At 66.1% G+C, this 57,671-nt stretch carries 49 protein-coding genes and 4 tRNA genes (2 of these 53 running past the window's edge); 39 read left to right on the forward strand and 14 right to left on the reverse strand.

Going from position 1 to position 57,671, the window contains the following annotated elements:
- A protein-coding gene (locus tag IIE29_RS08190; protein WP_209324755.1) for a glyceraldehyde-3-phosphate dehydrogenase crosses the window boundary here: on the reverse strand, positions 1 to 812 show its 5' portion. 616 nt of this gene lie to the left of the window's left edge; 812 of the gene's 1,428 nt are visible here — the first part of the coding sequence; the start codon lies at positions 810 to 812; its stop codon lies beyond the left edge, outside the window.
- 43 nt (positions 813 to 855) lie between these two features.
- On the reverse strand, positions 856 to 1,902 hold the full coding sequence (locus tag IIE29_RS08195; RefSeq protein ID WP_209324756.1) for a YhjD/YihY/BrkB family envelope integrity protein: 1,047 nt from the start codon (positions 1,900 to 1,902) through the stop codon (positions 856 to 858).
- Between the two features lie 125 nt (positions 1,903 to 2,027).
- Between IIE29_RS08195 and IIE29_RS08200 the strand changes: the two genes are divergently transcribed.
- Complete coding sequence (locus tag IIE29_RS08200; RefSeq protein ID WP_246475825.1) at positions 2,028 to 2,768, forward strand: DedA family protein; 741 nt, start codon at positions 2,028 to 2,030, stop codon at positions 2,766 to 2,768.
- 68 nt (positions 2,769 to 2,836) lie between these two features.
- Here the strand turns inward: IIE29_RS08200 and IIE29_RS08205 are convergent, their stop codons facing one another.
- Entirely contained in the window at positions 2,837 to 3,880 is a 1,044-nt protein-coding gene (locus tag IIE29_RS08205; RefSeq protein WP_209324757.1) for a glutathione S-transferase family protein, read from the reverse strand.
- A gap of 161 nt (positions 3,881 to 4,041) precedes the next feature.
- Positions 4,042 to 5,850, reverse strand: a complete 1,809-nt coding sequence (locus tag IIE29_RS08210; protein ID WP_209324758.1) for an AMP-dependent synthetase/ligase — start codon at positions 5,848 to 5,850, stop codon at positions 4,042 to 4,044.
- A gap of 190 nt (positions 5,851 to 6,040) precedes the next feature.
- On the opposite strand from IIE29_RS08210, the gene leuS reads away from it, so the two are divergent.
- Both leuS and nadE read left to right on the forward strand, forming a co-directional pair.
- Entirely contained in the window at positions 6,041 to 8,956 is a 2,916-nt protein-coding gene (leuS, locus tag IIE29_RS08215; protein ID WP_209324759.1) for a leucine--tRNA ligase, read from the forward strand.
- Between the two features lie 33 nt (positions 8,957 to 8,989).
- A complete protein-coding gene (gene nadE, locus IIE29_RS08220) occupies positions 8,990 to 9,823 on the forward strand; it encodes an ammonia-dependent NAD(+) synthetase (protein ID WP_209324760.1) in 834 nt (277 codons plus the stop codon).
- Positions 9,824 to 9,846: 23 nt separating this feature from the next.
- On the opposite strand, the gene IIE29_RS08225 is transcribed toward nadE, so the two are convergent.
- Entirely contained in the window at positions 9,847 to 10,563 is a 717-nt protein-coding gene (locus IIE29_RS08225) for a hypothetical protein (RefSeq protein ID WP_343071846.1), read from the reverse strand.
- 96 nt (positions 10,564 to 10,659) lie between these two features.
- On the opposite strand from IIE29_RS08225, the gene IIE29_RS08230 reads away from it, so the two are divergent.
- From IIE29_RS08230 to holA, 5 genes are all read left to right on the forward strand, one after another.
- Positions 10,660 to 11,967 carry a UDP-glucose dehydrogenase family protein gene (locus IIE29_RS08230; RefSeq protein ID WP_209324761.1) on the forward strand — a complete coding sequence of 436 codons (1,308 nt, stop codon included), beginning with the start codon at positions 10,660 to 10,662 and terminating at the stop codon, positions 11,965 to 11,967.
- Complete coding sequence (locus IIE29_RS08235) at positions 11,964 to 12,839, forward strand: DegV family protein (RefSeq protein ID WP_209324762.1); 876 nt, start codon at positions 11,964 to 11,966, stop codon at positions 12,837 to 12,839. Before IIE29_RS08230 ends, IIE29_RS08235 begins: the two co-directional genes overlap by 4 nt.
- Positions 12,840 to 13,015: 176 nt before the next feature.
- Entirely contained in the window at positions 13,016 to 13,900 is an 885-nt protein-coding gene (locus tag IIE29_RS08240) for a ComEA family DNA-binding protein (protein ID WP_209324763.1), read from the forward strand.
- A gap of 7 nt (positions 13,901 to 13,907) precedes the next feature.
- Positions 13,908 to 16,175 carry a ComEC/Rec2 family competence protein gene (locus IIE29_RS08245; RefSeq protein ID WP_246475826.1) on the forward strand — a complete coding sequence of 756 codons (2,268 nt, stop codon included), beginning with the start codon at positions 13,908 to 13,910 and terminating at the stop codon, positions 16,173 to 16,175.
- An 83-nt stretch (positions 16,176 to 16,258) separates the two neighbouring features.
- Positions 16,259 to 17,242: a DNA polymerase III subunit delta gene (gene holA, locus IIE29_RS08250; protein WP_209324764.1), complete on the forward strand. Its 984-nt coding sequence runs from the start codon at positions 16,259 to 16,261 to the stop codon at positions 17,240 to 17,242.
- A 91-nt stretch (positions 17,243 to 17,333) separates the two neighbouring features.
- Here the strand turns inward: holA and rpsT are convergent, their stop codons facing one another.
- The 3 genes from rpsT to IIE29_RS08265 all read right to left on the reverse strand — a co-directional run bounded on the left by rpsT (position 17,334) and on the right by IIE29_RS08265 (position 19,272).
- Positions 17,334 to 17,594 carry a 30S ribosomal protein S20 gene (gene rpsT, locus IIE29_RS08255; protein ID WP_209324765.1) on the reverse strand — a complete coding sequence of 87 codons (261 nt, stop codon included), beginning with the start codon at positions 17,592 to 17,594 and terminating at the stop codon, positions 17,334 to 17,336.
- Positions 17,595 to 17,858: 264 nt separating this feature from the next.
- Positions 17,859 to 18,425 (reverse strand): type II toxin-antitoxin system PemK/MazF family toxin, encoded by a 567-nt coding sequence (locus IIE29_RS08260; protein WP_209324766.1) that lies wholly within the window; start codon positions 18,423 to 18,425, stop codon positions 17,859 to 17,861.
- Between the two features lie 82 nt (positions 18,426 to 18,507).
- Entirely contained in the window at positions 18,508 to 19,272 is a 765-nt protein-coding gene (locus IIE29_RS08265) for an endonuclease/exonuclease/phosphatase family protein (protein WP_209324767.1), read from the reverse strand.
- A 129-nt stretch (positions 19,273 to 19,401) separates the two neighbouring features.
- Between IIE29_RS08265 and lepA the strand changes: the two genes are divergently transcribed.
- Both lepA and hemW read left to right on the forward strand, forming a co-directional pair.
- Entirely contained in the window at positions 19,402 to 21,270 is a 1,869-nt protein-coding gene (gene lepA, locus IIE29_RS08270; RefSeq protein WP_246475827.1) for a translation elongation factor 4, read from the forward strand.
- On the forward strand, positions 21,271 to 22,500 hold the full coding sequence (gene hemW, locus IIE29_RS08275) for a radical SAM family heme chaperone HemW (protein ID WP_209324768.1): 1,230 nt from the start codon (positions 21,271 to 21,273) through the stop codon (positions 22,498 to 22,500).
- Positions 22,501 to 22,591: 91 nt separating this feature from the next.
- Here hemW and IIE29_RS08280 read toward each other — a convergent pair whose 3' ends face one another.
- The 3 genes from IIE29_RS08280 to IIE29_RS08290 all read right to left on the reverse strand — a co-directional run bounded on the left by IIE29_RS08280 (position 22,592) and on the right by IIE29_RS08290 (position 24,873).
- Positions 22,592 to 23,110 carry a DUF4870 domain-containing protein gene (locus tag IIE29_RS08280; protein ID WP_209324769.1) on the reverse strand — a complete coding sequence of 173 codons (519 nt, stop codon included), beginning with the start codon at positions 23,108 to 23,110 and terminating at the stop codon, positions 22,592 to 22,594.
- A 108-nt stretch (positions 23,111 to 23,218) separates the two neighbouring features.
- On the reverse strand, positions 23,219 to 23,866 hold the full coding sequence (locus tag IIE29_RS08285; RefSeq protein WP_209324770.1) for a DUF4870 domain-containing protein: 648 nt from the start codon (positions 23,864 to 23,866) through the stop codon (positions 23,219 to 23,221).
- Between the two features lie 140 nt (positions 23,867 to 24,006).
- Entirely contained in the window at positions 24,007 to 24,873 is an 867-nt protein-coding gene (locus tag IIE29_RS08290) for a DUF3097 domain-containing protein (protein WP_209324771.1), read from the reverse strand.
- A 152-nt stretch (positions 24,874 to 25,025) separates the two neighbouring features.
- On the opposite strand from IIE29_RS08290, the gene hrcA reads away from it, so the two are divergent.
- From hrcA to zapE, 8 genes are all read left to right on the forward strand, one after another.
- Positions 25,026 to 26,078, forward strand: coding sequence for a heat-inducible transcriptional repressor HrcA (hrcA, locus tag IIE29_RS08295; protein ID WP_209324772.1), 1,053 nt, complete (start codon positions 25,026 to 25,028; stop codon positions 26,076 to 26,078).
- An 84-nt stretch (positions 26,079 to 26,162) separates the two neighbouring features.
- Complete coding sequence (gene dnaJ / locus IIE29_RS08300; RefSeq protein WP_209324773.1) at positions 26,163 to 27,278, forward strand: molecular chaperone DnaJ; 1,116 nt, start codon at positions 26,163 to 26,165, stop codon at positions 27,276 to 27,278.
- Positions 27,275 to 28,105: a 16S rRNA (uracil(1498)-N(3))-methyltransferase gene (locus IIE29_RS08305; protein ID WP_209324774.1), complete on the forward strand. Its 831-nt coding sequence runs from the start codon at positions 27,275 to 27,277 to the stop codon at positions 28,103 to 28,105. Before dnaJ ends, IIE29_RS08305 begins: the two co-directional genes overlap by 4 nt.
- 100 nt (positions 28,106 to 28,205) lie before the next feature.
- Entirely contained in the window at positions 28,206 to 29,207 is a 1,002-nt protein-coding gene (locus IIE29_RS08310) for a PhoH family protein (RefSeq protein WP_425491445.1), read from the forward strand.
- Complete coding sequence (gene ybeY, locus IIE29_RS08315) at positions 29,204 to 29,692, forward strand: rRNA maturation RNase YbeY (protein ID WP_209324775.1); 489 nt, start codon at positions 29,204 to 29,206, stop codon at positions 29,690 to 29,692. The genes IIE29_RS08310 and ybeY overlap by 4 nt, the downstream gene beginning before the upstream one ends.
- Before the next feature lie 2 nt (positions 29,693 to 29,694).
- A complete protein-coding gene (locus IIE29_RS08320) occupies positions 29,695 to 31,023 on the forward strand; it encodes a hemolysin family protein (protein ID WP_209324776.1) in 1,329 nt (442 codons plus the stop codon).
- Position 31,024: 1 nt separating this feature from the next.
- Positions 31,025 to 31,960 carry a GTPase Era gene (gene era / locus IIE29_RS08325; protein ID WP_209324777.1) on the forward strand — a complete coding sequence of 312 codons (936 nt, stop codon included), beginning with the start codon at positions 31,025 to 31,027 and terminating at the stop codon, positions 31,958 to 31,960.
- 144 nt (positions 31,961 to 32,104) lie between these two features.
- The gene (gene zapE, locus IIE29_RS08330; RefSeq protein ID WP_209324778.1) at positions 32,105 to 33,112 is read left to right on the forward strand and encodes a cell division protein ZapE; all 1,008 of its coding nucleotides are present in this window, start codon (positions 32,105 to 32,107) and stop codon (positions 33,110 to 33,112) included.
- 24 nt (positions 33,113 to 33,136) lie between these two features.
- Here the strand turns inward: zapE and IIE29_RS08335 are convergent, their stop codons facing one another.
- Complete coding sequence (locus tag IIE29_RS08335) at positions 33,137 to 33,613, reverse strand: TIGR02611 family protein (RefSeq protein WP_343071847.1); 477 nt, start codon at positions 33,611 to 33,613, stop codon at positions 33,137 to 33,139.
- A gap of 135 nt (positions 33,614 to 33,748) precedes the next feature.
- Between IIE29_RS08335 and IIE29_RS08340 the strand changes: the two genes are divergently transcribed.
- The 17 genes from IIE29_RS08340 to IIE29_RS08420 all read left to right on the forward strand — a co-directional run bounded on the left by IIE29_RS08340 (position 33,749) and on the right by IIE29_RS08420 (position 50,684).
- Positions 33,749 to 33,821 (forward strand) — tRNA-Gly (locus IIE29_RS08340).
- 26 nt (positions 33,822 to 33,847) lie between these two features.
- Positions 33,848 to 33,918: transfer RNA gene (locus tag IIE29_RS08345), tRNA-Cys, on the forward strand.
- Between the two features lie 30 nt (positions 33,919 to 33,948).
- Positions 33,949 to 34,020, forward strand: a tRNA-Val gene (locus IIE29_RS08350).
- A gap of 37 nt (positions 34,021 to 34,057) precedes the next feature.
- Positions 34,058 to 34,129, forward strand: a tRNA-Val gene (locus IIE29_RS08355).
- Between the two features lie 169 nt (positions 34,130 to 34,298).
- Complete coding sequence (locus IIE29_RS08360) at positions 34,299 to 35,609, forward strand: DUF4190 domain-containing protein (protein WP_246475828.1); 1,311 nt, start codon at positions 34,299 to 34,301, stop codon at positions 35,607 to 35,609.
- Positions 35,610 to 35,787: 178 nt separating this feature from the next.
- On the forward strand, positions 35,788 to 37,797 hold the full coding sequence (gene thrS, locus IIE29_RS08365) for a threonine--tRNA ligase (RefSeq protein ID WP_209324780.1): 2,010 nt from the start codon (positions 35,788 to 35,790) through the stop codon (positions 37,795 to 37,797).
- Positions 37,794 to 38,402 carry an HIT family protein gene (locus IIE29_RS08370; RefSeq protein WP_209324781.1) on the forward strand — a complete coding sequence of 203 codons (609 nt, stop codon included), beginning with the start codon at positions 37,794 to 37,796 and terminating at the stop codon, positions 38,400 to 38,402. The genes thrS and IIE29_RS08370 overlap by 4 nt, the downstream gene beginning before the upstream one ends.
- Positions 38,399 to 40,360: an alpha/beta hydrolase family protein gene (locus tag IIE29_RS08375; RefSeq protein WP_209324782.1), complete on the forward strand. Its 1,962-nt coding sequence runs from the start codon at positions 38,399 to 38,401 to the stop codon at positions 40,358 to 40,360. Before IIE29_RS08370 ends, IIE29_RS08375 begins: the two co-directional genes overlap by 4 nt.
- A gap of 198 nt (positions 40,361 to 40,558) precedes the next feature.
- A complete protein-coding gene (locus IIE29_RS08380; protein WP_209324783.1) occupies positions 40,559 to 41,038 on the forward strand; it encodes an NUDIX hydrolase in 480 nt (159 codons plus the stop codon).
- Between the two features lie 105 nt (positions 41,039 to 41,143).
- Positions 41,144 to 41,896, forward strand: a complete 753-nt coding sequence (locus IIE29_RS08385) for a YebC/PmpR family DNA-binding transcriptional regulator (protein WP_209324784.1) — start codon at positions 41,144 to 41,146, stop codon at positions 41,894 to 41,896.
- Positions 41,896 to 42,492, forward strand: coding sequence for a crossover junction endodeoxyribonuclease RuvC (gene ruvC, locus IIE29_RS08390; protein WP_209324785.1), 597 nt, complete (start codon positions 41,896 to 41,898; stop codon positions 42,490 to 42,492). The genes IIE29_RS08385 and ruvC overlap by 1 nt, the downstream gene beginning before the upstream one ends.
- A gap of 139 nt (positions 42,493 to 42,631) precedes the next feature.
- Positions 42,632 to 43,228 carry a Holliday junction branch migration protein RuvA gene (ruvA, locus tag IIE29_RS08395; protein ID WP_209324786.1) on the forward strand — a complete coding sequence of 199 codons (597 nt, stop codon included), beginning with the start codon at positions 42,632 to 42,634 and terminating at the stop codon, positions 43,226 to 43,228.
- A 53-nt stretch (positions 43,229 to 43,281) separates the two neighbouring features.
- The gene (gene ruvB, locus IIE29_RS08400) at positions 43,282 to 44,325 is read left to right on the forward strand and encodes a Holliday junction branch migration DNA helicase RuvB (protein ID WP_209324928.1); all 1,044 of its coding nucleotides are present in this window, start codon (positions 43,282 to 43,284) and stop codon (positions 44,323 to 44,325) included.
- A gap of 81 nt (positions 44,326 to 44,406) precedes the next feature.
- Positions 44,407 to 44,973, forward strand: coding sequence for a preprotein translocase subunit YajC (yajC, locus tag IIE29_RS08405; protein WP_343071848.1), 567 nt, complete (start codon positions 44,407 to 44,409; stop codon positions 44,971 to 44,973).
- A gap of 38 nt (positions 44,974 to 45,011) precedes the next feature.
- Complete coding sequence (gene secD, locus IIE29_RS08410) at positions 45,012 to 47,354, forward strand: protein translocase subunit SecD (RefSeq protein WP_343071849.1); 2,343 nt, start codon at positions 45,012 to 45,014, stop codon at positions 47,352 to 47,354.
- On the forward strand, positions 47,351 to 48,367 hold the full coding sequence (gene secF / locus IIE29_RS08415; RefSeq protein WP_209324787.1) for a protein translocase subunit SecF: 1,017 nt from the start codon (positions 47,351 to 47,353) through the stop codon (positions 48,365 to 48,367). The genes secD and secF overlap by 4 nt, the downstream gene beginning before the upstream one ends.
- Positions 48,368 to 48,386: 19 nt before the next feature.
- Positions 48,387 to 50,684, forward strand: coding sequence for a RelA/SpoT family protein (locus IIE29_RS08420; protein ID WP_209324788.1), 2,298 nt, complete (start codon positions 48,387 to 48,389; stop codon positions 50,682 to 50,684).
- Between the two features lie 91 nt (positions 50,685 to 50,775).
- On the opposite strand, the gene IIE29_RS08425 is transcribed toward IIE29_RS08420, so the two are convergent.
- A complete protein-coding gene (locus IIE29_RS08425; protein WP_209324789.1) occupies positions 50,776 to 51,315 on the reverse strand; it encodes a hypothetical protein in 540 nt (179 codons plus the stop codon).
- A 108-nt stretch (positions 51,316 to 51,423) separates the two neighbouring features.
- Positions 51,424 to 52,776, reverse strand: coding sequence for a DUF349 domain-containing protein (locus IIE29_RS08430; RefSeq protein WP_209324790.1), 1,353 nt, complete (start codon positions 52,774 to 52,776; stop codon positions 51,424 to 51,426).
- Between the two features lie 119 nt (positions 52,777 to 52,895).
- Here IIE29_RS08430 and IIE29_RS08435 point away from each other — a divergent pair, with 119 nt between their 5' ends.
- The 4 genes from IIE29_RS08435 to IIE29_RS08450 all read left to right on the forward strand — a co-directional run.
- Entirely contained in the window at positions 52,896 to 53,540 is a 645-nt protein-coding gene (locus IIE29_RS08435) for an MBL fold metallo-hydrolase (protein WP_209324791.1), read from the forward strand.
- Between the two features lie 81 nt (positions 53,541 to 53,621).
- The gene (gene hisS, locus IIE29_RS08440) at positions 53,622 to 54,956 is read left to right on the forward strand and encodes a histidine--tRNA ligase (protein ID WP_209324792.1); all 1,335 of its coding nucleotides are present in this window, start codon (positions 53,622 to 53,624) and stop codon (positions 54,954 to 54,956) included.
- Positions 54,957 to 55,015: 59 nt separating this feature from the next.
- Positions 55,016 to 56,800, forward strand: coding sequence for an aspartate--tRNA ligase (gene aspS, locus IIE29_RS08445; RefSeq protein WP_209324793.1), 1,785 nt, complete (start codon positions 55,016 to 55,018; stop codon positions 56,798 to 56,800).
- Positions 56,800 to 57,671, forward strand: partial view of a replication-associated recombination protein A gene (locus IIE29_RS08450; protein ID WP_209324794.1) — the 5' portion only. 580 nt of this gene lie beyond the right edge of the window; the window shows 872 of its 1,452 coding nt (coding positions 1-872); the start codon lies at positions 56,800 to 56,802; its stop codon lies beyond the right edge, outside the window. The genes aspS and IIE29_RS08450 overlap by 1 nt, the downstream gene beginning before the upstream one ends.

Consider the following 57,671-nt stretch of genomic DNA (forward strand, 5'->3'; position numbering starts at 1 on the left):
TTGACCCCGAAGACGATGTTCTTGACGTCTCCCTTGCCGGGGGCCGTGAGCAGGACCTTCGAGGCGCCGGGGCAGGCCAGGTGCTTGGACAGGCCTTCCTCGTCGCGCCACTTGCCGGTGTTGTCGACGATGATCGCATCGTCGATGCCGTAGGCGGTGTAGTCGACTTCGGACGGGTCATCGGAGTAGATGACCTGGATGAGGGTGCCGTTGGCCTGGATGGTGTCGGCCTCTTCATCGACGACGATGCTGCCGTCGAAGGCTCCGTGGACCGAGTCGCGGCGCAGCAGGGACGCGCGCTTGACGATGTCGTTCTCCCCATTGCGGCGGACGACGACTGCGCGCAGACGCATCCCGGTCCCGCCTGCACGATCGATGAGGATGCGTGCGAGCAGGCGTCCGATGCGGCCGAATCCGTAGAGGACGACGTCGCGGACCTCACCCTTGCCGGCCTGGGAATCGATGACCTCGGCCAGCTCCGCCGCGAGGAATTCCTCGACGTCGCCGTTCGGCTCCTCGAGCTTCTCGACGAGGCGGCCCAGATCGATCCGAGCCGGGGCCAGGTCGAGTCCGGCCAGGGCGCTGACGATCCGGTGGGTGATCTCGATGTCGAGCTCTTCGCCGAGGAAGTGGCGGGCATAGCGGTGCGCTTTGATCATGCCGGTCACGGACTTGTTCAGCAGCGAGCGTCCGAACAGTGTCAGCAGCACGTCGTTCTCGCGGTACAGGCGTCCGACAAGCGGAATGAGTTCTTCGGCGGCGGTCTGCTTCTTCGCCCAGTCGTCCAGACGAGCCGTCGTTGCGTCAGTCAAAGGTCGTATCCCCTCGGTCAGTTGTAACGGATGCGCACCCAGTCTAGCGCTTCGACAACTCGCGATCGGACTGGCGCTCCTCGAAGCGTCGGAAGCCGAGCAGGGTGAGTGCGACGATACCGGCTCCGGCGAGCAGAGCACCGAGGCTCTGGGCCTGCACCTTGGGTTCGACGAACCTGTACTCCGGCGTCTCCTCCTGTGGTTGGGGCGGATTCGCGGTGCCGATCCAGGCGGCGATGAAGAGGACGATTCTGGCGAAGACGTTGAGCGTGAGCATGATCGCGATGATCGAACCGAACACGCCGGCGGCCTTGTTGCCGGAGAACAGGTTGACGAGCACGGTGGCGAAGTTGATGAGGATGAGGAATGCGACCGCACCGATGAGTGAGCCGCGGACCTTCGCCCGCTTGTCCACCGGCTTCTCGGGGAGCATGGTGAACAGGAACATGAAGATCAGCCATGCAGCGGCCAAAGTGATGATGAAGGGGACGACGAAGAGCATGCTCCGCGCGAACCCGGAGAGGCCGAGCGTGTCGGCGATCACCGAACGCAGTCCGGTGCCGACCACCGTGAGCGCGACGGTGAGGAGGAGCCCGATGATGAGCCCGACGAGGGTGACGACGTTGCTCAGGACCTTCTTCACGAAGGACTTCTCGATGACGTCGTCGAAGTCCTCGTGCAGTTGGGCGCGGACGGCGGCGCCGAGGTTGCCGATGAAGCCCTGTCCCGTGTAGAGACCGGTGAGGATACCGATGATCCCCACGGCCTGCCAGTCGAGGAGGTAGCTCTCGAGCTGCGACGTCAGTGTGGAGTTGCCGGCGGTGAATGTCCCGATCTGCTCGGTGACCATGGGCAGGAGGTCCGGACGCGCGACGTCGAGGACGAAGCCCAGGCATGCGAGGCTGACCATCGCGATGGGCATGACCGCGAGCACGAGGAAATAGGTGATGGCCGCACCGAACTGATTGCCGAGCCGCTGGCCGAATCGCTGCACCGCGCGCATGAGGTGCGCGGGCCCCGGCTGACTGATGGCGTTGTGGCCGGCTTCGGCGACCGTGTTCCGCGAGGCCAGTACTTTGGCTGGTGCCACGTGTTTGCTCCTTCGATGTCGACCCGGAGGTGCTGTCGTTTCCCACCCTGAGGTGTCCGTTTCCACATTAGCCGCTGTGAGCCCACTGGGAGCGGCAGGCCGCGCCCTTATCTACACTTTTGACCATGCCGACTACCCTTCCGACCGGTTCCGCTGCCGAGTTCTCGCTGGCTGCGAGCGGCGGTGCCGCAGAGAACCTCAGCGGCTTCTCCGCCTGGACCGTGACCGTCATGGAGACCCTGGGGCCGATCGGCGTCGGGTTCATGGTGTTCCTCGACAACATCTTCCCGCCGATTCCCAGCGAATTGGTCCTGCCCCTGGCCGGGTTCACCTCGAGCCAGGGGCAGATGAACATCGTATGGGCGATCGTCTTCGCGACAGTCGGCTCGCTCGTCGGCGCCGTCCTGCTGTGGGCGCTGGGCAGATGGATAGGCATCGAACGCATCGCTCGCATCGCGGTGAAGATGCCGCTGGTCGACGTCGACGACGTGCACAGGACCGTGGACTGGTTCGACAAGCACGGCGACAAGGCAGTGTTCTTCGGCCGGATGATCCCGATCTTCCGATCGCTCATCTCCATTCCGGCGGGAATGCGGAGCATGCGACTTCCCAAGTTCGTGCTCCTGACGACCGCAGGCAGCGCGATCTGGAACACGGTCCTCGTCGTCGCCGGCTTCTTCCTCGGCGAGAACTGGTCGATCGTCGAGACCTATGCGGGGTATTTCCAGAAGCTCGTCATCGTCGCCGTCGCCGCCTGCGTCGTCGTGTGGATCGTGCTCAAGGTCCGCAAGCATCGGCGCAGGCGGGCCGCAGGTCTCGACGATTCGAGTCCGGAAGTCATCGAACCGGGGGAGTTCGACACCTGAGCCCGGAAAGAGCCCGGCCCTGACAGCAGAGTCAGGGCCGGGCTGTCTCGGAGGGCATCATAGGCAGATCAATTCGCCCATGCGGCCGCCGTATGAGCGGTCGGGACCTCCTCGCCCGGCTTGACCGGACCGGGGGCGGTGCCGTCGCCGAAGGGGGAGCCGCCGAATGTCCTGTCTCGGCCGTGATCGCTGAGCCATCCGGACAGATCCGGTCCCTTGGGCACGATCTGGGTCGGGTTCACATCGCGGTGGACGATGTAGTAATGCTGTTTGATCTGCACGAAGTCGACCGTGTCGCCGAATCCGGGCGTCTGATAGAGGTCCCGAGCGTAGCCCCAGAGATTCTCGAAAGCCGTGAGCGGCTGCCGGTTGCATTTGAAATGCCCGAAGTACACGGGGTCGAAACGCACCAGGGTCGTGAAGAGGCGCACGTCCGCCTCGGTGATGGACTCGCCCATGAGGAAGCGTGAGCGGCTCAGCCGGTCCTCGATGGTGTCGAGAGCGGTGAACAGACGGTCGAAGGCCGCCTCGTAGGCGTCCTGGGAACCGGCGAAGCCGCAGCGGTAGACGCCGTTGTTGATCTCCGTGTAGATCAGCCGCATCACCTTCTCCATCTCCTCCCGCGACTGCTCGGGCCAGAGATTCGGGGCTCCCTCACGATGGAACTCCGTCCATTGGGTGGAGAAGTCCTCGGTGATCTGCGGGAAGTCGTTGGTCACGACGGCACCGGTGGCGACGTCGACGACGGCGGGAACGGTGATTCCGCGAGGATAGTCGGGGTAACGCGCGAAGAACGCCTCCTGCAGGCGCTCGATCCCGAGCACCGGATCGACGCCGCCGGGGTCGAGATCGAAGGTCCACGACCGCGCATCGTGTGTGGGGCCCGGCATGCCGATGGAGATGACGTCCTCCAGGCCGAGCAGGCGGCGGACGATGATCGTGCGGTTCGCCCACGGGCAGGCACGCGCGGCGATGAGGCGGTACCGGCCGGGCTCGACCGGCCACTCGGCGTCGGGAGTGTTGAGGATGCGATCGTCGATGTAGTTCGTGTCCCGGGTGAATTCCTTCCCCGTGTTCACGTAGCTGGGCGTGTGATCGGTGTCGTCGGCCATGGTGCATGCCTCCAGTGGGCTCGGTGGGAAACGGCTTGCTCCCTCAGCTTACGACGAGGCCCGGGCACCCGGCGACAGACTTCGGCCCGAGCACGGACTCGTGATGGATCCGCGCCCGGGCCGGGTCGTGGGAGGAGGCCGAATCTCGTGCGGCGAACGTCTCAGCTCGCGTAGAGTGCGTTGATCTCGGCGGCGAAGTCCTTGTTGACGATGTGGCGCTTGACCGACTGCTTGGCCGAGAGGTAGCCGTTGGCCTCGGTGAGTTCGACGGGCAGGATCGTGAATTTCTTGATCCCTTCGGCGCGCGAAACGGTCTTGTTCACGCGTGCGACTGCTTTGTCGATCTCGGCCCGGATGGCTTCGTCGGCGGCTGCCTCGGCGAGATCCATCGCCGGCAGATCGTGATTCTTCAGCCAGGTCGGGAGCATCTCCGAGTCGAGGAAGATGAGTGCGGAGACGAACTTCCGGTTCTCCCCGACGACGACGGGCTGGCCGATGATCGGGTGGCGGCGGAGCGCGTCCTCGAGCGGGGCCGGGGCGATGTTCTTGCCGCTGGAGGTCACGATGATCTCCTTCTTGCGGCCATTGATCGTCAGGTACCCGTCCTCGTCGAGGGACCCGAGGTCGCCGGTGCCGAACCAGCCGTCGTGGAACTCCTTGGCCGTGGCCTCGGCATTGTTCCAGTACTCCCGGAAGATCGGTACGCCCTTGGCGAGGATCTCACCATCGGGCGCGATGGCCACCGACACTCCCGGCAACGGCACTCCGACCGTGCCGATCTTCGACTTCGCGGGCACATTGACCGTGATCGGCGCCGTGGTCTCGGTGAGACCGTAGCCTTCGATCACGATGATCCCGAGGCCGCGGAAGAAATGGCCGAGATGCTCGCCGAGCGGTCCGCCGCCGGAGACGGCGTGCGAGACATTGTTGCCCATGACTGCCCTCAGCTTCGAGTAGACGAGGCGGTCGAACACTGCGTGCTGCAGCTTGAGGCCCATCGGCACTTTGCCGGTGTCGAGGGCTCGCGAATAGGCGACGGCGACCTGTTCGGCGCGGCGGAAGATCTTCTCCTTGCCTCCGGACTGGGCGTTGGCCAGGGCCGAGTTGAAGACCTTCTCGAAGACGCGGGGGACGCCGAGGATGAATGAGGGTCGGAAGCTGCCCATCGCATCGGTGAGCTTGCTCAGGTCCGACTGGTGGGCCAGAACTGCTCCGGAGCTGATCGCCAGGACCTCGATGAAGCGTGCGAACACATGGGCCTGGGGAAGGAACAGCAGGCACCGCATGCCCTCAGTGAAGACCTCGGGGATCTGCATCTGTGCGGACTGCACCGTCTGCACGAAGTTGCCGTGGGTGAGCACGCACCCCTTGGACTTGCCCGTGGTGCCCGAGGTGTAGATGATCGTGGCCACCGAATCGCCGGTCGCCTGGGACCGGGCGTTCTCGAGCTGCTCATCGCTGATGTCGCGTCCGGCCTCGGCGAGCGCGGCGAACGCCTCTTCCTCCCAGACCCGCAGCCTCGGCTCGGGCAGACCGGCGGCGGCCGCCGCGGCGGTGAAGCTGTCGGCGTGCTCACGGGTGGAGACGAGGCCGCGGGCGACCTTCGCGTCCTTGATCATCCAGGCCAGCTGTTCCTCGGACGAGGTGTCGTAGAACGGCACGGAGATGCCGCCGGCGTACCACACGGCGTAGTCGCTGAGCGTCCACTCATACGACGTGGGGCCGAAGATCGCGATCCTGTCGCCGACTTCGACCCCGAGAGCGATGAGACCCTTGGCCGCGGCACGAACCTCCTCGAGGAACTGCCCGGCCGTGATCTCCAACCAGCCGTCGCCCTCGGGCTTGGCCACCAGGGGGCGATTCGGATCCGCGGCTACCGTGGCGCGGAAGACATCGGTCGTCGACGAGACGGTATCGACGTCGAATCCGACGACGGGGGTCGTCGACTGCGGCATTGTCGTTGGGCTCATGGGTCTCCTTCGCGGACGTAAGTTACTGCCCGGTTATCCTACCGTTCGGTCGGGGCGCAGTGAAATCGATCACGTTTGCCGAGATATCCCGGCTGTCGCCGTCCTGTGAGCAGTCTAACCAAGTCGAATCAGGGGATGTTCAGAGTACGATGGTCAGAACCCGCTCACGTCTGTCCAGCGAAGGAAGGTAATGACGACGAATCCTGAGGAGACCGGTTTCCGCTATGACGCGGCGCTGGCCGAGAAGATCGAGAAGTCGTGGCAGCGCACATGGGAGAAGTCGGGAACGTTCCACACCCCGAACCCCACCGGAGACCTCGGCGAGCTCGCCTCCCAGGAGACACCGTCGCCCTACAGTCCTCCCGCCGACCTCAGTGAGCGCGAGTCCCTCTACATCATGGACATGTTTCCGTACCCCTCAGGCGCGGGCCTGCACGTCGGCCACCCGCTCGGCTACCTCGGCACCGATGTCTACGGCCGCTACCAGCGGATGCGCGGGCACAATGTCATGCATGCCCTGTCCTACGATGCCTTCGGTCTGCCCGCGGATCTCTACGCAGTCCAGACCGGCCAGCATCCGCGCATCACCACGGATGCGAACATCGCGAACATGACCGAGCAGCTGCGCCGTCTGGGCCTGGCCCACGACGTGAGGCGGCGGTTCGCCACGACCGACGACGAGTTCGTCAAGTGGACGCAGTGGATCTTCCTGCAGATCTTCAATTCCTGGTACGACCCCGAGGCGACCACCCCTGACGGTGAGGCCAAGGGAGCGGCGCGGCCGATCGAGACGCTCATCGAGCAGTTCGCCAGCGGTGACCGCCCCACCCCGGACGGCCGGGCCTGGTCCGAGCTGAGTCCGGCCGAGCGCGAAGACGTTCTGCAGGGCTTCCGTCTGGCCTACGTCTCCGAGTCACCGGTCAACTGGTGTCCGGGGCTGGGCACTGTGCTGGCGAATGAGGAAGTCACCGCTGACGGTCTGTCCGAGCGCGGCAACTTCCCGGTCTTCACCCGCCGCCTGCGCCAGTGGAACATGCGCATCACCGCCTATGCCGACCGTCTCATCGACGACCTCGACGTCCTCGACTGGCCGCACGCGATCCACGCGATGCAGGTCAACTGGATCGGTCGGTCGAAGGGTGCGCTGCTGCGCCTGCCCGTGGCCGGGGATGAGAAGACCGAGATCGAGGTCTACACGACCCGCCCGGACACTCTGTTCGGAGCCACCTACCTCGTGCTCAGTCCCGAGCACCCGCAGGTCGCCGCGCTGACCGCCGAAGCCTGGGACGAGGCCACACCCGAGTCCTGGCGTGGGGGAGAGGCCACCCCCGCCGAGGCGATCGCCGCCTACCAGCGCACCGCCGCGGCCAAGACCGATGCCGACCGGCAGCAGAGCCGGGAGAAGACCGGCATCTTCACCGGCTCCTATGCCCTCAACCCGGCCACCGGCGACCAGGTGCCGATCTTCATCGCCGACTACGTCCTCATGGGCTACGGCACCGGCGCGATCATGGCCGTGCCCGCCGAAGACGCCCGCGACTGGGAGTTCGCGAAGGCCTTCGATCTGCCCTATATCCGCACGGTCCAGCCGCCGTCGGACCACGATGAGGACAGCCCTTACACCGGCACCGGTGTGATGATCAATTCGGCGAACGCCGAGATCGACATCAACGGCCTCGAGATCGACGCTGCGAAGGCCCGAGTCACCGAATGGCTGTCGGGCAAGGGCTTGGCCACCGAGTCCACCCAGTACCGTCTGCGTGACTGGCTGTTTTCCCGTCAGCGGTACTGGGGCGAACCCTTCCCGATCGTCTACGACGAGAACGGCACTCCGATCGCCCTGCCCGATGAGATGCTGCCCGTGCAGCTGCCCGAAGTCGACGACTTCGCTCCGCGCACCTATGCCCCCGACGATGCCGACAGCCGGCCCGAACCGGCTCTGAGCCGCAACCAGGAATGGGCCGAAGTCGTTCTCGACCTCGGCGACGGACCGAAGACCTACCATCGTGAGACGAACACGATGCCCAACTGGGCCGGCTCCTCCTGGTACCAGCTGCGCTACGCCGATCCGCACAACGACGAACGCCTCGTCGACCCGGAGAATGAGAAGTACTGGCTGGGCCCGCGGAAGTCGAAGCCGCGCGGCGGCGCTGACCTCTACGTCGGCGGACAGGAGCACGCCGTGCTCCACCTGCTCTACGCACGGTTCTGGCACAAGGTGCTCTTCGACCTCGGTCACATCTCCTCCTCGGAGCCGTTCCACCGGCTGGTCAACCAGGGCTACATCCAGGCCTATGCCTATACCGACGCCCGCGGCGTGTACGTCCCCGCCGCCGAGGTGGAGGAGAAGACAGGCAGCAACGGTGAGCTGACGTTCTGGCACGACGGCGAGCAGGTCAACCGGGAGTACGGAAAGATCGGCAAGTCGCTGAAGAACTCCGTGATGCCCGACGAGATGTACGACGCCTATGGTGCCGACACCTTCCGCGTCTACGAGATGTCGATGGGGCCGTTGGAGCAGGACCGTCCGTGGGAGACCCGCGCCGTGGTCGGCGCCCACCGGTTCCTGCAGCGCGTCTGGCGACTGTTCGTCGATGAGACCGACGGTCGCTCCGCGGTCCGTGAGGGCGAGACGGACGCCGAATCGCTCAAGGTCCTCCACCAGGTCATCGACGGCGTGCGCGAGGACATGGACCATCTGAGGTTCAACACCGCGATCTCCAAGCTCATCGTGCTCACCAACCATGCGACCAAGCAGGGCGGGGCGACCAAGGAGCTGCTCGAGCCGCTGACCATCATGCTCGCTCCCTTCGCTCCGCATCTGGCCGAGGAGCTGTGGCAGCGCCTCGGGCATGATTCGACGGTCACCTACGCCTCCTTCCCCGAGGCGGATCCGCGCCATCTCGTGGCCGACACCGTGACGTGCGTGGTCCAGGTCAAGGGCAAGGTGCGCGCCCGCCTCGAGGTCGCTCCCGACATCTCCGAAGAGGATCTGGAGACGCTCGCCCGCGAGTCGCCGAATGCCGTCAAGGCCCTCGGCGGCGCCGGTATCCGCAAGGTGATCGTGCGCGCGCCCAAACTGGTCAATATCGTCCCCGATGCCTGAGCAGGGCACGGGCAATCGCAGGATCGAGAGTCAATGAGAGCAGAAGCCGTCCAGGACGAGATCCGTTCGCAGCTCGGGGTGCGGCCGACGATCGACCCGGCCACCGAGATCGCACGCCGGGTCGAATTCCTCGTCGACTACGTGCTGACCACCGGTGCCAAGGGACTGGTGCTGGGCATCAGCGGGGGCCAGGACTCCACTCTGGCCGGCCGGCTGAGCCAGCTGGCTGTGGAGGGTCTGCGCCGCCGCGGTGCCGAGGCCGAGTTCTGGGCCGTCCGTCTGCCGCACCATGTGCAGACCGATGAGCAGGACGCGCAGGACGCGCTGTCCTTCATCGGCGCCGATCACGAGATCACCATCAACATCGGTGCGGCCACCGATGCCGCCGCCGACGAGTACGAGAAGGCGACGGGCGAGCCGATCAGCGATTTCGGCAAGGGAAACGTCAAGGCACGGATGCGGATGACCGCGCAGTTCGAACTGGCAGGTGAGAAGCGTCTCCTCGTCGTCGGCACGGATCACGCCGCCGAGGCGGTCACCGGATTCTTCACCAAGTTCGGTGACGGCGCCGCCGACGTCGTCCCGCTCGCAGGGCTGAACAAGCGGCAGGGGCGAGCCCTGCTGGGCCACCTCGGCGCTCCCGAGCATCTCGTCGTCAAAGCGCCGACAGCCGATCTGCTCGACGACGAGCCCGGTCAGACGGACGAATCCTCCTTGGGCCTCAGCTATGACCAGATCGACGACTTCCTCGAGGGCAAGGCGATCGCAGCGGACGCCGCCTCGGCGCTCATCGAGAAGTACCGCAGGTCCGAGCACAAGCGCCGCACCCCGGTGGCCCCGACCGACACGTGGTGGATCCGGCACTGAGTTCGTGACGGGGCCTCAGCGGCTCACTCCGTGAAGGGCGGGGCACCGGAGACGAGGCCGAGCTCGAGGGCCGTCTGATTGAACTCCCAGCGGGAGGAGACGAACTCGTCGCTGAGCCGCTCGCCTCGACCGCGTGCTTCCGTGTACTCCCGCCACCCGTCCTCGCGGGTGTCACCGGGACGGATCTCACGCGTCGTCGAGTCCGCCGGCGCCACCTGGGTCTCCTCATTCACCCAGAGCGACAGCGCCTCGGCGGACCGGTAGAGGTTCATGAACGCGGTGTGCGAGCGCGGATTGTCGAAGCTGGTCTTCTTGAACTCGTCACAGAACGTATGGAGCGGCTCGAGCTCGCTGATCGCGAGAGTGCCGAAGGTCGCATCCAGACGCAGCGACTGGACGAGGCCGCCGGAGTCGGGCAGCAGTTCGAGGATGCGACGAGCGCGACGCTCATCCGGCAGCAGCTCGACGCTCTCCTCGACCGGGGTGAGTCCGGGCGTGTCCATGCGACCGAGTTCGACGCTGAGCTGCTGACGCAGCGCATCGATCTGACGCTGCGCACGCCGCCATTCGCCGTGGAACATCAGCAGTGCCACGATCACGCCCAGGCACAGCACGAGACCGATGATCCAGGCGGCAGCATGCAGTCCGGAGACGGCGAAGGCCACGATGCCGAGTGCGGTGAGCACCGCAGTCGTCACCGCCGCCGGTGAATTGGTGAGGAAATCCAGGAAACGCTTCACAACTCCAAGCCTACTGTTTCAACCTCCGGATATCGTGCAACCGTGTGGCATATAGTGTGGTGCGAGAACGCATGACTATACGCAGGAGAGCTCAGCTTGAAGATTTCAGTCATCGGTTGCGGATACCTGGGCGCGGTGCATGCGGCGGCCATGGCTTCTCTGGGCCACGAAGTCACAGGAGTCGACGTCGATGAAGCCAAAGTGGAGGCTCTGACTTCCGGGCGTCCGCCGTTCTTCGAACCGGGGCTGAGCGAACTGCTCGTGAAGGCTCAGGACAGGGGCCGTCTCGAATTCACCACCGACGTCTCCCGCGCCGCCGAGGCGCAGGTGCACTTCGTGTGCGTGGGCACCCCGCAGAAGCCCGGCGAGTTCGCCGCTGATGTCACTTATGTCGATGCGGCCGTGGATTCGCTGCGACCGCATCTGACTCCGACGTCGGTGGTTGTGGGCAAATCGACCGTTCCCGTCGGCACTGCGGAGCGTCTGGCCGGTGTCATCGCCGCAACCGGGGCGACGATGATGTGGAACCCCGAATTCCTCCGCGAAGGCCACGCCGTCGAGGACACCCTCCATCCGAACCGTCTGGTCTACGGTGTGGCCTCCGGCGAGGCCGGGAAGCGCGCGGTCGAGGTGCTCGACGAGGTCTATGCGACGATTCTGGCCGAGGACACTCCACGCATGATCACCGACTTCGCCACGGCGGAACTGGTCAAGACCGCGGCGAATTCGTTCCTGGCCACGAAGATCTCGTTCATCAACGCCATGGCCGAACTCTGCGAGGCCTCGGGGGCCGATGTCACCCAATTGGCCGATGCGATCGGCATGGACGATCGGATCGGACGCAAGTTCCTCAATGCCGGCCTCGGCTTCGGCGGCGGCTGCCTGCCCAAGGACATCCGCGCCTTCATGGCGCGCGCCGGGGAACTCGGTGCCGATCAGGCCGTCGCGTTCCTCAAGGAGATCGACTCGATCAACATGCGCCGACGCGTGCGCATCGTCGACATCGCACGTGATGCCCTGGCCGGGTCGTTCATCGGCAAGCGGATCACCGTCCTCGGTGCGGCCTTCAAACCCGACAGCGATGACGTCAGGGACTCACCCGCCCTGGCAGTCGCCCGACTCATCGCCACCCAGGGCGGTGTCGTCACCGTCACCGACCCGCAGGCCATCGGCAATGCGAAGAAGTCCTTCCCCGAGCTGCAGTACGCGGCCGACACCACCGAGGCGCTGACCGGTGCCGATGCCGTGCTGCTGCTGACGGAATGGCGCGAATACCGAGATCTCGATCCAGCGGCGACCGCCGACCTCGTGGCCGGGAAGGTCCTCGTCGACGGCCGCAACGTGCTCACCCCCGAACTGTGGCGCAGCGCCGGATGGACCTATCGCGCTCTGGGCCGTCCATGAGGATCGGCCTGGTCACCGATTCCACGGCACAGCTGTCCGCCGCTGAGCAGGAGGAGCTGAACCGGGCCACCGACGGGCTCTTCGCCGTGGTGCCGCTGACCGTCCTGATCGGCGGGGTCGCCTTCACCGACGGTGAGATCGCAGCGGCGGATCTGTGCACGAAGATGGCCGGAGGCGCCGAAGTCTCGACGTCCATGGCCACCCCGGACCAGTTCTCCGCCGCGTTCGCCGAGCTGAGACGACGCGGAGCCGAGGCCATCATCGTCGTGACCATGTCCGCGGAACTGTCCGGCACCCGCGATTCGGCCGTCACCGCCGCCGAAGCCGAGGACATCCTCATCAACGTCGTCGACTCCCGGACCACCTCGGCGGGGCTCGCCGGGGCGCTGTCGGTGGCGGTGGCCGGGATCCGTCAGGGCTTCGACGTCGAATCGATCGGCGGAACCATCGCCGACTGGTGCGCGGGGGAGACGCGGACCGTGTTCGCTCCCGCGAGCCTGGAGCACCTGCGTCGAGGCGGTCGCATCGGCGCAGCTGCGTCCCTGCTGGGCAGGGCATTGCAGATCGTGCCCGTGCTCGGACTCAATGCCGGCGTCGTCGTCCCCCTGGCCCGGGTGCGCACGAGGACGAAGGCACTGGAGAAGATCATCGCGCTCAGTGCGCACGCGGCCGGCGAGATATCCGGACCCGGAGACTCCGTGCATATCGAGATCCAACAGGCCGAAGGCGAGATCGACGACGCCGATGTCACCATGCTCCTCACACGACTGTCCGAACTCGGCTTCGCGACCTCGTTCCGGACCCTGTCGACGATCATCTCCGCGCACGTCGGGCCCGGCACGATCGGGGTGACCGTCCAGACGGTTCCCTGAAGCCGAGCGGACCGCCGAGGGCAGGAGTCGGCGCAGAGAGAAGAGCCGGCTCGAGCACCGCGAACTGTGGACGGCGCGCCGACTCGAGCGTGCGGAGCCTGTGGACCCAGAGACGCTGTCCACAGTCTCGTCGCAGCTCCTGGCCGTCCGGATGATGACATCCCTAACCTCGGACAATGGCTGTCTCTCCGGATGACCGCTTCGCGGGTCTCCTCAATTCCAGTGCCGAACGCGGCGGTTGGGTGCCGGGAGACGTCTTCACCGCCGATACCGCCGGTGAAGAGGAGACCGTGGCACCCCGCCGGGTGCGTCTGCCCGTCCTCGTGGCAGTCGCGATCGCCACGGTCGGTGTCCTCGCCCTCGCCTTCTTCCTCTTCCGACCCGTGCCTCAGCACTCCCCGACCGCTTCACCCGGACAGGCGGACCCCTCTCAGCAGGGTGCAGGCGACAGCGATGGAAGCGTTGGTGCCGCGTCGCCGGACGCGGCGGGCGAAGGACAGAGCGGTCCTGCCTCGGCGAGTCCTTCGGGTGAGGTGATCGTCCATGTCACCGGCGCGGTGAGCTCACCCTCGGTGGTCACGCTTCCGGCCGGGGCGCGGGTGCAGGACGCCGTCGAGGCGGCAGGAGGACTGCGTGGGGACGCGGCCGCGGAGTCGGTCAATCTGGCCCGCGTGCTCGCCGACGGCGAACAGATCCATATCCCGGAAGAGGGCGAGGAGCCCGAGGACCGGGCTGCAGGGGCCGGGGGACAGCCGGCCGGTGGGCCGGAGGGCGACGCGGCGACGAACGCCGGAGCGGACTCTGGCGGCGGTTCAGCGGGACACGCGGCTGCGGCCGACGGTGCTGCCCAAGGGGCACCCGGCCAGACCGGGCGGGTCGATCTCAACACGGCCGATGCCACCGCCCTGCAGACCCTGCCCGGAGTCGGGCCCGTCACCGCTGAGGCGATCATCAGCCACCGGCAGACACAGCCCTTCGCCGCCGTCGAGGACCTGCTGCTCGTCAAGGGCATCGGACCGAAGACCTACGAAAGCCTCAAAGACCTTGTCACCGTCGGCTGATGCGCAGATGCCGAAGACGCACGCCGCCCGGTTCCGCACGTCCTGCGCAGCAGCCGCTGATCGGCTGCGGACGAAGACACGTTTGTGGCCGGGCTCCGTCCGCCTGCTCTGCTGCGCCGCCGGGCTGTGGGCCACGGCCCTGCTCACGCCCGGGCCCTGGGCACTGGTCGGCGTCCCCGTGCTCGGCCTCCTCGGATTCCTGTCCCTGCGTCGTCACCATCATCTCGGCGTGGGTCTGATCGTCTTCGCCTGCCTGGTGACGATCCAGATCACGGCACTGGCAGCCTCGCGGGGCCCGGGGACCGCGGCAGAGACCGTCGGCACCGTCGTCGGCCACAGCGAACCCGGGGCCACAGGCTGGACGCGCCTGACGCTGCTGACGACCACGGGGTTCACCGAAGTGCTCAGTCCCGCGGCCGTGGACGCGGGCACGTCGGTCCGGATGCGCACGGAGCGTGCCGACGACATCCGCTCGACCAGCAGCGCACCCGAGTCGGTGCGGGAGCCGAACGCACTCTGGCGGTGGCGCGAGCGACTGCGGACACAGCTGCGGGCCGATTCCCTGGCCGCGGGACACGACGGCGGGCACCTCCTGCCCGGGCTCGTCGTCGGCGACACCGAACCCCAGGACGCACGCATGATCGACGATATGCGTGCGGTCTCTCTGACCCATGTCTCCGCCGTCTCGGGCAGCAATGTCACGATCGTCAGCCTCGGCGCAGGACTGCTGGCGGGTGCATGTCGGGCCGGCCCCCGACTGCGGGTGAGCATCGGGGTGCTCGCCTGCATCGGCTATGTCTTCATCGTCGGCTTCGAACCCAGCGCGATCCGAGCGGCCGGCATGGCGATCGCGACGGCATTGGTGTTCCTGCGCGGAGGAGGGATCTCACCGGTGGCGGTGATGTGTTCGACGGCGAGCCTGCTCCTGGCGTTCGTTCCGGTCCTGGCCACCTCGGTGGGGTTCGTCCTGTCCGTGGTCTCCACTGCCGCGATCATGTTCATCGTCCCGATCCTGCTGCGTCGGCTCGCCGTGCACCTGCCGCTGCTGCCGTCCGTGCTGGTGACCGCCCTCGTCGTTCCGTTCGTCGCGCAGCTGGCCTGCACCCCGGTGCTCGTAGCCATCGACCCGCGCATCGGGCTGTGGTCCGTGGCCGCCAATGCGCTGGCCGCGCCTGCCGTGCTGCCGGCCACCGCTGCCGGTTTCCTCAGCCTCGTCTGCGCGGCGATCGCGACCACGGGACTGCCGGGATTCGACCTCCTCTCCGAACTGCTCGCTCGGCTCGGGTCCCTTCCCGCGTGGTGGATCGTCCGCGTCGCTCGGATCTGCGCCGCACTGCCCGGTGCCGCGCTCGACTGGCCCGCACCGCCGGCGGGCACGCTGCTGGCCGCGGCACTGCTCGGCAACGCGGCGGTCGGGGGCTGGCTGCTGGTGCGGCGCCGACTGTGGGGTCTGCCCGTCCTCGTCCTCTGCTGCGTCCTGACCGCATCGGTCATCATCGCGGTGCGTGCGAAGCCGCCGGGTGCGGACTGGCTGGTGCTCGTCTGCGATGTGGGGCAGGGGGCGGGCGCGGTGATCAACCTCGGCGAGGGGCGGGGACTGGTCGTCGACACAGGACGGGAAGCCGAACCCATCGACACCTGCCTGGACGACTCCGGGATCGCCGAATTCGATCTGCTCATCTCCCATTTCGACGCCGACCACTTCGCCGGCTATCCAGGGACGAGCTGGGGCAGGCGCATCGACCGGATGTTCGTCTCCGCGAACGTCGCGACATCACCCGAAGCCCGACGCGTGGCCGCCGACACCGGCGCCGAGGTGGTCGCCGCTCAGCGTGGGCAGAGCCTCGCCTTCGACCAGGCAGACGTCGAGGTGCTGTGGCCGCCGCCGCGTCCGCACCCGGCAGGACAGGACGAGGAGCTGCGCAACGAAGACTCCCTGGTCGTCCGCGTCGATCACGAGGGGCTGAGCACGCTGCTGCCCGGTGATGTGGGAGCAGACGAGCAGTTCGTCCTCGCTCAGGGACTGCAGCCGGTCGATGTGCTCATCGCCCCGCACCACGGATCATCCGATCTCGCCCCGGAGTTCTTCGCCGCTGCCGCACCACGCCTCGGGGTGGTGTCCGTGGGAGAGAACAGCTACGGGCATCCGTCTCCGAAGTCGCTGCGAGCCTTCGGCCCCGTGCCGGTGCTGCGCACCGACCGCTGCGGTTCCGTGGCGCTCTATGCTCAGGGACGGTTCAGCACCGGAACGGACTGCCCGGAGGACAGGGGCTGAGCCGGAAGACGGACGGGTTCGGGGATCCGGCACCGCTTCGGGACATGCCTTCCATGTCGGTCGGCCACGATAGGCTGGGGAGCATGGCAGCGAAGAAGACACTGATCCCGTGGAGTTCGGCGAAACCGGCACCCGTCGTCATGATCTCCGGCGGCGAGTCGGTGCTCGTGCGCATGGCCAAGGACCGGATCGTCTCCGCCGTGCGGAAGCAGGACCCCGAAGAGATCGAGATCGACGCCGCCGCATACCAGGCCGGTGAACTGGCGATGGCGGCATCACCGTCCCTGTTCTCCTCCCAGAAGCTCATCGTCGTCGACGCAGTGGAGAAGTGCTCGGAGGACTTCCTCAACGATGCGCTGGCCTACCTCGACGAACCCAATGACGATGCCGTGGTGCTGCTCATGCATGCCGGCGGCAATCGCGGTGCGAAGCTCATCAAGAAGTTCGACGCCGCAGGATTCCCCCGCATCGATGCGGGAGTGCTGAAGAACGAGAGCGACCGCGCGAAGTTCGCCCAGAGCCGTTTCAAAGCGGCGAAGCGCCGGATCGACGAATCCGGAATGGCCGCGCTGATGTCGGCGTTGGGATCGGATCTGGCCGAACTCAACGCGGGAGTCGACCAGCTCATCGAGGACACCGAGGGCCCTATCACCGCTGAGGTCGTCGACCAGTACTACGGCGGGCGCGTCGAGGCGACGGGTTTCAAGGTCGCCGATGCGGCTGTGGCCGGTGATGTGAAGAATGCGCTCAGTCTGCTGCGTCATGCCCTGTCGACCGGCTCCGATCCGGTCCCGCTCGTCGCCGCCGTGGCGATGAAGCTGCGGGGAATGGCCAAGGTGCAGGGATTCTCCGGCACCAGCGGCGAACTCGCCTCGGAGCTGAAGATGGCGCCTTGGCAGGTCGATCGCGCCCGGCGGGAGGTCAGGCGCTGGAACGAGGTCGCTCTCGGCCAGTCGCTCATCGCCGCCGCGGAAGCCGACGAAGCGGTCAAAGGCGGAGGTCGCGACCCGGTCTACGCCATCGAACGCTTCGTCTCCGAAGTCAGTCGCCTCGCCCGCGTGCGCTGACTGCGCCGCTCACAACCCGCTGCAGGTGAATGCACACAGGGCCCGATCCTTGCGGATCGGGCCCTGTGAAGCTGCAGCCTCAGTCGTCTGCTCAGAGAGCGTTGATCTGCGTGGCCATGCGCGACTTGCGGTTCGCAGCGTTGTTCTTGTGCAGAACACCCTTCGAAACGGCCTTGTCGAGCTTGCGGGCGGCGGCAGCATATGCCTGCTGCGCTTCGTCCTTCTTGCCGGCAGCAATGTTCTCGCGAACGACGCGGACGTAGGACCGAACCTCGGACCGGACAGCCTTGTTGCGCTGACGAGCCTTCTCGTTGGTCTTGTTCCGCTTGATCTGGGACTTGATATTAGCCAATTTCAACACTCTTTCGTGTTAGTGGTACACGGTCGTGAGGGCGCATCGGACCGACCTGCTCATCTCCGCGGGGAAACACATCGATGACATCGGAGCCGACGGCGTCTTCACCCGACCTCGGCGAGACACACGCCTTGATGAAGACACAGAAGCCAATGATACAGCTTCGATGCCCGCGCCGGAAATCTCCCGGATGCCCGGTCTGCCCGGCCCGGCGTCGGCAGCCGACCGGGAGCTTCGCACCCCCGTCAGGAGCTTCGGATCTCAGCTGATGTTCTTCGCCACGTGCTCGAACACCTCGCGGGGCATGACCGCACCCTCGCGGCGGATCGAATGCGGGTCCAGGCGAATGACACGGTCGAGGCGGATCTCCGAGGGGCGGCCCCGCGAGTCCCAGTCCCCGGAGCCGACGTTCATCCAGCGGGCATGCCGGTCCTCGCGCACCTCACCGACATCACCGGGGATATGGTCCTGGCTGGTGAGCATGAGAACGAGCACCCAGTCGCCGTCGCGTCCGACGACGAGGGAGGGGCGGTCCTTGCCCTGCGTGTGATCCTCTTCGAAGGGGATCCAGCCCCAGACGACCTCTCCCGGGTCAGCATCGCCGTCGCGGTTCGGGCAGTAGCTGGCCGTGACAGTGCCCTCATAGTCGCCGGGATAGGTTCCCTGCGAACTCGAACCGTCCGGGCCGGCCACGTCGGTCTGCCGGCGAGCATCCGCACGCGGTCGCGTGCCGCCGGAGCTCTTCTTCGCCTGCGACTGACGCAGGTAGCGCAGGCCTTCGCGGACACCGATTCTGGCCGCCCGGTTGACGAGTGATTTCCAGTTCATGGTCTCAGCCTAATCGAGAAGCGAGCTGCGGCTGCTTTCCCAGGGGACGGAGCAGCGATCAGGTGGAGTCGAGCAGTGCCTCTCAGACGAAGTCGAGCACCGCCTCGACGGGGAAATGATCGGACGGGTACCTGCCGTGCGCGCTGAACGTGTTGATCGTCGTCGCCACCGTGGCCAGACCAGCGGTGGTGAGGATCCAGTCGATGCGGGGCTCTCCCTGCTTCGGCCCGTTGTAGCGGTGGAAGGTGCCGATGTCCTCGCCCGGGACTTCGGCGGCGGTGTCGGTGAGGCCGAGTTCGGTGCAGAAGAAGTCGTAGACGGGTGAGCCCGTGGCGACATTGAAGTCGCCGGTGACGACGGAGGGGTGGGCCGCCTCGGCGATGGTGTCGCCCATGATCCTGCCCGATTCCATGCGAGCACGTTCGGATCTGTGGTCGAGGTGCGTGTTGAGCACACGCAGACGTCGATCACTGATGCGGTCGCGGACGTCGACGGTCGTGAGTGTGCGCGCATGTGACACGCCCCAGGATTCCGAGGCCACCGTCTCGGGCTGTTCGGAGAGCCAGCTGATGTCGACGGCATCGACGTCGAAGCGCGCAGAATCCAGGATCACGGCCGTGAATTCGCCGGAATTGCCTCCGGAGTGACCTTCGCCGAGCCAGATGTACTCCTCGGGCAGCATTTCGATGAGCGTCTCGAGCTGATCGAGCTCTCCCTCCTGCGTGCCGATGATGTGCGGATGGGATGCGCGGATGAGTTCGGCCGCGATCGGCAGCCGTTCGGCCACCGGATGTCCGTCTCTGGCCGGATAGCGGAGATTGAAGCTCATGATCGCGAATTCGCTCATGTCTCCATCTTCGCCGATCGCGTGCCGGGTGCGAAGCGATCGACGCGGATTCCAGGTCCGCATGCAAGTCATGGAAGAATGGGAGCTCTGGTCTGTCAGGAGATCTGATCTGTCAAAGGAAGGGCGTTCATGTCACCTCAGGTGAATAAGGAAGCTTTCAAGCGGATTTCACCGTCCGCCACCTCACCCGAGCTGATCCGCAATTTCTGCATCATCGCTCATATCGACCATGGCAAGTCGACCCTGGCCGACCGGATGCTCCAGATGACAGGTGCCGTCGAGAAGCGCGATATGCGCGCCCAGTACCTCGACCGGATGGACATCGAGCGCGAGCGCGGCATCACGATCAAATCCCAGGCGGTGCGCATGCCCTGGGAATACGAGGACACGCCGTATGCGCTCAACATGATCGACACCCCCGGGCACGTCGACTTCAGCTACGAGGTCTCACGCTCCCTGGCCGCCTGTGAGGGCGCGCTGCTGCTCGTCGACTCGGCGCAGGGCATCGAGGCGCAGACTCTGGCGAATCTGTACCTGGCCATGGAGAACGATCTCGCGATCATCCCTGTGCTCAACAAGATCGACCTGCCGGCCGCGCAGCCGGAGAAGTACGCCGAAGAGCTGGCGAACCTCATCGGCTGCGAGCCCGAGGACTGCCTGCTCGTATCGGGCAAGACCGGGGAAGGCGTCGAGGAGGTCCTCGACCGCATCATCTCCGACATCCCGGCCCCCGTTGGCGACGCCGAGGCACCGGCCCGGGCGATGATCTTCGACTCCGTCTACGACACCTACCGCGGCGTGGTCACCTACGTCCGCCTCGTCGACGGCTCGCTCAGACCGCGCGAGAAGATCGAGATGATGTCGACCGGCAGCACCCACGAACTGCTCGAGATCGGCGTCTCCGCCCCGGAACCGCAGGCGACGAAGGGCCTGGGCGTCGGCGAGGTCGGCTACCTCATCACCGGTGTCAAGGATGTGCGGCTGTCGAAGGTCGGCGACACCGTCACCCTCGCATCCTCTCCCGCGGCAGAACCGCTCGAAGGCTACAAGGAGCCCCAGCCGATGGTGTATTCGGGGCTGTTCCCGATCGACGGCTCGGACTACCCGGTCCTGCGGGATGCTCTCGACAAGATCAAACTCAACGACGCCTCCTTGGCCTATGAGCCGGAGACGTCGACGGCGCTGGGCTTCGGCTTCCGGTGCGGCTTCCTCGGCCTGCTCCACCTCGAGGTGCTCCGCGACCGGCTCGAACGCGAATACGACCTCGACCTCATCTCCACCGCGCCGAGCGTCATCTACGACGTGACCATGGAGGACGGGACCGAGACGACGGTGACGAACCCGAGCGAGTACCCCACCGGAAAGATCAAGGAGGTCAGAGAGCCCATGGTCCGGGCGACGATCCTGACGCCCAGCGACTACATCGGTGCGGTGATGGAGCTGTGCCAGACCCGGCGGGGCAGCCTGCAGGGCATGGACTACCTGTCCTCGGACCGCGTCGAGATCCGGTACCGGCTGCCTCTGGCCGAGATCGTCTTCGACTTCTTCGACCAGCTCAAGTCACGGACCAAGGGCTATGCGACCCTCGACTACTCCGATGACGGGGAGGACCCGGCCGATCTCGTCAAGGTCGACATCCTGCTGCACGGCGACCAGGTCGATGCGTTCTCCGCGATCGTCCACCGCGACAACGCCTACTCCTACGGCGTCGCGATGGCCGGCAAGCTGCGCAAGCTCATCCCGCGCCAGCAGTTCGAGGTGCCCGTCCAGGCGGCCATCGGCTCGCGGATCATCGCCCGCGAGACCATCCGCGCCATCCGCAAGGACGTGCTGTCCAAGTGCTACGGCGGTGACATCAGCCGCAAGCGCAAACTGCTCGAGAAGCAGAAGGAGGGCAAGAAGCGGATGAAGATGGTCGGCACCGTGGAAGTCCCGCAGGACGCCTTCATCGCAGCGCTGTCCTCCGATGAGCCGGAGACCAAGGACAGCAAGAAGTAAGTGCCCACACAACCGTCCGGAGAGGTGCCACCGCGCGACGGCTCACTCCCTGCCTCGGCGGGGGTCGGGGCCGCGGATCGCGGGCTGAGCCTCTACGTCCACGTTCCCTACTGCCGGGTCCGCTGCGGCTACTGCGATTTCAACACCTACACCGCCGAGGACCTCGGGCCGGGTGCTTCCCGCGACGACTACCGGGCCAATCTCGCTCGTGAGCTCGACCTGTCCGTGTCCACCCTCGCCGAGGCGGGCGCGGGGGACCGCGAGGTCTCGACGATCTTCTTCGGGGGAGGCACACCGACGCTGCTCGCCGCCGGGGTGCTCGCCGGGGTGATGGACGACATCCGCGCCCGCTTCCGATTGGCCGCCGACGTCGAGGTCACGACCGAGGCGAATCCCGACACCTTGGATCCCGCGTACATCGCCACCTTGGCCGGTGCCGGATTCACCCGCATCTCGATGGGCATGCAATCGGCTGTTCCGCATGTGCTCGCGACCCTCGACCGAACCCACGATCCGGAGAAGATCCCCGAGGTGGCCCGGTGGGTGAAGGAAGCAGGACTCGATCTGAGCCTCGATCTCATCTACGGCACACCGGGGGAGTCGATCGAGGACTGGCGCCGTTCGCTCGACGTCGCGCTGTCCAACGAAGTCGATCACATCTCGGCCTATTCGCTCATCATCGAACCCGGGACGAAGATGGGGGCGATGGTTCGCCGCGGCCGGCTGCCGATGCCCGATGAGGACGACCTGGCCGACAAGTATGAGATCGCCGATGCCGCGATGACCGCCGCCGGTCTGCACTGGTACGAGGTGAGCAACTGGTCGACCGGTCCGGAGACCAGGTGCCTGCACAATATGGCCTATTGGCAGGGCGCCGATTGGTGGGGCTACGGCCCCGGTGCGCACTCCCACGTCGGGGGAGTGCGGTTCTGGAACGCCAAGCACCCGCGGGCATGGAGTGACCGGCTTCTCGCCGGGCAGTCGCCGTCGATCGGCCGTGAGATCCTCGATGAGCAGACGCGGGAGATCGAAAGGATCATGCTGGCCGCCCGCATCGATTCCGAGCTGCGCCTGGATTCCCTCGGTGCAGGCAGTGAGCAGGCGATCAGAACCTTCGTCAGGCAGGGGCTGCTCGACCCCGACGGTGCAGCAGACGGCTGGTTCAGGCCGACCCTGCACGGACGCCTGCTCGCCGACCACATGGTGCGCATCCTCACCGAATACGTCTGAGTCCATCGCCTCCGGTGAAAAGCGACCGCCCCGACCCTCGCCCGAGGATCGGGGCGGTCGCACATCGGTGCGGACGGTCGGAACGTCCGGTCTACCTGATCCAGTTCGGAGTCAGCGGGATTCGGTAGCCCTCACCGCGATTCGCCGCCATGCAGGCGATGACCTCGATGACGATCATGTAGATCGAGAGGACGGGAAGCAGCAGCAGGATGAGGAATCCGATGCCGACGATCGTGAGAATTCCCCCGACGAGGCCGATGGCGAATCCCGCGATGACGCCGATGATCAGCAGATTGAGTGACTGCGCGGTGTGATGGCGCAAGAACGGCGACCTGTCCTTGTTGATGATGAAGAGGATGAGAGTGACGATCCATCCGAGCCCGACGACATAGGTGGCGGCATGGGCCAGATGGGACCACATCGCCGTCGAGCGCTCCGTCTGGTCGGCGTTCCAGAATCCGACCGAGTGCGGGCCGTAGGCGGCATCGGGCAGTGCAGCGCCGATGGGGACACCGGCCGCGGGGGAGTGGGCGGAAGCGGCGCCCGGGTGACCGTAGCCGCCATACGGCTGCTGCTGAGACCCGTACGGCTGCTGAGGATTGTCCGACATGAGAGACCCTTTCTGAGTTTCGATCACACCACAGTCACCCAGCTGGCTGGTCGAATCGCGTCCTGCGAATGCACCGTCCCGGGCGACGGGTATGTGTGACGAGCAAGCCTACTTCACGAAGTCGAAGACGAGCGGAAACCTGTATCCCTCGCCTCGGTTGGCCGCGACGGCGGCGATGACGTAGAGAACGGCATAGACGATCGGAACGATCACGGCGCCGTAGACGATGAAGATGCCCAGCCCGAACGTCACCAAGGCCAGGATGAAACCGAGGATCCCGAGCACGAACGCCGCAGCAGAGCTGATGATCGCGTTCGTGATCATGGCGTTGAGGCCCTGTCGCGAATGCTCGCGCACGAACGGGGATTCGTCCTTCTTGACGAGGAACATGACGAGCGGCATGAACCCGAAGATCAAAGTGCCGAGGTGAGCCCACATCGCCGCTGACCGTTCCTGCTCGCCGACCCTCCAGAACCGGTCGGAACCCGGTCCATAGGCGGCCTCGGGCAGCATCTGCGAATCGAACAGTGCGGGATTGCCGACCGGCGGAGGACCGACGCAGCCGGGCTGTCCGTAACCGGGCTGGGGGTGCCCGTGGCCCGGGCGCCCATAACCGGGCTGCGCAGAGCCATAGCTGCGCGGCCCGGACCGGCCGGTGCCCGGCTGCGAAGTGTACGGCTGCTGGGGTCCCGACGCCTGGGAGTAGTTCGGCGGCATGGGGCGGCCGTTGTTCGGCTGCTGGGGGTCGAACGACATGATGATCCTTTCACTGCCTCTGTCGTTTCACCCTAGCCCAGCCCTCGGTCGCGGGGCATGGCGAGCTGAGCGAATGCTGTGCCGATTCTGCAACATGCGGCTTCTGAGAAGGCTTCGCCGCCGCCGAGCGAACAGCGGAGTCAGCCGACCGTGACGAAGTCGATGAGCTCCTCGACACGACCGGACAGGGCCGGTTCGACATCGGCGATGGTCGACACCTTCCCGAGGATGCGCGCCCAGCCGCGGGCGACATCGCGGTGATCGGCGTGCGGCCACCCGATCCGACTCAGGATCCCGGTCTTCCAATCCTCACCGCGGGGAACGACCGGCCACTGATCGATGCCGACGACGTGCGGTTTGACCGCCTGCCAGATGTCGACATAGGGATGTCCGATGATGTGGACGACGTCGCGATAGCGGGGATCGGCCCGGACCGCCTCGGCGATCTTCGACTCCTTCGTCCCCTTCACGAGATGATCGGCCAGCACGCCCACACGATGGTCCTTGTCGGGTCCGAACGCTGCGAGCTTGTCGGCGACGTCGTCGAGTCCGCCGAGGGGTTCGACGACGACTCCTTCGATGCGCAGATCGTCGCCCCAGATCTTCTCGACCAGCTCGGCGTCGTGCTTGCCCTCGACCCAGATGCGAGACCCGCGCGCCACACGTGCTCGGGCTCCTTCGACGACTCGCGAACCCGAGGCCGTGCGACTCGGGGCGGTCGGCTTCTTCTTCGCCGGCAGGCGGAGATCGACCGGCTGCCCCTCGAGCAGGAACCCCGGTCCCAGCGGGAATGCCCGGACCTTGCCCTGCCGATCCTCGAGCTCGACGATGATGCCGGCCGTGGTCTTCTTGGCCCCGATGACGGCTCCGACATACCCGCTCATCGCGTCTTCGAGCACCATCCCGAGCCCGAGCTCGACCGGGCGTGACTTCTTCGGACGGTGTGAGGACGGGGAGCTGCCGGAGAGGACGTCGGATCCATAGCGATCGAAAGCATTCACAGGCACCCACCATAATGGCCCGCCACGTTGGAAGTGCGGTGACCCTCCGGCGGGGATGAGAAAGCGCGCAACCTCACCCGTGAAATGAAATCACCTGCGAAGAGGCGTAGAATTGGCACTCAGTGCTAATGAGTGCCAAGCGTGTGGGGAGGTCAGCGATGAACGACGGCAGACGGGCGCAGGTCCTGCGCGCCATCGTCGAGGACTTCGTCGCGACGAACGAACCCGTCGGCTCGAAGGCCATCGTCCAACGACACACGCTCGGGGTCTCACCCGCGACGATCCGCAACGATATGGCCCACCTCGAACAGGAGGGGTACATCGCCCAGCCGCACACCTCGGCCGGACGGATTCCGACTGATCTCGGCTACCGGATGTTCGTCGATCGCATCGATGAGTTCAAACCGCTCACCCAGGCCGAGCGCAGGGCGATCTTCCAGCTCATCGACGGCGACGTCGAACTCGACGAGATGCTCGACCGCACGGTGCGGGTGCTCTCCGGACTGACGCACCAAGTGGCGCTGATCCAGTATCCGACGGTGTCATTGGCACGGATCAAGCACATCGAGATCGTCGGCCTCGGACCGAGCCGGGTCCTCGTGGTCCTCATCACCGATGCGGGGCAGGTCGAACAGAAGACCGTCACACTGGGTCAGCTGCTCGACGACGAGGGAGTGCGCGGCATCCGCGATCGGATCAATGCCGAGTTCGCCGGGAAGAAGCTCTCCCATGTCATGGGCAAGGCCGCCGGAGCCGGGCACACCCCGGTCGCCGCCGAGTCGGTCTCCGCCGAGGCCGAAGATCGGGACGAGCTCGGACTGGAGAAGATCAGAGCCGCGGTCATCGATCTCGTCGCCGCGACCCGCGAGGAGCGCATCATCATGGCCGGCACCGCCAATCTCGCCCGCTCCGGGCATGAGTTCGGCGAGCAGATGGCGCCGATCCTCGAAGCCTTCGAAGAGCAGGTGGTGCTGCTCAAGCTGCTGACGTCGATGGCTGAGGACCAAGAGGAGATCAGCGTGCGCATCGGTCGTGAGAATACTCACGAATCGTTCAGTTCGACATCCGTCGTGGCCGCCGAATATGGTCATGACGCAGGTTCCTCGGCCCGCCTGGCGGTACTGGGACCGACGAGAATGGACTATCCGACGACGATCTCGGCCGTCAGAGCCGTCGCGAAGTACGTGTCCTCACTGCTCGACAGGGGATGAGGAGCCGCCGCACCGGTCAGGGCAGCCGGCGGCCGACCACCACGAATATGAAGAACACACACCATCAGGGAGAGAGAAGTTTCTGTGGCCGATCACTATGAAACACTCGGAGTGTCCAAGGACGCTTCTGCGGCTGAGATCAAGTCGTCGTACCGGAAATTGGCACGCAAGTACCACCCGGACGTCAACCCCGGCCACGAAGACGAGTTCAAGGCCATCTCATTGGCCTACGATGTGCTCTCCGACCCGGAGAAGCGCCGCAACTACGACATGGGCGGGGGAGAGAACGGACAGGGCTTCCCGGCCGGAGGCGGCTTCGGCGGTTTCGGAGACATCTTCGAAACCTTCTTCGGCGGCGGAGGCGGTCAGGCCGGCGGCCCGATCCCACGCACCCAGCGCGGCAAGGACGCCCTCGTCGGCGTCAGCATCGATCTCAAGACCGCGGCCTTCGGCGGGAACGTCGATCTCGATGTGACCACCGCGGTCGTCTGCGACACCTGCTCGGGAGCCGGTACGCAGGAGGGAACCTCTGTCGAGACCTGCAGCCTGTGCCACGGTGCCGGCAGCGTCCAGCGCATGACCCGCACTCTGCTGGGACAGATGGTCACGAACCAGACCTGCAATGCCTGCCACGGCTTCGGAACCGTCATCCCCAACCCGTGCCTCAACTGCCAGGGCGACGGCCGCGTGCGCAAGCAGCGGACGATGAAGATCCGCATCCCCGCCGGCGTCTCCGACGGCACCCGCATCCAGCTGAGCAGTCAGGGCGAGGTCGGACCGGGCGGCGGACCGGCCGGAGACCTCTTCGTCGAAGTCATGGTCACCCGCCACGAGGTGTTCCAGCGCGACGGAGACAATCTGCGCGCCTCGGTCTCCGTGCCGATGACCGCCGCTACCCTGGGCGCGACCATCCCGTTCGACACCTTCGACGGCACCCAGGACCTCAGCATCGCCGCCGGCACCCAGTCGGGCACGGTCGTCAAGCTCGCCGGGCTCGGCGCCACCCGCCTGCGTTCGGAGACTCGCGGCGACCTGCTCATCACCGTCGACGTGCTCACACCCGACAAGCTCGACGACGAACAGCGGGAACTGATCGAGAAGCTCGCGCAGCTGCGCGGAGAAGAGGCCCCGCGAGCCCAGATCACCACCGAGAGCCGCGGCGTGTTCTCCCGCATGCGCGAGAGGTTCGCCGGTCGGTGACTCTTCCCGTCTTCCGCTGCACCCGTGCCGCCGAGGCGGTCGCCGGTCAGGTGCTCGCCGTCGGTGAGGACGTGGCCGGGCATGCGGTGCGGGTGCGTCGGATCGGCCCCGGGGAGCAGATCGAGATCGTCGACGGAGCGGGCACGCGCGCCCGCGGCACCGTCACGGCCGCCTCGGCGACGGGGATGGAGATCGACGTCGCCGAGGTGATCACGGAAGCGGCGAACCGACCCCGGCTCGTCCTCGTCCAGGCCCTGGCCAAGGGCGACCGTGATCTGCAGGCCATCGAGGCGGCCACCGAGATCGGCGTCGACGAGGTCATTCCCTGGGCCGCCGAACGCTCAATCGCCGATTGGCCGGCGAAGAAGCGCGAGAAGATGGCCGCGAAATGGGAGCATCTGCTCCGCTCCGCCTCACTGCAGGCCCGGCGCTCCCGGTTCCCCGCACTGCACGAACTGGTCCGCGGCACCTCCCTGATCCAGCGCCTGGGCGAGACCGATGCGGTCTTCGTCCTCCACGAGACGGCGCAGCGCAGGCTCTCCCAGGCGCTGCGAGACCTCGGGGGCTCCGGCGGCGCTGCCGCTGCCGAGACCGAGCATTCGCCCGCTGCCGGGACCGAATCGACTGAGTCCGACTCCGGCGCTGCGGTCCGGCCTGAACGCATCGTCATCGTCGTCGGTCCCGAAGGCGGCATCAGCGACGGCGAACTCGAGGCGCTGAGCGGCATCGGCGCAGCCCCGGTGCTGCTGGGCCCGACCGTCCTGCGCTCCTCGTCCGCCGGCTCCGCGGGCCTCGTCATGGTGCAGAATTCATTGGGCCGTTGGTGAGACATCGGACTAGGATGGAAGCACAACCAGGCGCCGCCGGCGACGGTGAGCCCCCACGCAAAGGAACATTCTGGACATCACCCACCCACCCGAGAACCCTGTGAACACGACCGACCCGGAAGCGGTCGATGCGGACGGCAGCCCCGGCGAGTCCGACACCGTCCGCCTCGTCCTGCCCGATTCCATCGACCTCGTCGAATTCTTCGGCCCCGGGGAGACGAACCTGCGCGCACTGGAGCGGACCTTCGACGACCTCGACATCCACGTGCGGGCCAACCAGGTCCAGGCCGCGGGCGAGCCCCGACGTGTCGAGGCGTTCGTCAGCGTGATCGGCGAGCTCAAGAAGCTCCATGCCGCCGGTCACCGGATCAATGAGGAAACGATCGAGCGGGTCACGAAGTTCTCCTCCGAAGGGGCGGCGGCCTCGACGGTGCTGGGCACGAACATCCTGTCCACCCGGGGAAAGTCGATCCGCCCGAAGACGATGGGCCAGCACGACTACGTCAAGGCCATCCGCAACCACACGATCACCTTCGGCATCGGCCCCGCCGGAACCGGCAAGACCTACCTGGCCATGGCGATGGCCATCAACGCCCTCCAGCACAAAGAGGTCTCGCGGATCATCCTCACCCGTCCCGCGGTCGAAGCCGGTGAGTCGCTGGGCTACCTGCCGGGCACCCTCAACGAGAAGATCGACCCCTATGTGCGGCCCCTCTACGATGCGCTGCACGATATGGTCGACCCGGAATCGATCCCGCTGCTCATCGAGACCGGCACGATCGAGGTCGCGCCCTTGGCCTACATGCGCGGACGCACGCTCAACGACGCCTTCATCATCCTCGACGAGGCGCAGAACACGACGGCCGAGCAGATGAAGATGTTCCTCACCCGGCTCGGCTTCGGATCCCGCATGGTCGTGACCGGCGACGTCTCCCAGATCGATCTGCCGGGCAAGACCCGCAGCGGGCTCAAGGTCGTCCGTGACATCCTCGCCGGAATCGACGACCTGCAGTTCTGCGAGCTCGGCAGCAAGGACGTCGTCCGGCATTCGCTGGTGACGAAGATCGTCGACGCCTACGACCTGTGGGGGAACGCCGAATGAACACCGAGATCCTCAATGAGACCGACGCCGAGGTGGACCTCGACGAGGTCGTCGCCCTGACCGAATACCTCGGCCAGGCGCTCCACATGCATCCGGGTGCTGAGCTGGCCGTGACCATGGTCGACTCCGCCGCCATGTCCGAACTCCACGTCACATGGATGGACCTCGAGGGCCCGACCGACGTCATGTCCTTCCCCATGGACCAACTCCACCGCGGCGAGCCGGACAGCCCGACCGAAGGCCAGATGGGCGACATCATCATCTGCCCCGAAGTGGCCGCCGCCCAGGCCGAGGCAGCCGGACATTCGACGATGGACGAGATCCTGCTGCTGACGGTGCACGGCTTCCTCCACCTGCTCGGATACGACCACAGCGAGCCGGCTGAGAGGGAGGAGATGTTCGCGCTCCAGCGGCATCTTCTGCTCACCTTCTTCGCCGCTCGCTACGACGGCCGCACCGACATCCCCACTCCCACCGAGGTCTGAGCGTGTTCGCCTTCTTCCTCGGCGCGGCCCTCTGCCTGGTCGTCGCCGCCACCCTCTCTGCCGTGGACGCGGCGCTGATGAACGTGTCCCATCACGCGGTCGAGGAAGCGAAGGACGAAGGCAGCCGCGCGGCCGTGCGAGTGGAGAGGATCCTCGCGGACCTGCCGACGAACATCAACGTCATCATCTTCGTCCGCAACTTCCTCGAGGCGCTGGCCACGGTCTTCATCGCCCTGGCCTATGACTCGTACTATTCGGTGGGACCGCTCATGGTCTTCCTCACGGTGCTGACCGCCTCGGTGGCGGTCTTCATCATCGCCGGCGTCTCACCGCGCACGATCGGCAAACGCCGCTCACTGGCCGTGTGCCTCAACCTCAGCTGGATCGTGCGCATCGTCCTCGTCGTGCTCAAACCGCTGACCCGCATCCTCGTCGTGCTCGGCAACCTGCTGACCCCGGACAAGGTGTACAAGGACGGCCCCTTCGTGACCTCCGAGCAGCTGCGCGACCTCGTGGAGAGAGCGAGCGAATCGGACGTCATCGAAGACGGCGAACGCGAGATGATCCAGTCGGTCTTCAACCTCTCGGACACAGCTGCCAACGAGGTCATGGTCCCGCGCACCGACCTCATCACGGTCGACGCCGAGGTGCCGCTGCAGAAGGCGATCACCCTGTTCTTCCGCTCCGGCTTCTCCCGCATCCCCGTCTGCGGCGAGGACCTCGACGACGTGCGCGGAGTCGCCTACCTCAAGGACGTGGCCAGACGTCTCCATCTCCACCCCGAGGACGCCGACCGGCCCATCGGCTCCCTGGCCCGCAGCGTGCTGTTCGTGCCCGAGACGAAGCCGGCCGACGATCTGCTGCGGCAGATGCAGCTGGACTCCACGCACCTGGCGATCCTCATCGACGAATACGGCGGCACGGCCGGACTCGTGACCATCGAGGACATCGTCGAGGAGATCGTCGGCGAGATCGAAGACGAATACGACAGCGGCGGGGACGAGCTCGTGGCCGCCGAGGACGGCTCGTTCATCATCAGCACACGCATGTCGATCTCGGACTTCGCCGAATACTTCGACGTCAGGATCGACGAGGACGACGTCAACAGCGTCGGCGGCCTGCTCTCGAAGCTCATCGACCGAGTGCCCATCGACGGTTCGCATGCGAACATCGAGGGGCTGCACATCGAAGCGATGGAAGGTCAGGGCCGACGCCACCGCATCACCCACGTCAGGGTCACACGCACAGGACAGGACGCCGCCGAGGCGGCGCAGACCGGAACCGGACGGACGGGGACCAAGGACCGTCCGGGGACGAAGGAAGAGGACTGAGATGGAATTTCGCACGGACTATCCCGACGACTACCGAGCCGGATTCGCCTGCTTCGTGGGACGGCCGAACACCGGCAAGTCGACGCTGACGAATGCGCTGGTGGGGGAGAAGGTCGCGATCACCTCGGCGAAGCCGCAGACGACCCGCCACACGATCCGCGGCATCGTCCACCGTGAGGACCATCAGCTCATCCTCATCGATACGCCGGGGCTGCACAAGCCGCGGACTCTGCTGGGATCGCGGCTCAACGACCTCGTGGCCTCGACGCTCAACGAGGTCGACGTGATCGGCTTCTGCCTGCCTGCCGATGAGCCCATCGGTCCGGGCGACCGGTACATCGCCTCACAGCTCGCACTCCTCGACGGTCGGACCCCGATCGTGGCGCTGGTGACGAAGGTCGACCTCGTGCCCAAGGACAAGGTCGCCGAGGCGCTTCTGGCCGTCGGTGAGCTCGCGGACTTCGCCGACGTGGTCCCCGTCTCCGCGGCCGAAGGATTCCAGGTCGACACCGTCGACTCCGTGCTGGCCGGTCATCTGCCCGTCTCGCCCCCGCTCTATCCCGACGGTGACCTCACCGACGAGCCGGAGGAGACGATGATCGCCGAGCTCGTCCGCGAGGCCGCGCTCGAAGGGGTGCGCGATGAGCTGCCGCACTCCTTGGCTGTGCAGGTCGAGGAGATGTATCCGCGGGAGGGGCGCAGCGAGGACAACCCGCTGTGGAACGTCCACGTCAACCTCTTCGTCGAACGTCCCAGCCAGAAGGCCATCATCATCGGCAAAGGCGGCGGCCGACTGAAGGCGATCGGCTCGGAGTCCCGACGCGGGATCGAGAATCTGCTCGGCACCAAGGTCTACCTCGACCTCCATGTCAAGGTCGCCAAGGACTGGCAGAGGGATCCAAAGGCGCTCGGACGCCTCGGCTTCGATTTCAGCTGACGGCGCCTCTGCGCCCCGGAGGCTCGGTCGACCCGATCCGGAATCCGACGAGCCGGTTGCCGCGGAAAAGCAGTGCTGTGACGGTGGGCACCCTCGACTGCCCGGGTTGAACCGGGTCCTCGGGCCTGCCTTAGACTAGGCCGAGTGAATGCCGAGCAGACTCTGGTCGCACTGAGCGACCGATCCCCACAGGTTGCCCCCGAAGAGCTCATCGCGGGACTCGTGCCCCCGCCGCAGTTCCAGGACGTGTCCTTCGACAGCTATCGCACCGACCCGGCTGAGCCGTCCCAGGAGGAGGCGCGCACCAAGCTGCGCCAGTTCACCGAGCAGTCGAACTCGCCGGGGCTGCTGAGTCGTCTGTTCTCGAAGCGCGGCTCCGGTGCCAAGGGAGTCTACCTCGACGGAGGATACGGCGTGGGCAAGACCCATCTGCTCGCCTCCGCCTGGCACGCCAATGCCAAACCCGCCACGTTCGGCACCTTCGTCGAGTACACGAATCTCGTCGGAGCCCTCGGCTTCGCCCGGGCCAGAGACGATCTGTCGCAGATGAAGCTCGTCTGCGTCGACGAGTTCGAACTCGACGACCCGGGCGACACGGTGCTCATGTCCCGCCTCATGCGGGAGCTCACCGACGCCGGGGTGAAGATCATCGCCACGTCGAACACCCTTCCCGGTTCGCTGGGGGAGGGGCGGTTCGCCGCGCAGGACTTCCTGCGGGAGATCCAGGCCCTGGCCGATCAGTTCGAGGTCTACCGGATCGACGGGCAGGACTATCGTCACCGGGCCCTGAGCTCCCCGGCCAAGCCGCTGGACGAAGCTGAGCTGAACGCGGCCGCGGACGAACTCGACGGAGTCGTCGCCCGCGATGACTTCGCCACACTGCTCTCCCACCTGTCCACCGTCCACCCCTCCCGCTACGGGCGGATGGTCGACGGCATCGACGCAGCTGTGTGGGAGAACGTGACGACGATCGAGAACGAGAGTGTGGCGCTGCGATTCGTCGCGCTCGTCGACCGGCTCTACGATCGCAACGTCCACATCATCAACTCCGGCGCCGCACTGGACAAGATCTTCACCGAGGACTCGCTGTCCGGCGGCTACCGGAAGAAGTACATGCGCTGCCTGTCCCGGCTCACGGCGCTCTCGTCCTGAGGGCCGGCCTCCTGCCGGCAGCGCTCACCGCAGTGTGAGCAGCTCGAATATGGCCAGATCCGGCACCCAATCGGGCAGGCCGATGAGTTTGAGCGCACACCAGACGATGAGCGCCACGAATGCCGCGGTCACAGCTGCGATCGTCCACCGCACCCACAGGCGCTGAGCCATGACCCACTGCGTCCATCTCTCGACATTCACACGCACGAAGTGCAGCAGCCGCTGCGCCCACTGGAACTCGCTGGAGATGACGAACAGGCCGATGATGACGATGAGCCATCCCGGCCCGGGCAGGGGGACCAGCGAGAGTCCGATGAGCACGATGAGCGTGCCGAGACCCCCGACGACGCTGCGATAGATGCGAGCGGTATGAGCGTTCGCCAGCACCGTCCGACGCCAGCGGAGGAATCCCAGTCGCAGTTTGCGCCACGGTCTGGGAGCTTGTCGATGATGGCGTGGCAGCCAGCCCTTGGGCCGGTCGCGCGGGTGATCGGCATTCACCCAACCACTATAGAATGCGGACCCTGAAAGCTTGATCTAAGGGTGTGAGCACGATCACCCGATTCCGATTTTGCGTATGCCGCCACCTGCGTATAGAGTTATATCTCGTTGCGAGGGAAACCGAGCAGACGAAATGCGGATGTGGCTCAGTTGGTAGAGCATCACCTTGCCAAGGTGAGGGTCGCGGGTTCGAGTCCCGTCATCCGCTCGGAGGCGTCATGGCACTGCCTTGGCGGTGGCGTGGCCGAGAGGCGAGGCAGCGGCCTGCAAAGCCGTATACACGGGTTCGAATCCCGTCGCCACCTCGGATGGCCAGCAGGAATGCTGGTCAACCAGCGCGATTGGCGCAGCGGTAGCGCGCTTCCTTCACACGGAAGAGGTCACTGGTTCGATCCCAGTATCGCGCACAGGGACCATGCGGTTCCGGTGCAACAACAGAATAGAGCGCGATTGGCGCAGCGGTAGCGCGCTTCCCTGACACGGAAGAGGTCACTGGTTCGATCCCAGTATCGCGCACAGAAGAAGCCCCGGGCACACAGCCCGGGGCTTCGTGCATTCGCGAAGCGGCCACAGGCCGATGTGTGGCCGTCATGTTGCAGGTCTGACACCTGAGAGGCATGAGGCGAGAGGCCCGTTTGCTAGTACGCTAGATGTCGTACACAACGACGAAGACTTCGGAGCACCTATGTCTACTCCCCAGAACCCGTACGGATCGGGCGACGGTACGCCCGGCCAGAATGCCGACGGCCAGGGCCCCAACAGCCAGAGCCCGAACAGCCAGCCGCCGAACGCCCCCGGCTATGGCAATGATCAGAACTCGGGCCAGGCTCCTCCTCAGTACGGTTCGCAGCCATCCCAGCCGAACTACGGTCAGGACGGAAACGAGGGTGCGCAGGGATACGGACAGCAGCCCCCGCAGTACGGTTCGCAGCCGCAGTACGGAGCGTCGAACGACCAGAGCCAGCCCTATGGTTCGCAGCCCGGGCGTGCGCAGGACCCGTACGCTCAGAACCCGTACGGCCAGGATCAGTACGGTCAGGATCCGTACGCCCAGAACTCATACGGCCAGAATCAGTACGGGCAGAACCCGTACGATGCCCACGCGCAGGGCTATGACGCGAACCAGTACGGACAGCAGCCGGCATATGCCGGAGAGGGCGGGTCCTCCGACCAGTTCATCCCGGCCAACCCCAACGCCGCCTATGGTCAGTACCCCTCGGGGACGGGGGGCAGCACCTCGAAGAACATCTGGGGCATTCTCGCCCTCATCGGCGGCATCGTCGGCGTCCTCGGGGCGTTTGTGTTCGGTGGCGGTGCTCTGTTCGGCATCGCTGCGATCATCTTCGGCTTCGTCGGACTCTCAGCGGTCAAGAAGGGACTGGCGAACAACAAGGGCCTCAACATCTGGGGCATCGTCCTCGGTGGTCTGTCGATCCTGATCTCGATCGTCGTGATCATCGCCACTGTGATGTTCGGCGCGTTCATCTTCAAGGCGGCCGACGAGGCCGCCAGCTCTTCCGCTTCTCCCGACGCCAGCCAGGGCGCGGGCCAGGATCCGAGCCAGGGTGCCGGCGGCTCGGACGGCGGTCAGGCCGCACCCGCACAGGGCAGCGAGACCCGGATCGGCGATGACGTCACTGCGACCGTGCAGGTCCGCTCCGGCACCGCAAGCGAATACGCCTCGGGCACTGATGCGTCCAATGGTCAGATCGCCATCGTCACGATGACCGTCAAGAACAGCTCGAGTTCCGATATCGAGATGACTCTGGCGAACATGAAGGCCACCGACGGCAGCGGCAAGGAGTACGACGACGTCTTCGACGGTTCGAAGTTCAAGGGCTCGCTCGCCTTCACCGACCCGGTGCCCGCCGGTGGCGAGACGACTTACGAACTCGCATTCGGCGTTCCCGCAGCCGAACTCGATGCCATGCACATCAAGCTGTCGCTGCCCGAGGACCTCGGAGCCGGCAAGGACTTCGAGTTCTATAAGCAGTGATGCTCTGAACCGGCTCGCCGAGGTGTTTCGCCGCGACCTCGACGCGCCTGGGTGCGAAGCGACAGGCTCAGTATGGGTGGCAGTCTCACGACTGCCGCCCAACTGATTTCGTGCCAGCGGATTGGTACTAGAATCTTGAGGACGAGAAGTCCTCACATCAGACGAACGGAGAAGATCAGTGGCAGCAGACAGCATTGACTGTGCGGGTGAGAGCATTCCTTGGAAAGAGGGGCTGACCGGAACGGAGATCTTCTCCTCCGACCGCACGGTCATTGCGATGTGGCTGGGCGGCGAACCCGCCGACCTCAGCCGCGAACTGCAGGCCGGGGACGTGATCGCACCGATCACCATCGACTCCGAGGCCGGACTCGACATCCTCCGCCACTCGACCGGACACGTGACCGCACAGGCCGTCCAGGAGCTCTTCCCCGGCACCAAACTCGGCATCGGGCCCTACATCACCGACGGCTACTACTTCGACTTCGACGTCGCCGAGCCCTTCACCCCCGAGGACCTCAAGGCGATCCAGAAGAAAGCCGCCCAGATCGTCAAGTCCGGACAGACCTTCAACCGCGTCGTCGTCACCGAGGCCGAGGCCCGTGAGCGGATGGCGAACGAGCCGTACAAGCTCGAACTCATCGGCGACAAGGGGCAGGGCTCCGACGACTCCGCCTCCGTCGAGGTCGGTTCCGGTGAGCTCACCGTCTACGAGAACGTCGATCGCAAGGGTGAGGTCGTGTGGCAGGACCTCTGCCGCGGGCCTCACCTGCCGAACACCAAACTCATCGGCAACGGCTTCGCCATCACCCGGTCCTCGGCGGCCTACTGGCGCGGCGATCAGGCCAATGCGAGCCTCCAGCGCGTCTACGGCACCGCCTGGGCGACGAAAGAGGACCTCAAGGCCTATCAGGACCGCATCGCCGAGGCCGAGCGTCGCGACCACCGCAAGCTCGGCGCCGAGCTCGACCTGTTCTCCTTCCCCGAGGAGCTCGGCTCCGGATTGCCCGTCTTCCACCCCAAGGGCGGTGTGATCAAGCGCGAGATGGAGGACTACGTCCGGGCCCGTCACATCGAAGAGGGCTTCGAGTACGTCGGCACCCCGCACATCTCCAAGGAGACCCTCTACTTCACCTCCGGCCATCTGCCGTACTACGGGGAGAACATGTTCCCCGCGATGTCCGTCGACGAGGTCCGCGACGAAACCGGCGCCGTCGTCAAAGAGGGCACCCCGTACCGCCTCAAGGCGATGAACTGCCCGATGCACAACCTCATCTATCGCTCCCGCGGCCGGTCCTACCGCGACCTGCCGCTGCGACTGTTCGAGTTCGGCACCGTCTACCGCGACGAAGCCTCGGGCGTCATCCACGGGCTCACCCGCGTCCGAGCCCTGACTCAAGACGACTCGCACTCCTATGTCGCCCAGGAGGACGCCGGAGCGGAGATCCGTCACCTGCTGAACTTCGTGCTCAGCCTGCTGCGTGACTTCGGTCTCGACGACTTCTACCTGGAGCTGTCCACCCGCGACGAGGAGGGGAAGAAGGCCGACAAGTTCATCGGCTCCGACGAGCAGTGGGAAGAGGCGACGAAGGTCCTCGAGGAGGTCGCGGAGGAGACCGGCCTCGAACTCGTCCCCGATCCCGGCGGCGCCGCCTTCTACGGACCGAAGATCTCCGTCCAGGCCCGCGACGCCATCGGCCGCACCTGGCAGATGTCGACGGTCCAACTCGACTTCAACCAGCCCGAGCGCTTCGACCTCGAATACGTCGCCGCCGACGGAACACGTCAGCAGCCGGTGATGATCCACTCCGCGAAGTTCGGCTCCATCGAGCGGTTCCTCGGTGTGCTCACCGAGCACTACGCGGGGGCGTTCCCTGCCTGGCTGGCCCCTGTCCAGGTCACCTGCATCCCCGTGGCCGAGGAGTTCAACGACTACCTCGCCGAGGTGGCCGCCCAGCTGCGTGCGGCCGGTGTCCGCGTCGAGATCGACGACAGCGACGACCGATTCGGCAAGAAGATCCGCAACGCCTCGAAGTCGAAGGTTCCCTTCACCCTCATCGCCGGCGGAGAGGACCGCGATGCCGGCGCCGTGTCCTTCCGCTTCCGCAGCGGTGAACAGGACAACGGAGTGCCCGTCGCCGAGGCGGTCCGCCGGATCCTCGACGCGATCGAGACCAAGGCCCAAGTATGACCGCAGGCGGCGAGGACACGACCGCACAGGACCACCCGGGCGGCGGCAGCCTCGGCGAGGGGATCCCCTATCCCGAATCCGCCGCGGGTTTCCCCGGCGAACCCGACGGCTTCCAACGTCTGTGGACGCCGCATCGGATGGTCTACATCGACGGCCAGGACAAGCCGAAGGACGCTGGTGTCGCCGAATGCCCGTTCTGTGCAGCTCCGACGAAGACCGACGAGGACGGACTCATCGTCGCCCGCGGCGAGACGGTGTACGCGGTGCTCAATCTCTATCCGTACAACCCGGGGCACCTGCTCATCTGCCCCTACCGTCATGTCGCCGATTACACTGAACTGACCGACGCGGAGACCGTCGAACTCGCACACTTCTCCCAGAAGGCGATGCGGGTGATCCGCGCAGTCTCCGGCCCGCACGGATTCAACCTGGGGATGAACCAGGGACCGGTCGCCGGGGCCGGCATCGCCGCCCACCTGCACCAGCACATCGTGCCCAGATGGGGCGGGGACGCGAACTTCCTGCCCGTGATCGCCCAGACCAAGGCCCTGCCGCAAGTGCACGCCGACGTGCAGGCACGCCTGTCGAAAGAATGGAACCGATGAATCCCGAAGACCTCGACACCCTCGCCGAGTACTCCTCTCCGACGCTGCGCGGGGACGAAGCCGTCATCACGATCCGGCGGCCCGACCTCGAGTCCAACAGCTATCTGTCCCAGCTGTTCGCGTTCGGAGGGGACAGCCCGCGTCGTCTCACCCACGCCTGGCACGACTCGAACCCACAGGTCCATGCGAACTGGTCGGGTCTTCTCAGCGCCGAGAAGACGACCCCCGCGCAGCTCTTCGTCGGCTCCACCCTGGAGACGGCGCACCAGATCACGGACAATCACCTCGGTGTGTCCGAGTACGCCATCGACGACCTCGGCTCCCGCGCCCTCTACGTCGCCCGTGTGGCGGAATCCGGACGCTACGGACTCGATGAGGACGTCCCCGCCGCCGAGGAGGCCCCACGACGGATCACCTCGTCGGCCTATCTCAGCAACGGCCTCGGCTACACGGAGGACCGTCGGGCGAAGGCATTCCTCGTCGACCTCGCCGAACCCGGGCTCGGCAAGGTCGGGCTTCGGGGCGCCTCGGAGGTGCCGCTGGCGACCCTGCTGAGCACCCCGGACTCCGATGTCCACGACCCGCAGTTCTCTCCTGCCGGCGACCGGATCTCGGTCGTCGCGGCACTCCGCCCCGATCGGGGGCACCCCGATCTGCGGTCGACCGTCTGGCTGCTCGGAGAAGAGGAGCCGAAGCCTCTGGAGCTGCCCTCGATGTCGGTGAGCCTGCACCTGTGGATCGACGAGGACACGGTGCTGCTGCTCGGCAATGCGCTGACTCGGGACGAACTCGACTTCGTAGGACAGATGCCCGGTCTCTTCGTCCACGACCGTCGCACCGGATCGACGCGGCGGCTGACCGACCCGGAGACGGTCGCCCTCGCACCGATCCGCCCGCAGCTGGTCGGCGGAGCGGTCATCGCCGTCGTCGACACCGACGGAGCCTCCCGGCTCGTCCGCATCGACCTGCAGTCCGAGGGCCTCGGCCTCGACGAGCTGGACTTCCTCAGCGATGACAGGACCGTCGTGGGCGGCTTCGACGTCAACGACACGACCCTCGTCTTCACCGGCTCCACGCCGACCTCCCCGGCCGTGCTCGCACGTCTCGACCTCGCGGCCGCCGCGGCGCCGACCATCCTCAAGCAGCATCCGGCGCCGGCGAACTCCGTGGTGCCCGAGGTGCTGCGGGTCGCCGGAGAAGGCGGGACCATCACCGGGTGGCTGGCGAAGCCGCGCGGAGAGGGGCCGTTCCCCATCATCCTCAACATCCACGGCGGACCCTTCGCCCAATACACCCACGGCTGGTTCGACGAGACCCAGGTGCTCACCTCGGCAGGCTTCGCCGTCGTGTACTCGAACCCCCGCGGCTCCGGCGGACGCACTCGCAGCTGGGGGACCGCAGTGCAGGGCGACATGGCGGATCCGGCCATGGCCGATGTGCTGGCCGTGCTCGAACACGCACTGCAGAGCAATCCCGATCTCGACGCCGACCGAATCGGCGTTCAGGGCGGGTCCTACGGCGGCTACCTCACGGCCATGACCATCGCCGCCGATCGCCGATTCCGCGGTGCCATCGTCGAACGCGGCTACCTCGACCCCGACAGCTTCGTGGGCACCTCCGACATCGGGCGCTTCTTCACCGAGGAATACACGAGCCGCAATCCGCAGTCGATCCTGCGCCAGTCGGCGCTGGCCCGCGCCGACCAAGTGGGGACACCGACGCTGGTCATGCATTCGGAGCTCGACCTCCGCTGCCCGCTGGAGCAGGCGCAGCAGTACTACGCGGCCCTGCAGCGGGCCGGTGTCGATACCGAGATGCTCATCTTCCCCGGCGAGAACCACGAGCTGTCCCGGGCAGGGCAGCCGCGCCATCGTCGGCAGCGATTCGAAGCCGTCCTCGACTGGTGGGACCGTCATCTCACCGGTGGCGAAGAAACCGGCTCGGCCGCGTCCGACTGAGCCGATGAACGATTTCCTCGCCGTCACGGCGATCAGCCGATCCCACTGTTCCCGAATGCTCAGGCCGAGAGCCGACTTGGTCAGGGCAGCGAGTAGCCGATATCGTTCTCTGGACCGCTGTCGCGCTCTTGCCGAAAACCCCCAGCGTCACTATTCTGCAAACACTTGCGTCCCCTCGCCGTCGACCACTGGAGAACCATGAAACCTCGTAAAGCCTCACGGGTCGTATTACTCAATGAGCGCGACGAGGTTCTCCTGATTCGAGCCCAGGACCTGCTGGCCCCGAGCCACCAGTGGTGGATGACCTGCGGCGGCGGTTCCGAACTCGGCGAATCGGCGGCGCAGACCGCAGCTCGGGAGCTCGCCGAGGAGACCGGAATCGAATGCGAACCGCACGAACTCATCGGCCCCTTGGCGACCCGGGACGAAGTCTTCGAATTCACCGAGAAGTCTCTGCGCCAGCTCGAGACGTACTTCGCGTTCCGCACGAGCGAGGACATCGAACTCGAGGACGCGGTCTGGACGGACATCGAGAAGCGCAGCCTGCTGGAATTCCGCTGGTGGACGCGCGAGCAGCTGATGGCCACGACCGAGACCATCTACCCGAAGAACCTGCTGAGCCTCATCGATCTGGCCACGGCGGGGTCCGTGCCCGAAGTGCCGCTGGTCATCGACTGAACCGGCGCGGCCGGGTCGCCTCGGCGGCTCAGCCCGGGCGGGCCGAGCGGAGAGCCGCGACGAGCGTATAGACTTGAGTGGCTGTAACTACAGGAAGGAACACCAGTGGCAGGTCATTCCAAATGGGCAACGACTAAACACAAGAAAGCTGCAATCGATGCCAAGCGCGGCAAGCTCTTCGCCAAGCTGATCAAGAACATCGAGGTTGCCGCACGCAACGGTGGACCTGACCCCGACGGCAACCCGACGCTCTTCGACGCGATCCAGAAGGCCAAGAAGAACTCCGTTCCGGCCGACAACATCAGCCGCGCGGTCAAGCGCGGCGGAGGCCTCGACGGCTCGGGCGTCAACTACGAGACGATCATGTACGAAGGCTACGCCGCCGGCGGTGTGGCCCTGCTCATCGAATGCCTCACCGACAACCGCAACCGTGCCGCCTCCGAGGTGCGCGTGGCCGTCACCCGCAACGGCGGTTCGATGGCCGATCCGGGTTCGGTGACCTACAACTTCAATCGCAAGGGCGTCATCATCGTCAGTGCTGAGGAGACCGACGAAGAGGCCATCCTGCTGGCGACCATGGACGCCGGAGCCGAGGAGGTCAAGGAATCGGGCGAGAAATTCGAGATCATCTGCGAAGCGACCGATCTCGTGGACGTCCGCACGGCTCTCGTCGACGCCGGAATCGACTACGACTCGGCCGATGCCTCGTTCGTGCCCGAGCTCGAGGTCGACCTCGACGCCGAGACCGCGCAGAAGGTCTTCAGCCTCATCGATGCGCTCGAGGACTGCGACGACGTCCAGAACGTGTACTCGAACGCCGACGTCAGCGATGAGGTCCTCGCCGAACTCGATGCCTGATGCGAATCCTCGGCGTTGACCCCGGACTGACCCGCTGCGGGCTCGGCATCATCGACACCCTGCCGGCGCGGAAGGTCGCAATGGTCGCCGTCGATGTGCTCCGGACGCCGTCGGCGGACTCCGTGGACCTCCGTCTCGGAGTCATCGCCGAGGCCTTCGACACCTGGCTGGACACCTACCGGCCCGACATGGTCGCCATCGAACGCGTCTTCGCCCGCAATGACGTCTCGACGATCATGGGCACGGCCCAGGCCTCCGGGCTGACGATGGGTCTGGCCGCTCGCCGCGGTCTGCCCGTGGCCATGCACACGCCTTCGGAGGTCAAAGCGGCGATCACCGGTTCGGGCCGTGCCGACAAGAAGCAGGTCACGACGATGGTGACGAGGATCCTCGGACTCGAGGCCCCTCCGAAGCCCGCCGACGCCGCCGATGCCCTGGCGATCGCCATCTGCCACTCGTGGAGAGGGGCGCTGAGCGCCCAGTCGACGCCGGGACAGAACAAGGACCTCACCGAGCGCAAGGCGGGCGGCCGGCAGGGGTCCGGTCTGACGAAGGCCCAGCAGCAGTGGGCAGCGGCCATGCGCCGGACGAAGTGACCTCCGGCGCGCGGGGGACGAGCCTGGTGGAACCGCCTCGGGAACGGTGCGGGAAGAGTCTCCGGCGTGCCGGGGCCGGCTGGCGACGGGTTCCTGCTAGCCTGGAATCGTACACGTGTTCCCACTCGAAAGGCAGTTCGTGATCAGTTTCCTCAGCGGCACGGTGCATCGGATCGCAGCTGACCACCTCGTCGTCCTCACCTACGGGATCGGCCGCAAGGTCCATGTCACTCCAGATACTCTCGTGGGCGCCCGTCACGGAGCGGAGATCGAACTGGTCACCAGCCTCGTCGTGCGCGAGGACTCGCTGACCCTCTACGGATTCGGCACCGAGGACGAGAACAACACCTTCGAAGTGCTCCTGACGATCTCCGGCATCGGCCCCAGGCTGGCCATGGCGATCCTGTCAGTGATGGGACCTGACGAGCTCGCCGCCGCGATCACGAATCAGGACGCCAACGCACTGACCCGCGTCCCGGGGATCGGGAAGAAAGGGGCCTCGCGGATCATCCTCGAACTCGAGAACAAGCTTCCGAAGCCCGCCGCCTCCACGCCCGGGCCGAGCCTGTCCTTCGGCGGCGGCAACCAGCAGGTCGTCGATGCGCTCGTGGGACTCGGCTGGAAGGAGCCGCAGGCCGAAGAGGTCGTGGCCGACGTCGCCAAGGAGGCCGGCGCTGACGCCGGAACCTCCGTTCTGCTCAAGGCCGCTCTCAAGGTTCTGGGTGCACGGAAATGACCGGCGTCTTCGAGCCCGAACCCGAGGGCGGGGGACAGGAGGCCTCCTACGAGATGGACTTCGGCGATCAGGGACTGACCGGAGCCGAACGCGACCGGCTCGTGTCCGGGCAGGCGGAGACGGCCGAACGGGATGCGGAAGCGGCTCTGCGGCCCAAGGGCCTGGCCGACTTCATCGGCCAACCCCAGGTGCGTGAGCAGCTCTCGCTCGTCCTCGATGCGGCGAAAGCCCGGCAGAAGGCTCCTGACCATGTTCTGCTGTCCGGCCCGCCGGGACTGGGCAAGACGACCCTGGCGATGATCATCGCGCACGAGATGGGTTCGAGTCTGCGTGTGACGTCGGGTCCTGCCGTGCAGCACGCCGGTGATCTCGCCGCCATCCTGTCCTCCCTCGAGGAGGGCGAAGTGCTCTTCATCGACGAGATCCATCGGATGGCCCGCGCCGCCGAGGAGATGCTCTATGTGGCGATGGAGGATTTCCGCGTCGACGTCATCGTCGGAAAGGGCCCCGGCGCGACCGCGATTCCGCTCGATCTCCCGCAATTCACCCTCGTCGGGGCCACCACCCGTTCCGGCCTCCTGCCGGCACCGCTGCGCGACCGCTTCGGCTTCACCGCCCTGCTCGACTTCTACTCGAGCACGGATCTGCTCACGGTGCTCGAGCGCTCGGCCCGGATGCTCGGCATCGATGCGCAGCTGGCGGGGCTGGAGGAGATCTCCACCCGGTCCCGCGGCACACCGCGGATCGCGAACCGCCTGCTCCGCCGGGTCCGGGACTGGGCCCAGGTCAGAGGCAGCGGCGTCATCGACGAAGAGGCCGCCGTCAACGCCCTGCACGTGTACGAGGTCGACGCCCTCGGACTCGACCGCCTCGACCGCTCCGTGCTGCACGTGCTGTGCAAGCGCTTCGGCGGGGGACCGGTGGGGCTGGGAACTCTGGCCGTCTCGGTCGGCGAGGAGGCCGACACCGTCGAGACGGTGTCCGAACCGTATCTCGTGCGGGAGGGCCTCATCAGCCGCACACCACGAGGGCGCGTGGCCACCTCGGCGGCCTGGAAGCATCTGGAAATGCAGATCCCAGCAAATTATGAGTACTGAACCCCGCATATGAGTTCGCCATCGGCAGTGAGGACGAACTAAGCTGGTTCACTGGTTCATTCATATGAAAGGCTGATATCTGTGGATTTGTTGATCCCTCTTGCGCTTGCCGCGCTGCTCATCTTCTTCCTCTTCAATTCTCGGCGCAAGCAGAAAGCGCGTGCGGAGCAGATTAAGTCGGGTCTCGTCCCCGGTGCAACCGTGATGACCACCTTCGGTGTCTTCGGCACGGTCCTGTCGATCGACGAGGAGAGCAACCAGGTGACCATCGAATCCGGTCCCGGGACCGTTCTGCGAGTCCACCGCCAGGCCATCGGCCAGATCGAGAACCCCGAGGCCTCCGCTCCGGTCGATGCTCCCGTCGCCGACACTCCGGCCGCTGATGCGGCCCCTGCGGATCCGGCGGAGAAGCCGGCGATCACCGATGCCGAACTCGATGCCATGAACGCGCGCAAGCGCGCTGAGCAGGATTCGGAGTCCGAGACTGCGGACGCCGCCGATGAAGCCGATTCCGTCAGCGACGATGCGCCGGAGGCGACCGACGCCGATGCTGCGACGACGGAAGGCGAGGCACAGGACGCTGCCGAGATCGATTCGGACGTCGATGACGCCGACTCCTCCGATTCGGATACCGACAAGAAGAACTGATCCGTCCTCGCACTCTGCTCCCGATCGAAAGCTGAAACGTGTCCGATATCGAAGAAAAGCCACGTCCTGGTCTGCGCTTCCTGTGGCTGACGATCGTCACCCTGGTGCTCGCCGGCATCATCGCTGCCGGAGTCATCTGGTCGAACGCCACGACGACTCCCAAGCTCGCACTTGATCTCGAGGGCGGAACGTCGATCATCCTGGAACCGCAGGTGTCGAAGGGCACGGACATCAGCAAGGAGCAGCTCGACCAAGCCGTCGCCATCATCCGCCAGCGCGTTGACTCGACGGGTGTGTCCGAAGCGGAGATCACGACGCAGGGCGATCGCAACATCGTCGTGAATCTTCCGGGCAACCCCGATGAGGAGACGCGCAACCTCGTCCGCTCCTCCGCCCAGCTCGTGTTCCGCCGTGTGGCGCTGGTCGGCGATCCGCGCTCACAGGAGCAGATCCAGAAGGAACAGGAGAAGAGCGGCGACAGCGGCGACAAGTCCGGTTCCGATGACGGACTCAGCGACGAAGAGCGCAAGCGACTCGAGGACCTCACCGGCGCCGACGGCGGCGGTGACGGGCAGGGCCAGGACCAGGCTCCTTCCGGCGGCGGCGAAGTCGCGAAAGCAGGAGGCACGGCTGCGGACAAAGCCGATAAGGGCTCGAAGGATTCGAAGTCGGCCGGCGGCGGGAAAGAGTCCGCGGCCGAGGGCGCAGAGGGCAGCGGTTCGAGCGATGACACTAAGGTCACCGACTCGACGCCGCGGCCGCTGTTCGACCCCGAGAAGGATGCGAGCGAATGGCAGACCGATTCCATCATCAAGGAATACACCGAGCTCGACTGCACGGATCCGAAGAACCGCACGGGCGGTGAGCAGCAGCCCGCCGACAAGCCCGTCGTCTCGTGTTCTCACGACGGCAAGGCCAAATACATCCTCGGCCCGGTCGAACTCGCCGGCGACCACCTGGCCGATGCGAACGCCGGCTACGCCTCGGGTGCGAACGGCGTGCAGACCAACCAGCCTGCCGTCAACCTCGAATTCGACTCGACCGGACGGGAGATCTTCAAGCAGATCACCTCGGACATCACCGGAAAGCAGCAGCCGTACAACCAGTTCGCCATCGAACTCGACGGCCTCGTGCTCTCGGCGCCGAGCTCGAACGCGGTGATCTCCGACGGCAAGGCACAGATCACCGGCGACTTCAGTCTCGACGAGGCGCAGACACTGGCCGATCAGCTCAAGAACGGCTCCCTGCCGCTGAGCTTCCAGGTTCAGAGCGAGGATCAGATCTCACCGACGCTGGGTTCGAACTATCTCAAGATCGGTCTGCTCACGGGCCTCGTGGGCCTCCTCCTCGTCGTCGTCTACTCGCTGCTGCAGTACCGGGTGCTCGGCCTCGTCACGGTCTCGAGCCTCGTCGTCGCCGGTGTGCTCACCTATCTTCTTCTGCTTCTCGCGTCCTGGAGATACGGCTATCGCCTGTCGCTGGCGGGCGTGGCCGGTATCATCATCGGAATCGGTATGGCGGCGGACTCGTTCATCGTCTACTTCGAACGCGTCCGGGACGAGCTGCGCAGCGGCAGAAATCTGCTCTCGGCCGTGGAGGTCGGATGGGATCGGGCCAAGCGCACGATCTACGCCTCGAAGGCCGTGAACATGCTCGCCGCGGTCATCCTCTACATCCTGGCGGTCGGGTCGGTGCGCGGATTCGCCTTCACCCTGGGGCTGACCGTGATCATCGACGTGCTCATCGTCTTCCTCTTCACCCACCCGATGCTGCAGGTGCTGGCCCGGACGAAGTTCTTCGGCGAAGGCCACCCGATGTCGGGTATGGATCCGCGTCTGCTCGGAGTCAGACCCGCCGGCTATCGCGGTGCGCTCAACCTCTCCATCGACGATAAGGACAAGACCCCGGAAGCCAAGCGCCGGGAGAAGGCGCGTCTGCGCAAGGCCGGACTCGACGACGCAGAGGACTCCGCTGCCGACACCTCGGCCGCGACCACCGAGCCGGCGGCATCGTCGCCGGCGCCCGAGCCCGGCAAGAAGAAGCGGAAGTCGGCCGTCGGCGGTTCGATCGCCGAACGCAAGCGCAAGAAGACCGAGGGCTCTGAGACGGAGTCGGCCGCAGGCGGGCCCGAGGCGGAATCCGAGACGCCTGACACCGAGGCTCCTGACACCGAGGCTCCTGACACCGAGGCTCCTGACACCGAGGCTCCTGACACCGAGGCGGGGAACGCCTCCGCGAATGGGGCTTCAGCCGCGAACACGGCGAAGGACACGGCAGCCCGGTCCCGCCTGAACGGCGGATCGATCGCCGAACGCAAAGCGGCGGCGCGACGCGCCGCCGAGGACACAGCTGCCGACGAGGGCAAGGAGGCAGACAAGTGAAACGGTTCTTTGCCTGGGGCAACCGCCTCCACAGCGGCGAATCATCGATCCCCTTCGTCGGCAAGGCGAAGCTGTGGTTGGGAATCGCCGGAGTCCTCGTGATCCTCTCCCTGCTCGTCCCCCTCGTCGCCGGATTCAACTTCGGCATCGCCTTCAAGGGCGGTTCGCAGTTCCAGGTCGACCACGTCACCGACACCTCCGCCGCGAAGGGCGAGAAGATCGTCACCGATGTGGTCCCCGCCTCCGAACCCAGACTGACGCCGACGAGCGACACGGCCGTGCAGATCGAGACGAACCAGCTCACAGACGCTCAGATGCAGGAAGTCCGCGACGCGCTCGTCGCCGGCTACGACGCCGAGCCCCAAGAGGTCACCTCGACCTTCGTCGGACCCGAATGGGGCCAGGACGTGACCTCGAAGATGATCCGTGCACTCGTGATCTTCGTGGGGATCGCCTTGGTCGTGATGGCCCTGTACTTCCGCACGTGGAAGATGTCGATCGCCGCCATCGTCGGGCTCTTCGCCGTGATGATCGTGACCATGGGCATCTACTCGGCCACCGGCTTCGAAGTCACCCCCGAAGCCATCATCGGCTTCCTCACCGTGCTCAGCTTCTCGCTCTACGACACGGTCGTGGTCTTCGACAAGATCCGCGAGAACACTGCCCGATTCCAGGACAAGCGCAAGCTGAAGTTCTCTGAACTGGTCAACCTCGGCGTGAACCAGACGACGGTGCGCTCGATCAACACCTCGGTGGTGTCCGTGCTGCCGATCGCCTCGATCCTGTTCATCGGAGTGTTCCTGCTCGGCGCCGGCACCCTCGTCGATATCTCTCTGTCGCTGTTCATCGGTACGATAGTGGCAGCCGCGTCGACGCTGTTCGTCGCCAGCCCGCTCTATGCGCTCCTTCGCGCCAACGAACCGGCGGTGCAGGAGCAGGAGAAGGCCGTGCGTGAACTACGCTTGAAGAACGGGGATGCAGACGTCCCACCGGTGATCCACTCCGAAGTCTGACCCCGAGAGAGGAGATGTTGTGGCTTCGTCCGCTGAATCGCGCCGTCCGCGAGGCATCTCCCGCTTAGCCTGGTGGGCGGCCAGGGCACAGAACAACCCCGGCTACCCACGAGTGCTCGGCCCGATGATCCGGGCCCTGCAGTCGAACCATCCGAAAGCGGACATCGACCTCGTCGTGCGAGCCTACAAGGTCGCCGAGGAGGCCCACCGCGGGCAGACCCGGAAGTCCGGCGACGCCTACATCACGCATCCGATCGCGGTGGCGACCATCCTCGCCGAGATCGGCATGCTCCCGGTCACCCTCGCCGCGGCTCTGCTCCACGACACCGTCGAGGACACCTCCTATTCGCTCGACGAGCTGACCGAGGAGTTCGGCTCCGAGGTCGCGGCCATGGTCGACGGGGTGACCAAGCTCGACAAGCTCACCTACGGCCAGGCCGCCCAGTCCGAGACCGTGCGCAAGATGATCGTGGCCATGGCCAAGGACATCCGGGTGCTCGTCATCAAACTCGCCGATCGCCTGCACAATGCTCGGACGTGGCGATTCGTCCCGGCCTCGTCGAGCACGAAGAAGGCCCGCGAGACCCTCGACATCTACGCCCCGCTGGCCCACCGTCTGGGCATGAACACGATCAAATGGGAACTCGAGGACCTGTCCTTCCAGGTGCTGCACCCGAAGGTCTACGACGAGGTCGTGCGACTCGTCGCCGATCGCGCCCCCGAGCGCGAGAAGTACCTGGCGACCGTGTCGAGCGAACTCCAGTCCGAACTCAGGGAATCGGGGATCGAAGCCGCGATCACAGGTCGTCCGAAGCACTACTACTCGATCTACCAGAAGATGGTCGTGCGCGGACACGAGTTCGCCGACATCTACGATCTCGTCGGCGTCCGCGTGCTCGTGGAGTCGGTGCGCGAATGCTATGCCACCCTCGGCATCGTCCACTCCCGGTGGAATCCGGTGCCGGGCAGGTTCAAGGACTACATCGCGATGCCGAAGTACAACATGTACCAGAGCCTGCATACGACGGTCATCGGACCCAACGGCAAACCGGTCGAGATCCAGATCCGCACCCATGAGATGGACCGACGTGCCGAGTTCGGCGTGGCCGCCCACTGGAAGTACAAGGACCTGGGCAAATCGTCGAAGGCGGTGACGTCGAACACCGCACGCTCGGTGAAGGTCTCGGACGCCGGCGAAGTTGACGATGCGGCCTGGCTGCGGCAGCTGCTGGACTGGCAGCGCGAGGTCAGCGACCCCGACGAGTTCCTCGACAGCCTCCGCTACGAGGTCAACTCGAAAGAGGTCTATGTCTTCACGCCCAAAGGCGATGTGATGAGTCTGCCGGCCGGTGCCACACCCATCGACTTCGCCTACGCCGTGCACACCGAGGTGGGCCACAAGACGATGGGTGCACGCGTCAACGGCCGTCTCGTGGCTCTGGACACGGAGCTGAAGAACGGCGACTCGGTCGAGGTGTTCACCTCGAAGGACGAGAACGCGGGCCCCAGCCGTGACTGGCTCGGGTTCGTCAAGAGCCCCCGTGCGCGCAGCAAGATCCGCCAGTGGTTCTCCAAGGAGCGCCGCGAAGAGGCGATCGAGAACGGTCGCGAACAGCTGGCTCGGGCGATGCGCAGGCACACGATCTCCGCCGCCTCGCTGATGAGCCAGGAAGCTCTCCAGGTAGTCGCGACGGAACTGCGTCTGCCCGATGTCAGCGCACTCTACGCCGCGATCGGCAACGGCGTGTCCTCGGCGCAGCACGTCGTCGATCTGCTCGCCAAAGAGGTCGGTGAGGACGACGAAGAGGTCGTGCTGCCTCCGGAGCCGCGCAATCGCACCGGTCAGTCATCGGGGCACCATTCTTCGTCCGAAGGCGTCACCGTCAAGGGCGTCGACGATGTGCTCGTCAAACTCGCCCGCTGCTGCACTCCGGTTCCCGGCGACGAGATCCTCGGCTTCGTCACCCGCGGATCGGGGGTGTCCGTGCACCGTGTCGACTGTCCGAACGTCGTCTCCCTCGAACGCGAGCCCGAACGGATGGTCGAGGTCGAATGGGGCGAGAAGACCAGCGGCATCTATCTCGTCCAGATCCAGGTCGAAGCACTCGACCGGTCGGGCCTGCTCTCCGACATCACCAAGGTGCTCACCGACACGCATGTGAACATCCTCTCTGCGTCCGTGGGCACCTCGAGAGCACGGGTGGCGCAGTCGAAGTTCGTGTTCGAGATGAGCGACGCCAGCCATCTCGACACCGTGCTCTCGGCGGTGCGCAAGGTCGAAGGCGTCTTCGACGTCTATCGCATCTCCGGCGGCTGATCGGTCCGAGGGCATCCGGCAGCTGCTCGTCTCCGAGGGCACCCGGCAGTGTCAGGCGGTCGCCGATGTGCTCCGGCGATCTCCGGCTGTGTCAGGATCGGTGCCCGTCGAGGAGTGAGCGCATCTGCGCCACGAACGGCCGGCGCGAGACGGCGTCGAGATAGAGCCTGAATCGGTAGGCCAGACCTTCGGGGATCTCCCTGACGATTCCGCGCAGCATCTGCGCGGACTGCGATCGCGGCTGCCGGAGATGGGGGAGGAGCAGGTCATAGAGCGTCCTCTCCTCCACAGTGATCGGCAGCCGGCCGATGAACTGCCACTCGTCATCGGCCAGAGCGATCTCATGGACTGCGAAACCGTCGTCGGCGACCCAGCGGCGCCGCGGCAGAGTGATGAAGCTCAACGGCGACGGCGCCCGACCCAGACCACGGTGCACCCACCAGGCGCTGTCATGGGAGAGGGCCAGTCCGGGCGGGACGAGAGACTGCAGGGCCGCCATCCGGTCCACGGGCGAGAGGATCGCGCCCTTGCGCACCCAGGTCGACTCGGTGAGACGGATGAGCAGACCGTCGAGGGTGAGCTCGGTGAGATGTTCGTACCCGTAGTCACGCAGATGAAACAACGCCTCCATACGCCGACTATCGTCGAGCATGGAGGCGTTGACAAGAGCCGTGGCAGACGCTGTGGACGAGTGCGGACTCGAACGTCAGGTCCTGTGGACAGGCCGTCAGGGCCTCACTCAGTCGAGTTCGGCCGCGGTCTGGGCCACCTGGTCCCTCCAAGCCCGGCGAGCGTCGAGAGCGGACTGCGCCTCGGCGACGGTCTTCTCATCACCGCCGGCACGAGCGGTTTCGAGCTTCTTCTCGAGCTCGAGAATCGAGTCGTCGAGCTGGCTCAGTGCGCCGGAGGTGCGGGCCTTCGTCTCCGGATTGCTGCGCTGCCACGCGGCCTCCTCGGCCTCGGACAGGGCACGCTCGACCTCACGCAGACCGTTCTCCATCCGTGAGATGTCAGCCCGGGGGACCTTACCGGCCTCTTCCCACTCATCCTGAATGGCCCGCAGCTCCTTCTTCGCGGCGACCGGGTCCGTGATCGGCAGCAGCGCCTGCGCCCTCTTCAGCAGCTGCTCCTTGACGACGAGATTGCCTCTGTACTCCTCATCGAGCGCGGCGTTCTCGGCATCCCGGGCGGAGAAGAACACGTCCTGCGCCGCGCGGAAGCGTGCCCACAGGGCGTCGTCGTCCTTCCGGGAGGCACGCGGGGCCCGCTTCCATTGGGTCATGAGCTCTTTGTACTTCTGGGACACGGAGCGGAAATCGGTCGATGCCGACAGCGATTCAGCCTCGGCGACGATCTTCTCCTTGATCCGCTTGCCCTCGGCGTTGAGCTTGTCGAGTTCTGCGAAGAACTCCTTGCGCTTGTGCTCGAAAGTGCTCCGCGCCTGTGAGAAGCGTCCCCACAGCTCCTGGTCGACCGAACGCGGCAGGCGAGGCCCGCTGCGCTGCATTTCCTTCCACTGCGCGAAGAGTTCGCGCAGCCGCGCACCCGACTGCTTCCACTGGATCTTCGAAGGATCCTGCTTGGCCAGCGCTTCGGCCTCGGCGACGAGCTCCTCTCGGTCCTCGGCGGCGGCGAGCTTCGCGGCCTGAGCGCGGGCGGCCTGCCGGGACTCCGTGGCCTCGGCATCGGAGATGAGAGTGTCGAGTGTCGCACTCAGGTTCTTGAGATCACCGACGACATTGGCCTCCGGCAGCGATTCCTGCAGGGTGGTGGCGGCCGAGGCGATCTCGCGGCCCGGGGCGCCGGCTGAGAGGCGATTGCGCAGCAGGACCGCGCTCTCGACGAGCTCGACGTACTTCTTCGCGAAGTATTCGAGAGCCTCTTCAGGGGTGGCATCCGGATACTGACCGACGGGACGTTCGCCGTCCGGGGTGGTGACGAACACACTGCCGTCGGCATCGGCACGACCATGCCCCACCGCGCGGGCCACCTCGGCATCGTGGTCGACATGGCTGGCGTTGACCACCTGCGCCGCCTGCGGGCGGGGCAGGGATGACGGGCGGGGGGTCGGCTTCGGTGTCGGGGTCGACATGGTTCTCACCTTGTTTCCATCGGTCGAACCGGCAGGTCTTCACACCCGCCGATCACTCGATTGTGGGATAGACGTTATCCCAGCATAACCATCAGCGAGCCTGTGGATAGACTTTGCTCATGGATGTGTTGACAACCCACGCTGAATTCCTCGACGTCAACTGCTATGCCGTGCGCGCCGAGGGGCGCAGCGACTGCATACTCATCGACTCCGGCTACGACTGCGCTCCGGCTCTCGAGCGTCTGCTTGCCGAAGAGAGCCTGGCCCCACAGGCGATCTTCCTCACCCATGGCCACCCGGACCACATCCTGGGGCTGAACAACGTGCTCGCCCGCTGGAATGTGCCCGTCCACCTCGGCGGGGCCGATCGATATCGGCTGGATCGACCGGCGACGATGCTCAGCCCGCAGTTCGCGCAGATGCTCGCCCCGCTGGTCGAAGGGTGGGCGGCGCCCGAGGTGACCGACATCGCCGACGGCGAGAACTTCGAAGTGGCGGGACTGACGGTCACGGCCGTCTCCGCCCCCGGACACACCGAAGGGTCGATGCTGCTGCGCGTCGTCGCCGATGCCGAGGAGATCATCTTCACCGGAGACGTCGTCTTCGCCGGAGCCATCGGCCGCGTCGACCTGCCCGGGGGAGACGCTCGGGCGATGCAGGACTCGCTGCGGGCCTTCGCGGCCCTGCCGGACGTTCCCATCTATCCTGGACACGGTCCAGCGTCACGGGTCGGACGAGAACTGGCCACGAACCCCTTCTTCTGACCCACGACCGCGCCGGTGCCAGCGCCGGACCGCGGACCATCCGAACCTCACACCGCAACCGCACCGAAAGCAAGGAGCACCATGGCGAAGTCAGCCCGTCTGTCCGGATTCCCGGAACGACTTCCGGCCGAACGCGTGATCGAGAAGGCCATCATCGACACCCTCGAGCACACCTTCGCCCTGCACGGGTTCTCCGCCCTCAACCACCGCGCCGTCGAACCGATCAGTCAGCTGGCGAAGGACGGGGAGATCGACAAGGAGATCTTCGCCGTCTCCCGCCTGCACTCCGACGGTGCCGACCGCAACCCGCTGGGTCTGCACTTCGACCTCACCGTGCCTCTGGCGCGGTATGTCGCCGACAACGCCAATGAGCTGAGCTTCCCGTTCAAGACGGCTCGCGTGCAGCCTGTCTGGCGAGGGGAGCGACCGCAGGCCGGCCGCTACCGCGAATTCATCCAGGCCGATATCGACGTCATCGCCGACACGGAGCTGCCCGGGCATTTCGAAGTCGAGATCCCGCTGGCCGTCGCCGACGCCTTCTCCCGACTCGCGCCCCTGGGGGTGCCGGGCATCAAGATCGTCGTCAACGATCGCCGGCTCCTCGAAGGCTTTGCCCGCGGCATCGGCCTGACGGACATCCAGGCGGTGCTGCGCTGCCTGGACAAGTACGACAAGATCGGGCCCGAAGAGGTCGGGAAGCTCCTCGCCGCCGAGGCCGGTGCCGACGAGAGCCAGCAGCGGCTGTGCCTGCAGCTGGCTGCCATCGAATCAGCCTCCCCGGCCTTCGCCGACGAAGTGCGCGCTCTCGGAGTGGAGCACCCGCTGCTCGACGATGGGCTCGAATCGCTGACGACCCTGCTTCGGGCCGCCCACGAACGGGCCCCCGGAGTCGTCGTCGCGCAGCTCAAGATCGCTCGCGGGCTCGACTACTACACCGGCGCCGTCTATGAGACACAGCTGATCGGACACGAAGAGCTCGGCTCCGTGTCCTCCGGCGGCCGCTACGATTCGCTCGTGAGCGTGGGCAAGAAGAACTACCCCGGAGTCGGGATGTCCATCGGAGTCTCCCGCCTCATGGCCTTCGTCCTCGGCGAGGACTCCGGTGTCCGCGCCACTCGGGGAACTCCCTCTGCGGTGGTCGTGGCGGTGACCGACGAGGACGGTCGCGGCGCGGCCGATGCCGTGGCCACAGCGCTGCGGGCCCGTGACATCCCGTGCGAGGTCTCGCCGAGCGCCGCGAAGTTCGGCAAGCAGATCCGCTACGCCGAACGACGCGACATACCCTTCGTGTGGTTCACCGACGGTGATTCCGGCCACGAGGTCAAGGACATCCGCAGCGGAGAGCAGACGCCGGCCGATCCGGCCACATGGGCGCCGAGCGCAGACGACCTCTGGCCGCGCGTGTACAGGGCCTGATTCATAAGCGACTATCATTGTTCAGGCGCTGACACATCAATATCACTAAGGAGTCCTAGGTGCTGCGAAGCCACGAAGCCGGAAGCCTGCGAGCCGAGAACGCAGGACAAACCGTCACCCTCACCGGGTGGGTCGATCGTCGTCGCGATCACGGAGGTGTGGCCTTCATCGATCTGCGTGACGCTTCGGGAATCGTGCAGGTCGTCGTCCGGGAAGACGATGCTCACCAGCTGCGCAACGAAACCGTGGTCAAGGCCACAGGCACCGTCTCGGTCCGCCCCGAAGGGAACACGAACCCGAACCTGCCTACGGGCGAGATCGAGGTCGTTGACACCGCCGTCACGGTGCTCTCCGAGGCTTCGGCTCTGCCGTTCCAGGTCTCCGACCACGCCGAGGACTCCGGCACCGTGGGGGAGGAGAACCGTCTGCGCTACCGCTACCTGGACCTGCGCCGCTCGGGTCCGGCGGCGGCGATCCGTCTGCGTTCGGACGTCAACAAGGCGGCCCGCTCGGTGCTCGATGCGCACAGCTTCGTCGAGATCGAGACTCCGACTCTGACCCGATCGACTCCCGAGGGCGCCCGCGACTTCCTCGTGCCCGCCCGGCTCAGGCCCGGCTCCTGGTACGCCCTGCCGCAGTCTCCACAGCTGTTCAAGCAGCTGCTCCAGGTCGCAGGCATGGAGAGGTACTACCAGATCGCGCGCTGCTACCGTGATGAGGACTTCCGCGCCGATCGCCAGCCCGAGTTCACCCAGCTCGACATCGAAGCCTCCTTCGTCGAGCAGGAGGACGTCATCGCCCTGGCCGAGGAGATCCTCACCGCGCTGTGGAAGCTCATCGGACACGAGATCACCACCCCGATCCCGCACATCACCTACCACGAGGCGCTGGAGAAGTACGGTACGGACAAACCGGACCTGCGCTTCGGGCTCGAGCTGCACAACCTCACCGAATTCTTCGCCGACACCCCGTTCCGGGTCTTCCAATCGCCCTATGTCGGCTCCGTCGTCTATCCCGGCGGCGGATCTCTGCCGCGCCGTCAGCTCGACGGCTGGCAGGACTGGGCCAAGCAGCGCGGCGCCAAGGGACTGGCCTATGTGCTCGTCGGCGAGGACGGGACCCTGTCCGGACCCGTGGCCAAGAACATCTCCGAGACGGAGAAGGCCGGCCTCGTCGCCGCCGCCGGAGCGAGTCCGGGCGATGCGATCTTCTTCGCCGCCGGGGACGCGAACTCCTCCCGCGCGCTGCTCGGTGCCGCCCGCAACGAGATCGCCGAGCGGACCGGTCTGATCGAGGACGGCGACTGGGCATTCGTCTGGGTCGTCGACGCGCCGCTGTTCGAATCGGCCGCTGATGCTCAGGCCGCCGGTGACGTCGCCGTGGGCGAGGGCGCATGGACCGCCGTTCACCACGCCTTCACCGCGCCGAAGCCGGAATTCCTCGACAGTCTCGAATCCGATCCGGGCAGTGCTCTGGCCTACGCCTATGACATCGTGTGCAACGGCAACGAGATCGGCGGCGGGTCCATCCGCATCCACCGACCCGAGGTCCAGGAACGCGTGTTCAAGATCATGGGCATCTCCGAAGAGGAAGCGGCCGAGAAGTTCGGCTTCCTCCTCGAAGCCTTCAAATTCGGCGCGCCCCCGCACGGTGGCATCGCATTCGGCTGGGACCGCATCGTCTCCCTGCTGGCCGGTGTCGACTCGATCCGCGAGGTCATCGCCTTCCCGAAGTCCGGCGGCGGCTTCGACCCGCTGACCCAGGCACCGGCACCGATCACCGATGCCCAGCGTGCCGAGGCGGGTGTGGACTTCGAGCCGGAAGACGTCGACGCCGAGGCCTGATGAGCCAGGAACCGAATCTGTTCTCCGACGGCCCGGACCAGGAACCGCCTGGTCCGGGCTTCACCGGTTCTGCGAACAGCTCTTCCGGCCGGGCGCTGGACCCCCTGGCCGTGCGGATGCGTCCGCGCACGCTGAGCGAGGTCGTCGGGCAGGAGCATCTGACCTTCCCCGGCTCCCCGCTCAACCAGCTCGTCGAGGCCAGCGGGGGAGACCGGGCGGGGGCCTCCTCGGTGATCCTGTGGGGCCCGCCGGGCGTCGGGAAGACGACTCTGGCGCATGTGATCTCCCATGCTCCGGGACGCACCTTCGTCGAACTCTCCGCGATCACCGCCGGGGTCAAGGACGTGCGGCAGGTGATCGAGAACGCCCGTCGCGAAAGGGAGATGTACGGTCGCACGACGGTGCTCTTCCTCGACGAGATCCACCGCTTCTCCAAGGCCCAGCAGGACGCCCTGCTGCCGGCGGTGGAGAACCGTCTGGTCGTCCTCGTCGCAGCCACCACGGAGAATCCCTCGTTCTCCGTCATCTCGCCGCTGCTCTCACGCTCACTCATGCTCACCCTCCGTCCCCTCGACGATGCCGCGGTGGGCAACCTGCTGGACCGTGCGATCGAGAGCGAACGGGGCCTGGCCGGGCAGTTCGAGCTCGCCGCCGAGGCCCGCGACTTCATCGTCCGCATCGCTGGAGCCGATGCTCGGCGTTCCCTGACAGTGCTCGAGGCGGCCGCAGGGATCGCCGCGGCCCAGGCCGCGGCCGGTCGGGCCGGCGAGGACGATGAGGTCAACGAGGCCGAGGACGGCGAAGAGGCCGAGACGCCGATCCGCATCACCGAACAGGCCTGCGCCGAGGCGAGCAGCGAGACCGTGCTGCG

It is taken from the genome of Brevibacterium renqingii (genome assembly GCF_017808095.1).
GTDB classification, from domain to species: domain Bacteria; phylum Actinomycetota; class Actinomycetes; order Actinomycetales; family Brevibacteriaceae; genus Brevibacterium; species Brevibacterium renqingii.

Bases quoted from the DNA above. Each gene is read 5' to 3' on its own strand.
- IIE29_RS08200 (WP_246475825.1), top strand. From the start codon at position 2,028: ATGCCGACTACCCTTCCGACCGGTTCCGCTGCCGAGTTCTCGCTGGCT.
- IIE29_RS08205 (WP_209324757.1), bottom strand. From the start codon at position 3,880: ATGGCCGACGACACCGATCACACGCCCAGCTACGTGAACACGGGGAAG.
- IIE29_RS08210 (WP_209324758.1), bottom strand. From the start codon at position 5,850: ATGAGCCCAACGACAATGCCGCAGTCGACGACCCCCGTCGTCGGATTC.
- leuS (WP_209324759.1), top strand. From the start codon at position 6,041: ATGACGACGAATCCTGAGGAGACCGGTTTCCGCTATGACGCGGCGCTG.
- nadE (WP_209324760.1), top strand. From the start codon at position 8,990: ATGAGAGCAGAAGCCGTCCAGGACGAGATCCGTTCGCAGCTCGGGGTG.
- IIE29_RS08235 (WP_209324762.1), top strand. From the start codon at position 11,964: ATGAGGATCGGCCTGGTCACCGATTCCACGGCACAGCTGTCCGCCGCT.
- IIE29_RS08240 (WP_209324763.1), top strand. From the start codon at position 13,016: ATGGCTGTCTCTCCGGATGACCGCTTCGCGGGTCTCCTCAATTCCAGT.
- IIE29_RS08245 (WP_246475826.1), top strand. From the start codon at position 13,908: ATGCCGAAGACGCACGCCGCCCGGTTCCGCACGTCCTGCGCAGCAGCC.
- holA (WP_209324764.1), top strand. From the start codon at position 16,259: ATGGCAGCGAAGAAGACACTGATCCCGTGGAGTTCGGCGAAACCGGCA.
- IIE29_RS08260 (WP_209324766.1), bottom strand. From the start codon at position 18,425: ATGAACTGGAAATCACTCGTCAACCGGGCGGCCAGAATCGGTGTCCGC.
- IIE29_RS08265 (WP_209324767.1), bottom strand. From the start codon at position 19,272: ATGAGCGAATTCGCGATCATGAGCTTCAATCTCCGCTATCCGGCCAGA.
- lepA (WP_246475827.1), top strand. From the start codon at position 19,402: ATGTCACCTCAGGTGAATAAGGAAGCTTTCAAGCGGATTTCACCGTCC.
- IIE29_RS08280 (WP_209324769.1), bottom strand. From the start codon at position 23,110: ATGTCGGACAATCCTCAGCAGCCGTACGGGTCTCAGCAGCAGCCGTAT.
- IIE29_RS08285 (WP_209324770.1), bottom strand. From the start codon at position 23,866: ATGTCGTTCGACCCCCAGCAGCCGAACAACGGCCGCCCCATGCCGCCG.
- hrcA (WP_209324772.1), top strand. From the start codon at position 25,026: ATGAACGACGGCAGACGGGCGCAGGTCCTGCGCGCCATCGTCGAGGAC.
- ybeY (WP_209324775.1), top strand. From the start codon at position 29,204: ATGAACACCGAGATCCTCAATGAGACCGACGCCGAGGTGGACCTCGAC.
- era (WP_209324777.1), top strand. From the start codon at position 31,025: ATGGAATTTCGCACGGACTATCCCGACGACTACCGAGCCGGATTCGCC.
- IIE29_RS08360 (WP_246475828.1), top strand. From the start codon at position 34,299: ATGTCTACTCCCCAGAACCCGTACGGATCGGGCGACGGTACGCCCGGC.
- IIE29_RS08370 (WP_209324781.1), top strand. From the start codon at position 37,794: ATGACCGCAGGCGGCGAGGACACGACCGCACAGGACCACCCGGGCGGC.
- IIE29_RS08375 (WP_209324782.1), top strand. From the start codon at position 38,399: ATGAATCCCGAAGACCTCGACACCCTCGCCGAGTACTCCTCTCCGACG.
- IIE29_RS08380 (WP_209324783.1), top strand. From the start codon at position 40,559: ATGAAACCTCGTAAAGCCTCACGGGTCGTATTACTCAATGAGCGCGAC.
- ruvC (WP_209324785.1), top strand. From the start codon at position 41,896: ATGCGAATCCTCGGCGTTGACCCCGGACTGACCCGCTGCGGGCTCGGC.
- ruvB (WP_209324928.1), top strand. From the start codon at position 43,282: ATGGACTTCGGCGATCAGGGACTGACCGGAGCCGAACGCGACCGGCTC.
- IIE29_RS08425 (WP_209324789.1), bottom strand. From the start codon at position 51,315: ATGGAGGCGTTGTTTCATCTGCGTGACTACGGGTACGAACATCTCACC.
- IIE29_RS08430 (WP_209324790.1), bottom strand. From the start codon at position 52,776: ATGTCGACCCCGACACCGAAGCCGACCCCCCGCCCGTCATCCCTGCCC.
- IIE29_RS08435 (WP_209324791.1), top strand. From the start codon at position 52,896: ATGGATGTGTTGACAACCCACGCTGAATTCCTCGACGTCAACTGCTAT.
- hisS (WP_209324792.1), top strand. From the start codon at position 53,622: ATGGCGAAGTCAGCCCGTCTGTCCGGATTCCCGGAACGACTTCCGGCC.